Origin of the sequence: Pseudomonas sp. YQ_6, from assembly GCF_043103245.1 — a bacterium.
Taxonomy (GTDB): Bacteria; Pseudomonadota; Gammaproteobacteria; order Pseudomonadales; family Pseudomonadaceae; genus Aquipseudomonas; species Aquipseudomonas alloputida.
The window spans coordinates 1-51,550 of record NZ_JBICJR010000039.1 but is presented as its reverse complement, the minus strand read 5'-3'; the positions used below and the strand labels follow the sequence as shown (position 1 = coordinate 51,550).

The window sequence follows — 51,550 nt, the reverse complement described above, 5'->3', positions numbered from 1 at the left end:
AAAACTCGACCTGTTCGAATCACTGCGGGAGCGGGCACGCCCGCTCCTGCGGCCTGATGGCGTTCGGCCGTTTCATGTACGCGTGATATCGTTCCCCTCTCAGCCATCAGCGCCTCCAGAGACCTTCCGATGCTCAACACCGCCCATCTCCATCCTGGCTTCATGATCGTCCACGGCAACCGCCTCGACGACCTGCGTAGCCTGGTAGTGAGCTGGATGCGTCGCTACCCGCTGGCGCCTCTGGAAAACGAAATTGCCCTGGTGCAAAGCAATGGCATCGCCCAATGGCTCAAGCTGGCCCTGGCTGAAGATCCGCTGGAAGATGACCAAGGCGGCTGCGGCATCGCCGCTGCAATCGATGTACAACTTCCCGGTAGCTTTATGTGGCAGCTCTACCGCAGCGTGCTTGGCCGTAGCGAAATTCCCGAAGTGTCTCTGCTCGACAAGGCACCACTGACCTGGCGGCTGATGCGCCTGTTGCCAGCGCTCATCGAGCGCCCGCATTTCGAGCCACTGCGGCGCTTCCTCACCGACGACAGTGACTTGCGCAAGCGCTACCAGCTCGCCGAGCGCCTGGCCGACCTGTTCGACCAGTACCAGGTCTACCGTGCCGATTGGCTCAAGGACTGGGCCACTGGTGAGCACGCCATCAACACGGCCCGCGGCGAGCGCAAAGTTTTGCCGCCAGGCAACCGCTGGCAAGCCGAGTTGTGGCGAGCATTGCTGGAGGATGTTGGCGAGCAAGGCATGGCGCAAAGCCGCGCCGGGGTACACCAACGTTTCATCGAGCGCATCAACAGCCTGGAGCAGGCGCCTGCAGGGCTGCCACCGAGGGTGATCGTGTTCGGTATCTCTTCGCTGCCGGCCCAGGCCCTGGAAGCGCTGGCAGGCCTGTCGCGTTTCAGTCAGGTATTGCTGTGCGTACACAACCCATGCCGCCACCACTGGGCCGATATCGTCGCCGACAAGGACCTGCTGCGCCACCAGTACAAACGCCAGCAACGCAAGCAAGGCATGCCCCTGCAACTGGACGACCAGACGCTGCACCAGCATGCCCACCCGTTGCTGGCAGCCTGGGGTAAACAAGGCCGCGACTACATCAACCTGCTCGACAGCGATGATGACCCAGGCAGCTATCAGGGCGTGTTCAGCGACGGCCGCATCGACCTGTTCAGCGACGGTTCGCCCACCACGCTGCTCAACGAACTGCAGGACGACATCCTGGAATTGCGCCCGCTCGCCGAGAGCCGCGAACGGTGGCCGCCAGTCGACACCACAAAAGACCGCTCGATCCGCTTCCATATCGCGCACAGCCCGCAACGTGAAGTGGAGATCCTCCACGACCAGCTGTTGGCCCGCTTCAGCGCCGACCCGACTTTGCGCCCGCGCGACGTGATCGTCATGCTGCCGGACATCGACACTTATGCGCCGCATATCCGCGCCGTCTTCGGCCAGTTGCAGCGCAACGACCCGCGCTACATCCCGTTCACCCTGACAGACCAAGGCCAGCGTGGTCGCGAGCCTTTGCTGATTGCGCTTGAGCACCTGCTCAAACTGCCTGACAGCCGCTTCGCGGTCAGCGAAGTGCTCGACCTGCTGGACGTGCCGGCAGTCCGCGCCCGCTTCGGCATCCGCGAAAACGACCTGCCCACGCTGCACCGCTGGATCGAGGGCGCTGGCATCCGTTGGGGCCTTGACGCCGAGCAGCGGGCGAGCCTGGGCTTGCCCGCCGGGCTTGAACAGAACAGTTGGCGTTTCGGCCTGCGCCGCATGCTGTTGGGTTATGCCGTGGGGGTGGGTGAGGCCTGTGATGGCATTGAACCCTACGATGAAATCGGTGGCCTGGACGCGGCACTGATCGGCCCGCTGGTCGCGTTGCTCGATGCGCTCGAAGTCGCCTGCCAGGCCCTGTCCGAGCCTGCCACCGTCAGCCAGTGGGGCGAGCGACTACATGCCTTGCTGCACGTGTTCTTCCTCGCCGAGGACGAGGGTGATGAATTCCTGTTGATGCAGTTGCAGGATCTGCGTGATAGCTGGCTTGAGGTGTGCGAGACCGTCGGCCTGCACGACCCCCTACCGCTTACCGTGGTGCGTGAAGCCTGGCTGTCGGGCCTCGATCAGGGCAAGCTGTCGCAACGTTTCCTCGCCGGCTCGGTCAACTTCTGCACACTCATGCCCATGCGCGCGATCCCGTTCAGGGTGGTCTGCCTGCTGGGCATGAACGATGGCGACTACCCGCGTGCGCAGCCACCGCTAGACTTCGACCTGATGGCCAGCGACTATCGCCCCGGCGACCGCTCACGCCGCGAAGACGACCGTTACCTGTTGCTTGAAGCGCTACTGTCAGCACGTGATCAACTGTATGTCAGCTGGGTCGGGCGCAGTATCCGCGACAATAGCGAACGCCCGGCCTCGGTGCTGATCGGCCAGTTGCGCGATCACATCGCTGCGGGTTGGCATTTGGCCGACGCGCAGCAGGGCCAGCCCGCGAAACCGGGCGAGCAACTGTTGCACGCACTGACCCAGGAGCACCCGCTGCAGCCGTTCAGCCCTCGGTACTTCCAGAAGGGCAGCCCACTGTTCAGCTATGCCCATGAATGGCAGGTGCTGCACCAGCAGGGTGAGGCAGACGAGCAGAGCGAGCTGGGCTTGCCGCCTTATCAGGACGCTGAAGCCCTGAGTCTGCACCAGCTGAATGACTTCTTGCGCCATCCGGTACGGCACTTCTTCAGCCAGCGTTTGAAGGTGTACTTTGAGGCGCTGGAAGCGCCGACCCCGGACGAAGAGCCCTTCGTCCTCGATACCCTGCAACGCTACGGCGCCAGTGAAAGCCTGCTTGGCGCCGCCTTGGCCGAACCGGACAACGCCGAACAGGCCTTGCGCGCCCAGGCCCGACGGCTGCAGGCCTGCGGTTTGCTGCCGCTAGCAGGTTTCGGCGAACTGCTGCAAAACGAGTTGATCGAACCGCTGCCGGACCTGCTGCAACGTCACCAGCAATTGCTGCAACGCTGGCCACAGCTGGTCGAGGGCGCTTTGCCGGTGCATTTCGAGCACGGTCAGCACCGTCTGGAGGGCTGGCTGGGGCGGGTGTTCCAGGCGGAAGATCAGAGCCTTCTCAGCATCACCACAGTACCCAACACCATCAGTGCCGGGCGCAACAACCTCAAGTGGCACCGCCTTATCGCGCCCTGGGTTACGCATTTGGCGGCCTGTGCAGCGGGCTACCCCTATAACAGTGCATTGGTAGCCAGTGACCTGACCCTGTTGCTTGCACCGCTGCCGCAAGCGCTGGCCGCGCAACTGCTGGGCGACCTGTTGGTGGCCCGTCAGGCGGCAATGAATGCGCCGTTGCCAGTCGCGGCCAAGACCGCGTTCGCCTGGTTGGCCCAGGACGATGCCGTTAAAGCCATGGCCGCAGCAGCTCGCGCCTACGAAGGCGACGAACGCACCAGCTTTGGCGAGCGGAGTGAAAGCATTGCCTTGGCCCGCCAGTTCCGGGACTTTGCAGCACTCACTGCTGACGAAACGTTTGAAGGCTGGTGCGAAACCTTGTATCGCCCGTTGTTCACCGCCCCTTGGCAGACCTTGGGCAACCCGGAGAAAGGCGCATGACCCAGGACCGTCCTCTGGCACTGAGTTTCCCCCTGCACGGTAGCCAGCTGATCGAGGCCAGCGCCGGCACGGGCAAGACCTTCACCATTTCGGCGCTGTACCTGCGCCTGATCCTCGGTCACGGTGGCGAACAGGGCTTCGAGCGCGAGCTGCTGCCACCGCAGATCCTCGTGGTGACCTTCACCGACGCCGCCACCAAAGAGCTGCGCGAGCGTATCCGCGCCCGCCTGGCTGAAGCCGCACGGTTCTTCCGTGGCGAGCTGGAAGGCGCCGATCCGCTGTTGCACCAACTGCGTGACGATTACCCACAAGAGACTTGGCCGCGTTGCGCCGGCCGGTTGGAAATCGCCGTGCAGTGGATGGACGAGGCTGCGGTATCGACCATCCATGGCTGGTGCCAGCGCATGCTGCGCGAGCATGCCTTCGACAGCGGCAGCCTGTTCACCCAGACCCTGGAAACCGACCACAGCGAGTTGTTGGGCCAGGTCATGCGCGATTACTGGCGGCGCTTCTGCTATGGGATGCAAGGTGACGCACTGGCCTGGGTGCGCGGCAACTGGGGGAGCCCCGACGCTTTGCTGCCACGCATTCGCCCACTGTTCGGCCGTGTGCGCGCCCAGCAGAATGGGCCAGAGCCCGCTGCGTTGATCCAGGCATCGCTGCAGCAACGTGGCGCACAGTTGGCCCGGATCAAGGCGCCATGGGCACAGTGGGCCGAGGAACTGCGGCAAATCTGCCGCGATGCGCTGGCCGCCAAACAGGTCGACGGCCGCAAGATGCAAGCCCGTTACTTCGAGCCCTGGTTCGACAAGCTCTGCGCTTGGGCCAGCGATGAGCAACTGGTAGAGCTCGACTTGGGCACTGGCTTTACGCGGCTGACCCCGACGGGCATGGCCGAGGCCTGGAAGGGAGAGCCTCCCGAGCACCCAGCCCTCAACGCCATGCAGCACTTGCAGCAGCAACTGCAGGCACTGGACAGCCCGGATGCTCCGCTGCTCGAGCACGCCGCCAGTTGGGTATCGGCGCGTTTCGAAGTGGAGAAGCGCCGGCGTGCAGAAATGGGCTTCGACGACATGCTCGTGCGCTTGCAGCACGCGCTCGCCAGCGAGGCCGGCGAGCGCCTGGCCAGCCTGATCCGTGAGCAGTTCCCGGTAGCGCTGATCGACGAATTCCAGGACACCGACCCGGTTCAGTACGGCATTTTCGAGCGCATCTACCAGATCAGCGAAAACCGCGCAGAAACCGGCCTGTTCATGATCGGCGACCCCAAGCAGGCGATCTACGCCTTCCGGGGTGCCGACATCTACACCTACCTTGCCGCGCGACGCGCTACCAGCGGCCGCCTGCACAGCCTGGACACCAACTACCGCTCCAGCAAAGCCATGGTGGCGGCGGTCAACCAGGTGTTCCTGCAGGCCGAGGCGCGTGAAGCGGGGCGGGGTGCATTCCTGTTCCGCGAGGCCGATGACAACCCGCTGCCATTCATCGAGGTGCGCGCCAAGGGGCGTGGCGAACAGCTGCTGATTGACGGTGAAGTCAGTGCAGCCCTGCAATGCTGGCAGCTGGAAAGTGAAGAGCCAGTCTCCAGCAGCGTTTACCGCCAGCAACTGGCCGCCAGTTGCGCCAGCCATATTGTGGCCTTGCTCAATGGCGGCCAGCAGGGCACGGCGGGTTTCCAGAATGCCGAAGGCGAATTGCGCGCTTGCTTGCCCTCGGACATCGCCATCCTGGTGCGCGATGGTCATGAGGCGCAGATGGTCCGCGCCGAACTGGCCGCACGCGGGGTGCGCAGCGTCTACCTGTCTGACAAGGACTCGGTGTTTGCCGCCCAGGAAGCCCACGACCTGCTGGCCTGGCTGAAGGCCTGCGCCGAGCCTGACTCAGAGCGCCTGCTCAAGGCTGCTTTGGCCAGCCTTACACTGGGCCTGTCGCTGGCTGCGCTGGACCGGCTTAACCAGGACGAGCGGGTCTGGGAAAGCTGGGTGATGCGTTTTCGCCTGTACCGCGACACCTGGCAGCGCCAGGGGGTGTTGCCGATGTTGCGCCACTTGCTGCATGACTTCCAGCTACCGCGCACGCTGATCCGCCGCAGTGATGGCGAGCGGGTGCTGACCAACCTGCTGCACCTGGCCGAGCTGCTGCAGCAGGCCGCCGGCGAGCTGGACGGCGAACAGGCGCTTATCCGCCACCTGGCCGAGCACCTCGCCAGTTCCGGTCAGGCCGGTGAAGAGCAGATCCTGCGCCTGGAGAGCGACGAACAGTTGGTCAAGGTGGTGACCATCCACAAGTCCAAGGGCCTGGAATATCCCTTGGTCTACCTGCCATTCATCTGCACCAGCAAACCGGTGGATGGTAGCCGTCTGCCGCTGGCCTGGCATGACAGCGAAGGTAATGCCCACCTCACCCTCACACCCGATCAGGAGCAGATAGAGCGAGCTGACGACGAGCGCCTGGCCGAAGACCTGCGCCTGCTCTACGTGGCCCTGACCCGCGCCCAGCATGCTTGCTGGCTGGGTGTTGCCGACCTCAAGCGCGGTAATTTGAAGAGCTCGCAGCTGCACCGCTCGGCGTTTGGCTACCTGCTGGGGGGCGGCCTTGCCTTGGCTGGTTCGGCGCAGCTGACGGACTGGTTGCAGGCTCTGGCGGCAAGTTGCCCGCACATCAGTTGCCCAGGCCTGCCGCAGGCGGATGAGCAGATGTATCGCATGCCACACGCCGAACGTGAGCTGTTGCCAGCACGCAGGCCACGCCATGCGGCTGCCGAGCACTGGTGGATCGCTTCGTACAGTGCCCTTCGTGTCGGCGACCAGACACTCGGCGCCGACAGCTCGCAGGCCCAGCAACTGCTGGATGACGAGGTGCCCGATGCCCAGGTGTTGCGCGAGGTCCCGGCCGACAGCGGCGATATCCATCGCTTCCCACGGGGGCCTAACCCCGGCACCTTCCTCCATGGTTTGCTGGAGTGGGCAGGTCGTGAGGGCTTCAGCGAGGTCAGCGCTAACCCTCAACTGATCGAGCTCACCGTTGGCCAGCGCTGCAACCGCCGTGACTGGGCCGGCTGGATCCCCACCCTGAGCCACTGGATGCAGCGTTTGCTGGGCGAGGCGTTGCCGCTGCCGGGCAGCGACCAGAGCGTAACGCTGGGCCAGCTGCGTCATTACCAGATCGAAATGGAATTCTGGTTCGCTAGCCACCGGGTCGACGCAGAACAACTCGATCGCCTGGTGGCCCGCCACACCCACCCCGGTCTGGCGCGCCCAGCAGCGCAGCCGACAGTGCTCAACGGCATATTCAAAGGGTTCATCGACCTGGCGTTCGAGCTGGACGGGCGTTACTACGTGACCGACTACAAGTCCAACTGGCTGGGTGCGGACATCCAGGCCTACGATGCCATGGCCATGGAAAAGGCGATTCTTGAGCACCGCTACGACCTGCAGTATGTGCTGTACCTGCTGGCCCTGCACCGGCAGTTGCGCGCGCGGCTGGCGGACTACGATTATGACCGCCATGTTGGCGGCGCCCTGTTCATCTTCCTGCGCGGTGCCAGCAGCAGCGGCCACGGCGTGTACCACGCCAAGCCACCGCGTGAGCTGATCGAAAGCCTCGATGCACTGTTCCGTGGCGAGCACGCGCCGGTACAGCAGGACCTGTTTGCCGGAGTTGCGCCATGAGCCGAAGCCTTGTCGACCTGTTGCCCACCCCGTTGCACGCAGAGCACCTGCTGGCGCTGGCACCACAGCACAACAGCGCTGATCTGCTGCAATTACTCGACCGCTGGGTTGAGCGGGGCTGGCTACGTGCCCTGGACCGCGCGTTCGTGTCGTTCCTGGAGGAGCGTGCCCCCGGCAGTGATCCCTTACTATTGCTGGCAGCGGCGCTGGCCAGCCACCAACTGGGGCACGGACATGTCTGCCTCGACCTGCAACAAACCTTGGCCGAGCCGGATTTCGCCCTCTCGTTGCCGCCGGAAGGTGACGCCCTTATCGGCCCTTTGCTACTGCCATCGCAACTGCTGGCCAACCTTGACTTGAATGCCTGGCTTCAGCGCATCAGCGCCAGCCCGCTGGTGGCCGCAGGTGATACGCCTGGCCAGCAAGCGCGGCCACTGGTACGCAGTGGCGAGCGCCTTTACCTGCGCCGTTACTGGAGTTACGAGCGGCGCATCGACCAGGCCCTGCGCCAGCGCCTGAGTCAGGCCGAAGCACCGCCTGCGGACCTGCCAGAGCGCCTGGCGCAACTGTTCGAGGGCGGTGCGCCAGCTGGCCAGGTGGACTGGCAGAAGCTCGCCTGCGCCTTGGCCACCCGGGCCGGTTTCAGCATCATCACTGGCGGACCCGGCACCGGCAAGACGACCACCGTGGTGCGCCTGCTGGCGTTGCTGCAGGCGCCGGCAGTGGAGCAGGGCAGGCCACTGCGCATCCGCCTGGCTGCGCCGACCGGCAAGGCCGCTGCGCGCCTGACCGAATCCATTGGCCAGCAAGTCGAGCGCCTGCAAGTCAGCGCCGAAGTACGCGGGCAAATCCCCACTGAAGTCAGCACCGTGCATCGCCTGCTCGGCAGCCGCCCGGGCTCGCGGCATTTCCGCCATCATGCTGGCAACCCGTTACCGTTGGACGTGCTGGTGGTCGACGAAGCGTCGATGATCGACCTGGAAATGATGGCCAACCTGCTCGATGCCTTGCCGCCGCGGGCGCGTCTGGTGCTGCTGGGCGACAAGGACCAGTTGGCCTCGGTCGAGGCCGGCGCGGTGCTGGGTGACCTGTGCCGGGATGCTGAGGAGGGCTTTTACTCGCCGGCGACTGCAGCGTGGCTTCAGCAGGTCAGTGGCGAGTCGCTGGCCGGCAGTGGCCTCAAGGCCGGCGATGAGCAGCGTCACCCGCTGGCCCAGCAGGTGGTGATGCTGCGTTTTTCACGGCGTTTCGGTGAAGGCAGCGGAATTGGCCAGCTGGCCAGACTGGTCAATCGTCAGGACGCTCACGCGGCGCGCAACCTGCTGGCCGCGCCGCCTGCCGACGTGCACAGCCTGTCGCTCAAGCACGAACAGGATCGTGCGTTCGACCGCCTGTTACTCGACGGCCTGAACCGCGGTACCGATGGACCGCAAGGCTACCGCAGCTACCTGCGCACCCTTGGCCGTTACCGGCCGGCACTTGATACCGCCTTTGACGACCCCGCCTGGGAGCAATGGGCGGGCAAGGTGTTGCGCAGTTTCGAGGATTTCCAGTTGCTGTGCGCGGTGCGCCGGGGCGCCTGGGGTGTCGAAGGCCTCAACGAGCGGGTGGCGCGGGTGCTGCACAATGCCGGTCTGATCGACAGTCATCAGCCCTGGTACGAAGGGCGCCCGGTGTTGGTGACCCGCAACGACTACGGCCTTGGCCTGATGAACGGTGACATCGGTATTGCCCTGCGCCTGCCGGATGAGCATGGCCAGCCGCTGCTGCGTGTGGCGTTCCCGCGCAACGACGGCAGTGGTGGTGTGCGATTCGTTCTGCCGAGCCGGCTCAACGAAGTGGAAACGGTGTTCGCCATGACCGTGCACAAGTCGCAAGGCTCGGAGTTCAGCCACACAGCCCTGGTGCTGCCGGAGGCGCTCAACCCGGTGCTGACCAAGGAACTGGTGTACACCGGCATCACTCGGGCCAAGCACTGCTTCAGCCTGGTCGAGCCACGGCAAGGCATTTTCGAAGAAGCGGTGGCGCGCAAAGTACGGCGTATTTCCGGGTTGATGCTCGAGCAGGTCTAGGGCCATGAGACCCATTACACGTGGCTGCAGGCTCATACAATAAAGCGGCCATGTGCTATCGTTGCGCCGATATCGGAAGGGGCTTAAAGGGATTTCCCACATGAACGTGGCCGCAAGGCGAGTGACAAGCTGTGCGCTTTCGCTATTGCTGGCCGTCCTGTTCCTTTCTGCAGGCGCTGCCCAGGCAGACCCCGGCACAACCTCCGCCCAGGTACAGCAACGCGCCAAGGCGGTCACCCAGGTAGTATTGGGTATCTTCAGTTACGCCCGCTGGCCCGTCGATCCTTATCCTTTACGCCTGTGCCTGGTCGGCCCGACCGAGTACGCCGACGATCTCATCAAGGGCCATGTCCAGGCGTCTGGCAGACCGCTGCAGGTGCGGCGCCTGCTGGCAGAGGACACCCAAGTCGCCCAGGCCTGCGATGCCCTCTACATTGGCAAGCTTGACCAGGGCCAGCGCGATCGGCTGTTCCAGCGTATCGGCGGCCACCCGGTGCTGAGCATCAGCGAGGCGGATGACCCCTGCACGGTCGGCAGCCTGTTCTGCCTGCGGGTCAGCGACCAGCAGGTGGCCTTTGAAGTCAATCTCGACTCGGTGGCACGCTCTGGCGTGCGCATTCACCCCAGCGTGCTGCAATTGTCGCGGCGCCGGGCGGAGCAGCCATGAAGCCGACCCGCAAGCGTACCGTGCGCCCGACCCTGCGATCGGTGCTAGGCCGTGGCCACCTCAGCGTCGCCCTGCTTGCCGTTGGCCTGGCGGGTATCTCCCTCACCCTGCTGGGCGTGCTCGCCCTGCGTGTCTATGCCAACCATAACCTGCAGTTGATCGCCCGCTCGATCAACTACACGGTAGAGGCAGCGGTGGTGTTCGATGACAGCGCCGCCGCCAATGAATCGCTGGCGCTGATTGCCAGTACCGAAGAAGTGGCCGAGGCCAAGGTCTTCAACAACGAGGGCGAGCAACTGGCGCACTGGCAACGCGACAATACGGGCATGCTCGCGCAGCTGGAGGTGCAGGTTGCCAGCGCCTTGCTGGATGAGCCGGTCATGTTGCCGATCGTGCACCAACAACAGCAGGTCGGGCACATCGAGCTGGCAGGCCAGGGCAGGAGCCTGTTGCTGTTCCTGCTCAGTGGCTTGGCCGGTATCCTGTTCTGCACGGTCCTCAGCGCCTTGGCTGCCCAGTATCTGTCGCGGCGCCTGCTCAACGATATCACCCGCCCGCTGCGTGGCCTGGCCAGTGTCGCCCATGCCGCCCGCCGCGAGCGCAGCTTCGACCGGCGCGTGCCAGAAGCGCCGATTGCCGAGCTGAACGAGCTGGGTAACGACTTCAATGCCCTGCTGGATGAACTGGAGGTGTGGCATAGTCACCTGCAGAGCGAAAACCAGACCCTGGCCCATCAGGCCAGCCACGACAGCCTGACCGGCTTGCCCAACCGCGCCTTCTTTGAAGGGCGCCTAAGCCGCAGCGTGCTGAATGCGGCGCGTCAGCAGGACCACCTGGCACTGCTGTTCCTCGACAGCGACCACTTCAAGCAGATCAACGACACCCTCGGCCACGCCGTGGGTGACGAGGTGTTGATCAGCGTGGCCGAACGTGTGCGCGCCCAGCTGCGCGAGCAAGACCTGGTGGCGCGCCTGGGGGGCGACGAGTTTGCTGTGCTGCTGACGCCTTTGCATACGCGCAAGGACGCCGAACACATTGCCGAGAAGATCGTTGCCAGCATGAAGCTGCCGGTGCAACTGGACAGTGGCCGCAGTGTCTCCACCTCGCTAAGTGTCGGAATTGCCTATTACCCGGATGACGGCGCTGACCCCGCCAGTCTTCTGAATGCCGCCGATGCGGCAATGTACCAGGCCAAGCGCAAACGCCGTGGCCATTGGCAAGTGGCGCAGATGGAACGGTCCGCCAACGAAATCAGGAACAGGAGTTGAACCCGTGATGCAAGCTTTACGTTTTCCGCTTTGGGCCTTGTTGCTCGCCCTGCTGGCGCTGACGGGGTGCCAGAGCGCCCCCCCGAAAGGCCTTACCCCAGAACAGATTGCCGTGCTCAAGCGCGAAGGTTTCACCCCGACCGATGAAGGTTGGGCCTACGACTTGTCTGGCAAAGTGCTGTTCGGCAGCGATCTGGACAGCCTCAACGGCCAGAGCCAGGCGATTGTCGAGCGCATCGGCAAGGCGCTGCTCGGCGTTGGTATCCAGGGCGTGCGGGTGGACGGGCATGCCGACTCGTCGGGCAAAGCAGCGTACAACCAGCAGCTGTCCGAGCGCCGCGCGCAGAGCGTGACCAAAGCGCTGGTCGGGGTTGGCATGCAGGCGCAGAACATTCAGAGCCGTGGCCTGGGCAGCAGCCAGCCGGTGGCGGACAACCGCACCAGTGCAGGGCGTACCGAGAACCGTCGGGTGTCCATTGTGGTTGCGTCCTACTGATCGTTGCCGCTCGGGCTGTCACATATCCCCTGTAGGCGCTGGCAACGCGGCCTGGCACCGGCTTCGCCGGTGTTCGCGGGCAAGCCCGCTCCCACAGGATCTGTGCTTGTCCTTGGAAGTGCGCAGCCCCATCAGTTACATATCCCCTGTGGGAGCGGGCGTGCCCGCGAAGCAGGCAACGCGCTGTCTGGCACCGGCTTCGCCGGTGTTCGCGGGCAAGCCCGCTATCACAGGATCTGTGCTTGTCCTTGGAAGTGCGCAGCCCCATCAGTCACATATCCCCTGTGGGAGCGGGCGTGCCCGCGAAGCAGGCAACGCGCTGTCTGGCACCGGCTTCGCCGGTGTTCGCGGGCAAGCCCGCTCCTACAGGGGCTGTGTTGCCTTCGGAAATGCGCAGGCCCATCAGTCCTGGGCAAAGCGCATCTCGCGGGTTTGCCCCATCAACAATGGCGCATTCGCCTCGGTCACCCCGCGGATGTAATCCCACAGCAGGGTAATGCGTTTCAACTTGCGCAAATCCTCCCGGCAATACATCCAGAACTGCCGCGTCACTTCGATCTCCTCCGGCAACACCGTGACCAATCGCGGGTCCTGCGCGGCGAGGAAGCACGGCAATATCGCCAGCCCACGCCCCTGCAGCGCTGCCGTGTACTGCGCGATCACGCTGGTACTGCGCAGATGCGCGCTGGCGTTGGGAATCAGGTTGGCCAGGTACAGCAGCTCGGAGCTGAACGCCAGGTCATCCACGTAACTGATGAAGGGGTGTTTGGCCAGATCCGTCACCTGGCGGACTGGCGTGTGGCTGTCCAGGTAGCCCTGGGTGGCATACAGCCGCAGGCGGTAGTCGCACAGCTTGCAGCACACATAAGGCCCGTGCTCGGGCCGCTCCAGCGCGATGACGATGTCCGCCTCACGCTTGGAGAGGCTGATGAAGTGCGGCAGCGGCAGGATGTCCACCGAAATCGCCGGGTAGGCGTCGACGAAGTGGCTTAGCTGCGGCGTGATGAAAAAGCTGCCAAAGCCTTCGGTGCAGCCCATGCGCACATGGCCCGACAACGCCACCCCCGACCCGGACACCTGCTCGCAAGCCATGTGCAGTGTGCTCTCGATCGATTCGGCATAGCCCAGCAGGCGCTGGCCCTCGGCGGTCAGCACAAAGCCGTTGGTCCGCGACTTTTCGAACAGCAAGGTGCCCAGCGCGCCCTCCAGCGAGCTGATGCGTCGCGACACGGTGGTGTAGTCCACGCTCAGCCGTTTGGCGGCACTGCTGGCCTTGCGGGTGCGAGCCACTTCGAGGAAGAACTTCAAATCGTCCCAGTTGAGCGCGCTCAGGGATGTGAGGTCTTTTTGCATGATGATCCGGTTTTTTTGTGCGTTCTTGTTGGATGTTTGCACATCTATACTCGAAACAAGCCTCAGGACGCCACCTCGCGTTTGCCCGGCGCTGGCGATCTCGTCCCGACAACAATTCCAAGGAGAACGCAGATGAACGCACCGCAATCCCCTAACAGCACCAAGGTCGAGCAGGTCAAGCTGCTGATCGACGGCCAGTGGGTCGAGTCCAAAACCACCGAATGGCGTGACATCGTCAACCCGGCCACCCAAGAGGTGCTGGCGCGCGTACCGTTCGCCACCGTCGAGGAAGTCGACGCAGCCGTGGCCGCTGCTCACCGCGCTTTCCAGACGTGGCGTAACACCCCGATCGGCGCGCGCATGCGCATCATGCTCAAGCTGCAGGCACTGATCCGCGAACACACCAAACGCATTGCCCAGGTGCTCAGCGCCGAGCAGGGCAAGACCCTGGCCGACGCTGAAGGCGATATCTTCCGCGGCCTGGAAGTGGTCGAGCATGCGGCGTCCATTGGCACCCTGCAGATGGGCGAATTTGCCGAGAACGTCGCCGGCGGTGTCGATACCTACACCCTGCGCCAGCCGATCGGCGTATGCGCTGGCATCACCCCGTTCAACTTCCCGGCAATGATCCCGCTGTGGATGTTCCCCATGGCCATCGTTTGCGGCAACACCTTCGTGCTCAAACCGTCCGAGCAGGACCCGCTGTCGACCATGCTGCTGGTCGAGCTGGCGCTGGAAGCTGGCGTACCGGCCGGCGTGCTGAACGTGGTGCACGGCGGCAAGCAGGTGGTGGATGCCATTTGCACCCACCAGGATATCAAGGCGATTTCCTTCGTTGGCTCTACTGAAGTCGGCACGCACGTGTACAACCTCGGCAGCCAGCATGGCAAGCGTGTGCAGTCGATGATGGGCGCCAAGAACCACGCGGTGGTGCTGCCTGATGCCAACCGCACGCAAACCATCAATGCGCTGGTCGGTGCTGCCTTTGGCGCGGCGGGCCAGCGCTGCATGGCCACCTCGGTGGCGGTGTTGGTGGGCAAGGCCCGCGAATGGTTGCCGGATATCAAGGAGGCTGCCAGCAAGCTCAAGGTCAATGCTGGCTGTGAGCCGGGCACCGACGTTGGCCCGGTGGTATCCAAGCGTGCCAAGGAGCGTGTGCTGGGCCTGATCGAAAGCGGTATCAAGGAAGGCGCCAAGCTGGAACTTGACGGCCGTGACGTCAAGGTGCCGGGCTACGAGCAAGGCAACTTCGTCGGCCCGACCCTGTTCTCGGGGGTGAAGACCGACATGCAGGTGTATACCCAGGAAATCTTCGGCCCGGTGCTGGTGACCCTGGAAGTCGATACGCTCGACGAGGCCATCGCCCTGGTCAACGCCAACCCGTTCGGCAACGGCACCGGCCTGTTCACCCAGAGCGGCGCTGCGGCCCGCAAGTTCCAGAGCGAAATCGATATTGGCCAGGTCGGCATCAACATCCCGATCCCGGTACCCGTCCCGTTCTTCAGCTTCACCGGCTCGCGGGGTTCCAAGCTCGGTGACCTCGGGCCGTACGGCAAGCAAGTGGTGCAGTTCTACACTCAGACCAAGACCGTCACTGCTCGCTGGTTCGATGACGACAGCGTCAACGACGGTGTGAACACCACCATTAGCCTGCGCTAAGGAGTACGTCATGCGTATCGCATTCATCGGCCTGGGCAACATGGGCGCGCCCATGGCCCGCAACCTGATCAAGGCCGGGCATCAGCTGAACCTGTTCGACCTGAACAAGGCCGTGCTGGCCGAGCTGGCAGAACTGGGCGGGCAGATCAGCCCCTCGCCCAAGGACGCGGCGGCCAACAGCGAGCTGGTGATCACCATGCTGCCGGCCGCAGCCCATGTGCGTAGCGTTTACTTGAACGAGGACGGCGTACTGGCCGGCATTCGTCCTGGCACGCCGACCGTTGACTGCAGCACCATCGACCCGCAGACCGCACGTGATGTGTCCAAGGCCGCAGCGGCAAAAGGTGTGGACATGGGGGATGCGCCGGTTTCCGGTGGTACTGGCGGCGCGGCGGCCGGCACCCTGACGTTCATGGTCGGCGCCAGTACCGAGTTGTTTGCGAGCCTCAAGCCGGTACTGGAGCAGATGGGCCGCAACATCGTGCACTGCGGGGAAGTCGGTACCGGCCAGATCGCCAAGATCTGCAATAACCTGCTGCTAGGCATTTCGATGATCGGCGTGTCCGAGGCCATGGCCCTGGGGAACGCGCTGGGTATCGATACCAAGGTGCTGGCCGGCATCATCAATAGTTCGACCGGGCGTTGCTGGAGCTCGGACACCTACAACCCGTGGCCGGGCATCATCGAAACCGCTCCGGCATCGCGTGGCTACACCGGTGGCTTTGGCGCCGAACTCATGCTCAAGGACCTCGGGCTGGCTACCGAAGCGGCACGCCAGGCACACCAACCGGTGATTCTCGGTGCCGTGGCCCAGCAGTTGTACCAGGCCATGAGCCTGCGAGGCGAGGGGGGCAAGGACTTCTCGGCCATCGTCGAGGGTTATCGCAAGAAGGAGTGATGCAAGAGGTGGACTTCATCGCGGGCCAGGTGGCCTTCCCTCTGTAACTGCGCACCAGAGGGAAGGGCGCCTGCTCCGCGATTTTTTTCGTCCACGCCCACAGGTATTGCGCGGCAGTGGTAGGAGCGGGTTCACCCGCGAATGCTGCAGAAACCTCACCGCCGCATTCGCAGGTAAACCCGCGCCTGCAAATTAGGCGAACACGAAATACTTACGTACAGTCTCGACCACTTCCCAGGTACCTTTCATGCCTGGCTCGATCACGAACACATCACCCGCTTTCAGGTGTTTCGGTTCTTCGCCTTCCGGGGTGATGATGCAATAGCCATCGAGGAAGTGGCAGAACTCCCATTTATCGTAGTTGACCTCGAACTTGCCCGGGGTGCAGATCCAGGTGCCCATGATCTTGCTGCCGTCGGCCGACAGGTAGGCATTGAGGTTGACGGTGTGCGGATCGCCGCCGATGCGCTTCCACTTGGTGGCGTCCACGACTGGCGTCGGGCAGGTTTCGCGCAGGACGGTGATGAAATCGGACATGGCACAACTCCTGGTGACTGGCTGAATGACTGGTCACCATAGGCCCAACGGCCGAGCCGCAGTTGCCTGGGCTCGACGTCCAGGTGTCTGACCGCGCTATGCCAGGCGGTTTACCTCGACAGTGATGTGCGCCAACTCTTCGTGCACGGCCAGGGCCTGGCGCACGCTGTCGGCGTTCAGCGCGGCGTGGGTGGCCAGACCAAGAATGCAGGCGTATTGGTCCTTGCCCACCCGCCACACGTGCAGGTCGGTGATGCTGGCCGGCACCGGCAACTGCGTGACCACTTCGCGGATTTCTTCCACCACTGGCGCGTCCATCTCCGCATCCAGCAGCACCCGCCCGGTATCGCGCAGCAGGCCGCGGGCCCACAGCGCCACCAGCAACGCACCCACCAGGCCCATGACTGGGTCGAGCCAGCTGGCGCCCCAGAACTTGCCGGCCAGCAGGGCCACGATTGCCAGCACCGACGTAGCGGCGTCGGCCATCACATGCAGGTAGGCCGAGCGCAGGTTCAAGTCGTGATGGTGGTAGTCAGGGTGATGATCGTCGCCATGGTGATCATGATGGTGATGGTCATCGCGCAGCAGCCAGGCGCAGATCAGGTTGACGGCCAGGCCCACCACCGCGATTAAGATTGCCTCGTCATAATGGATTGGTCCCGGTGCCAACAGCCGTTCCACCGACTGGAACACCATCAGCCCGGCCACGCCCAGCAAAAGCAAGGCGCTTGAGTAGCCGCCGAGAATCTCGATCTTCCAGGTGCCGAAGGCAAAGCGCCGGTCACCTGCATAGCGCCGAGCGGCAGCGTAGGCCAGCAAGGACAGGCCAAGTGCCAGAGCGTGGGAGCTCATGTGCCAGCCGTCGGCCAGCAGCGCCATGGAGTTGAAGTACCAGCCTCCGGCAACCTCCGCCACCATCATCACTGCGGTCAGCCAAACCGCCAGGCGGGTTTTGCGCTCAGCGCCCAGGTTGCTGGTGTGGAACTGGTGGCTGTGCTGCCAGCGGTCTGAGGTTTGTGTCGCCATGGTTTATCATGCTCCCGGAAGATCGAGAAGAATACTATACCCCAGTATACCTAGCATGGTGTGAAACCCAATGGCACATACCCTGAAGAGCAAGAAGCAGCTGTTGACCCGGGTGCGCAAGATCAAAGGCCAAGCCGCCGCCCTGGAGACGGCGCTGGAGCAGGACAAGGACTGCCTGGCGATCCTGCAGCAGATCGCTGCCGTGCGCGGCGCGGTGAACGGGCTGATGGCCGAGGTGATGGAAGGGCACATCCGCGATCACCTCGTGGCGGACGGCCTGAGTGCCGAGGAACGGCAGGACGAGGCAGACAAGGTGGCAGCGTTGCTGCGTTCATATCTGAAGTAGGAGGTCGCCGTACCCTTTCACGAATACCCCAGGGGGGTATCAATACCTTCACGGTCCGAGCGGTACGCGAACGAGTTTGTGGAAGCAGGCCAGCGAAGGCTGTCAGTGGGTAAGGGTGGATACCAGTCCGGCGGCATAGCCTGGTAATGCCGCGAAATCCCGCGCGCACACCAGCAGCCGGCGGTTGGCCCATGGCTCCTGCAGCGCCACCCAGTGCAACGGCAGCATGCCTTGCCAACGCTGCACCGCTGCCAGCGGCACCACCCCGATTCCAGCCCCGCCCGCGACCATGCGGATCACCCCATCAAACCCCTCCGCACGCACCCGAACCTGCATGCGCTGCCCCTCGTGCAGCGCTTGCTCTTCCAGGTACAACCCCAATGCACTGCCGGCCCCCAGGCCGACATAGCCATGGGCCAGGCTGTCGACGAAACTTGGCGCCAGCGCACTGGCCAGGGGGTGGCCCGGTGGAGTCACTAGCACCAGCGGGTCGTCTCGAAACGGCCGGTCTGCAGGTGCTCGCTGGGGGCGGCTGTGGACACGATGCCCAAGTCGGCCATGCCTTGGGTAATTGCCTGCACGATGCGCAAACTCGGCAGCTCTTGCACATCCACGCTGACGCCCGGGTTTTCAGCCAGGTAGCTGGCCAGCAGTTCGGGCAGGTATTCGGTCAGCGCAGCGGTGTTGCACAGCAGGCGCACCTGGCCTTGCTGCCCTTGTGCGTATTGGCCCAGGTCGAACTGCAGGCGTTCGACCTGCTGCGTTATCAGCCGTGCATGTTGCAACAATGCCTGGCCAGCCGGCGTTGGTTGTACGCCACGGCGGTTACGTTCCAGCAAGGGAATGCCCAGCGATGCTTCCATGGCGCGGATGCGCGCACTGGCCGCTGGCAGCGACAGATGGCTGCGGCCGGCGCCGGCGGTAATGTTGCCGCACTCCACGGTGTGCTGGAACAGCTTGAGGTCGATCAGGTCGAAATGCATGTGGCTCTGTCCGGGCAAGAGGCTGGCTGAGTATATGGCAGATTCTAACGTCGCCCGGGGCACGGCATCATCGGCCCATGACTACCTTGCTCGCTTTCTACCAGAACATTGGCCCGGCACTGTCGTTGCTGGTTGTACTGACCTTTCTGCTGGCTGGCGCAGTGAAGGGGGTCATCGGCCTGGGCCTGCCGACCATTGCCATGGGCCTGTTGGGCCTGGCTATGCCGCCGGCGCAGGCTGCCGCGTTGTTGATCGTGCCCTCGACACTCACCAACCTGTGGCAGCTGGCCAGCGGCGGGCACCTGCGAGGGTTGTTGGTCCGCCTGGGGCCGATGCTGGCATTGATTCTTGTCGGCACCTTGCTGGGCAGCGCCTGGCTGGGAATCAACACTGGCCCCTGGGCTGCGCATGCGCTGGGGGGCGCCTTGCTGGTCTATGCGTTGTATGGGGTGGTCGGCCCGGGCTTGCAGGTAGCCCCGGGACACGAGCGTTGGCTGGGACCGCTTTGCGGTCTGGTCACGGGCGTTGTCACCGCGTCGACCGGGGTGTTCGTGATGCCAGCGGTGCCTTACCTGCAGAGCCTGGGCTTGAGCCGCGAGCAGATGATCCAGGCCCTGGGCCTGTCGTTTACGGTGTCGACCCTGGCCTTGGCCCTAGGCCTGGCCGGGCAGGATGCCTTGGGTGGCCAGGCGCTGGGGGCGTCGCTGCTGATGCTGGCGCCGGCCTTGCTCGGCATGCTGGCGGGCCAGTGGCTGCGTCAGCGGATCAGCGCGCTGCTGTTCAAGCGTTGCTTTTTCATCGGCCTGGCCGCCCTCGGCGGCCACCTGCTGATCAACGGTTAGCGGACGAAGCGCTGAGCATGTCGACCCTCTGGATATCGAAATCGCGCTCCAGGTAATCCATGCGTTTTTCGAAGAAGGCAGCCATGTGCGGGAGGGCCGAGTGCACGTCCAGCGCGGCCTTGTCGGCCCACACTTCGAAGAACACAAACAGGCTCGGGTCCTGCTGGTCGCGCAGCATGTGGTATTCGATGCAGCCGGGTTCCTGGCGGCTTGGCTCGACGTAGGGACGGAACAGGTTTTCGAACGCATCAGCCATTTCCGGGCGGGTCTTGGCTTTGAGGATAAAGGCGAACGGCTCACTCATGGGGCGCTACTCGGTGATGGGTGGAGACGGTATTTTAAGGCAATAATGTATTGCCCATTCGTGACTTCTGGTCAATTGTATTTTGCCCCGTCACCGCTGTATCCCGCCTCCGCGAGCCTCTAACCTTCCGGCATCAATTTTTGATTCGGCCGTGGAGGCCAGCATGAAAAAGATCCTTCTGCTCAACGGTGGTAAACAGTTCGCTCACTCCGAAGGCCGTCTCAACGCGACCTTGCACGAAGCGGCTATCGCTCACCTGGACCACGCCGGCTTCGACGTGCGCCAGACGTTCATCGATGGCGGCTACGACGCCCAGGAAGAGGTGGAGAAATTCCTCTGGGCCGATGTGGTGATCTATCAGATGCCCGGCTGGTGGATGGGCGCGCCGTGGACCGTGAAGAAGTACATCGACGACGTGTTCACTGCCGGCCACGGCAGCCTGTATGCCAATGACGGTCGTACCCGTTCGGACCACTCGCAGAAATACGGCAGCGGTGGTCTGGTGCACGGCAAGCAATACATGTTGTCGCTGACCTGGAACGCGCCGCAGCAGGCGTTCGATGACCCCAGCGATTTCTTTGAAGGCAAGGGGGTGGATGCCGTGTACTTCCCGTTCCACAAGGCCAACCAGTTCCTGGGTATGACCGGCCTGCCGACCTTCCTGGCTGTGGATGTGATGAAGCGCCCGGATGTGCCGGCGGCGTTGGCAGCTTATGAGGCCCATCTGGACAAGGTGTTTGGCAAGGCACAGTAATTTTATGTCTGTACCAGCCTCTTCGCGGGCTTGCCCGCTCCCACAGGTATTACGCAGGTTTCAAGGACTTTGCAGTACTTGTGGGAGCGGGCAAGCCCGCGAATAGGCCCGTACAGGCGCCGCTGGACTTGGCCTCGACAAGCGGTTATCTAATCCTTGCACAGACCAACCACAGGCCCTGATGTGAAAACCCGATCCGAAGAACTCCAGGTATTCGTCGCCGTCATCGACTGCGGCTCGATTTCCGCTGCTGCCGAGCAGATGGGCCAGACCCCGTCTGCCGTCAGCCGCACCCTTTCGCGCCTGGAGGGCAAGCTGGGCACCACGCTGGTCAACCGCACCACCCGGCGCATGGACCTTACCGAAGAGGGGCGCTACTTTCTTGAGCGCTCGCGGCTGATCCTGCAGCAGATGGACGAGATGGAAGAGCGTCTGTCGATGAACCGCCAGACCCCGACCGGGCGATTGCGCATCAATGCCGCTGCGCCGTTCATGCTGCATGCCATCCTGCCCTGGATCGGCGAGTTCCGCCGCCAGTACCCAGGCATCGAGCTGGAGCTCAACACCGACGACCTGATCATCGACCTGCTGGAGCAGAGCACTGATGTGGCGATCCGTATCGGAGAGCTGGCCGACTCCAGCCTGCACGCGCGCAGCCTGGGTTGCAGTCCGGTGCAGGTGCTGGCCAGTCCGGCGTACCTGGAGCAGCACGGCACGCCACGGCAGGTCGAGGAGCTGGCCGACCACTGTCTGCTCGGCTTCAGCCAACCTGAGTCGCTCAATCACTGGCCGCTACGCCACGCTCAGGGCGATCGCTGGAGCATCCGCCCGGCGCTGGTCGCTTCCAGCGGCGAAACCCTGCGCCAGCTGGCGTTGGCCGGGGAGGGCATCGTCAGCCTGTCGCACTTCATGACCCACGAAGATATCCGCACAGGGCGCCTGCAGGTGCTGCTGAGCGAGGCCAACAATGGCTACCGTCAGCCGATCCACGCGGTGTATTACCGCAACACCCAGTTGGCGCTGCGCATCCAGTGCTTCCTGGATTTCATCCAGCGCAAGCTGGCGATGTACGCGTGCTGAGTTGCCTGATCGCGACAAATCCTGTCCACAGGCGGCGAAACTTCCGACGGTTGATTGCACAGTCGAAGCGCTTCGGCCTTACTGACTGCTCAACAAAAACAACACCAAGGAAGTGTCATGCGTATGGTCCCGTTCCAGTACCTGGCTCTCGCAGCCGCGATCCTGAGCTGTTCCTCGGTTTACGCCGCCACCCTGGAGGGTGGCGCGGTGGCCGCCCCCGATCAATATGGTGCACAGGTGGCCGCCGATATTCTGAAAAAGGGCGGCAACGCGGTGGACGCGGCAGTCGCGACTGCCTTCACCCTGGCGGTGACTTACCCGGAGGCCGGTAATATCGGCGGTGGCGGCTTCATGACCCTGTTCGTCGATGGCAAGCCTTACTTCCTCGACTACCGCGAAGTCGCGCCCAAGGCCGCCACCCGCAACATGTACCTGGACGACAAGGGCGAGGTCATCGAGAACCTCAGCCTGGTCGGGGCACGCGCAGCAGGTGTACCCGGTACGGTAATGGGCCTGTGGGAGGCGCACCAGAAGTTCGGCAAACTGCCTTGGAGCGAGTTGCTGACCCCGGCCATCGGCTATGCGAAAAACGGCTTCAAGGTGGCGGAAAAGCAGTACCAGTACCGCAACGATGCCCAGGGCATGTTCAAGACGGCGACCAACTTCAACGATTACTTCGGCAACATGAAGGTCGGCGAGCTGTTCAGGCAGCCGGAAATGGCCCAGACCCTGGAGCGTATAGCCGACAAGGGCGTGAGCGAGTTCTATCAAGGCAAGACCGCCGATTTGCTGGTGGCGCAGATGCAGGCTGACAAAGGCCTGATTACCAAAGATGACCTCAAGGATTACAAGGCGGTATGGCGTGAACCGATGGCCGTGAGCTGGCGTGGCAATGTGGTGTATACCGCGCCACCGCCGAGCTCAGGCGGTGTGGCGCTGGCCCAGTTGCTGGGCATCAAGGAAGACCGCGCGGCCGACTTCAAAGGGGTGGCGCATAACTCGGCGCAGTACATCCACCTGTTGGCCGAGATCGAGAAGCGGGTGTTCGCCGACCGCGCCGACTACCTGGGCGACCCGGCCTTCACCAAGGTGCCGGTGGACCAGCTGGTGGCCAAGGATTACCTGGCCAACCGCGCAGCCCAGGTCAACCCGAAGGCCATTTCCGCAACCGACAAAGTCAAGCCGGGCCTTGAACCGCACCAGACCACGCATTTCTCGATCGTCGACAAGCAGGGCAACGCGGTCAGCAATACCTACACCCTCAACCTCGACTACGGCAGTGGCGTCGTGGTGAAGGGTGCCGGTTTCCTGCTCAACGACGAGATGGATGACTTCAGCGCCAAGCCGGGGGCGGCGAACGCCTTTGGCGTGGTCGGCGGTGATGCCAACGCGATCGAACCGGGCAAGCGCATGCTGTCGTCGATGAGCCCCAGCCTGATGACCCGCGATGGCAAGGTCGAGCTGGTTATCGGTACCCCGGGTGGCTCGCGGATCTTCACCTCGATCTTCCAGGTGATGAACAACCTGTACGACTACGGCATGCCGCTGGACAAGGCGGTGGCGGCGCAGCGCGTGCACCATCAGTTGCTGCCCAAGGACACCATCTACTTCGACAGCTATGCGCCGCTGACCGGGCGGGTAGCTGAGGAGCTGAAGAAGATGGGCTATGTGCTGGAGGACCAGGGCTGGGAGATGGGCGACATCCAGGCGATCCGCGTCGATGGGGCGAAGCTTGAGACCGCTTCCGACCCACGTGGGCGTGGGGTGGGGATGATCGTCAAGTAGTGCCTGTGAGCACGCCGGGAGGGCTTTGCCCTCCTATCGCGACACAAGGCCGCTCCCACGAGGACCTGCGTACGTCGATCAATATGGGAGCGGCCTTGAGTCGCGAAAGGGCCGCAAAGCGGCCCGAGGTTCCAACGGTCAGACGCGGAATTGGCTGACCAGTGTCTGCAACTGCCCACCCAGCCGCGCCAGCTCTACACTCGACGCTGCCGTCTCGTCACTGGCTGCTGCGGTCTGCTCTGACACATCACGCACATTCAGGATGCTTCGGCTGATCTCTTCAGCCACCGCACTCTGCTGCTCCGCCGCCGCAGCAATCTGCTGGTTCATCGACTGGATGCTCGATACCGTACTGGTGATGCTCTCCAGCGATGACCCGGCCTTTCGCGCCAGTTCGACGCTGCTGTCGGTCAGGGTACGGCTGCCCTGCATGGCATTCGCCACTTGCTGGGTTCCGTGCTGCAGGCTGGCAATCAGCTCTTCGATCTCTTCGGTAGACTTCTGCGTGCGCTGGGCCAGGCCGCGCACTTCGTCGGCAACCACGGCAAAGCCACGGCCTGCCTCGCCGGCACGCGCCGCCTCGATCGCTGCGTTGAGCGCCAGCAGGTTGGTCTGTTCGGCCACCGACTTGATCACGTCCATCACGCTGCCGATTTTCTGGCTTTCCTGCTGCAGCAGGTTCATGGCCTCGGTGGAGCGGTGCATGTCTTCGGCCAAGCGTTCGATCTGGCCAATCGCTTCGCCCACCACGCGGTCGCCGGCACGGGCTTCGTCATCGGCTCCGGTGGCTGCATGTGAGGCCTGCTCGGCATTGCGCGCCACTTCCTGAACGGTAGCGGCCATTTCGTGCATGGCGGTGGCCACCTGGTCGGTCTCGACTTTCTGGCTGTTGGCGCCCGCGCTGGTCTGTTCGGTGACTGCCGACAGCTCTTCGGCGGCGCTGGCGATCTGGGTGACGCCATCGCGGATGCCGCTGATCAGCTCGCGCAGGGTGGTGCCCATGCGCGCGATGCCTTGCTGCAGCACGCCCAGTTCGTCACGGCGGGTGACGCGCATGTGCTGGGTAAGGTCGCCACTGGCGATTTTTTCCACGGCCACCAGGGTGTCTTGCAACGGGCGGGTGATCTGGCGGGTGATCAGCACCGCCGCCAGTACGCCGACCAGCAGCGCCAGCAGTGTGGCGATGGCCTGCAGGCTGCGGGCCTGGGTACTCTCGATGTCACGGCGCTCTAGCTGGATCTGGTACAGCGCGTCACTGCGCTTGACGATGTCGGCGCCCTGCACGGTCATTTCGGCGCGCGAGGTGGTGATGTTGGCAACCGCGTCGCGGAACTGGCGTACGGCGTCACGATAGGCCAGTACCGCGTTTTCGAACTGTTGCAGGCGCGCGTCTGCGCTGGGCAGCTGGCGCTTGAGGTTGTCGGTATCGGCCAGTGCTGCATCCAGCTGGCGCAAGGCGGCCTGCTCGTTGGCGCTGCTGTTCTCGGCGATGTAGCCACGCACATCGATGCGTACCTGCAGCAGTTGCTGGCGGGCCTTGCTGATCAGCTGGTACTGGGCCAGACGCACGCTGTCAGCCTCGGGGCGAGCCATCACCTCCTGGCTAAGCGCATCCATGGCCTGGTCGGCGCGAATGGCCGAGCTGTCCATGGAAACGCGCGCTGCGCGGGTGGCGTCGTAGCCCTGGCGCATCTTGTTCAGCGACAGCTTGTAGGCACTGATGGTATCGCCCAGCTCACCCAGCAGCTTGACGTTCTCCGGGCTTTTGAAGGTGGTGGCCAGGTAGGCCTGCTGCTTGCTGAATGCATCCAGCTTGGCCAGGGTGTTGGCGGCGGCGGTATCGTCGCCGTTGGCGATCATGTACTGCAGGCGCGCAATGCGCAGATCGGTGAGGTCCTTGTTCAGCTGGCCAATATCGCCCATCCAGTTGCTACGGTCGATCAGGCTGCCCAGGCTGGTCCAGCCGGTGAGGGCCAGCAGGCCAGTGAGGACCAGCACCAGGCCGAAGCCCAGGCCGAGTTTAAGGTTGACGCTGATGTTGGCGAACCAGCTGTTCATGCACGCTCTCCAGAAGTTGATTTCGCTCTCTTGATCTTCGATCGCGAGGCGTTGTTGTTCTGGATGCCCGCTGATTCGTGCAGGGGTTATCGGCCATGATTGGGGAAGCTGAAACGCTTTTTCAGCAAAATATCAGCAAGACGGTCTCACTCGCTCCCTGTTGGGCCTGGGATCAGAGGGTGCGTGCGCTGAAGGTGTCGCAGCGGTTCACTTCACCTTCGGCAAACCCGGTCTTGAACCAGCGCACCCGCTGCGCCGAGGTACCGTGGGTGAACGAGTCCGGCACTACGCGGCCGCGGCCTTGCTGCTGCAGGCGATCGTCGCCAATGGCATTGGCCGCATTCAGCGCTTCCTCGACATCGCCTGGCTCCAGCCAGTTCAGGCGTTTCTGCGCCTGGTAGGCCCATACACCGGCCAGGCAGTCAGCCTGCAACTCCTGGCGCACCAACAGGCCGTTGTCGCCCTCCATGCGCTGGCCGGCGCGTCGTGCGGCATCGACCTTTGCCGAAACGCCCAGCAGTGTCTGCACATGGTGGCCGATTTCGTGGGCGATCACGTAGGCCTGGGCGAAGTCGCCAGCTGCAGCGAAGCGGGTTTCCATTTCACGGAAGAACGACATGTCCAGGTACACCCGCTGGTCCGCCGGGCAATAGAACGGCCCGACCGCTGCCGAGGCAAAACCACAGGCCGAATTGACCTGGCCGCTGAACAGGACCAGTTTGGGGTCACGGTATTGTTTGCCGGCCTGGGCGAACAGGGCTTTCCAGGTGTCCTCAGTGTCGCCCAGAATCGAGGCGACGAACTCGGCCTGCTGGTCGTTGGCCGGGGGGGCCTTGGCGCTTGTACCACTGGGGGCCGTTTGCTGTTGCTCCATCTGGCCGGTGAGCTGGCCAAGAATCTGCAGCGGGTCCTGCCCGGTGAGCCAGCCGATGCCGACGATCAGCAGAATCGCCCCGAGCCCCAGCCCCTTGCCGCCGCCGAAGCGCATGCCGCCACCGCCACCTTCGCCCCGGGCATCGACCACGTTGTCGCTGCGTCGGCCTTTTCGCCATTCCATGAATGCTCTCCCGAGCGTGAAACAAGAAGTCAAAGATTAGTTCAGGAAAGCGGCAGGTGTCAGGCAAAGGTGTTAAGCCATAACCATTTGGTTATGTATGAGGTGGTCGATTTCAATATTCATCGCGCGCGACCTGCCGGAAACTGCAAGTCCGCCTGCCACGCCCAGGCGTTCTCATAATTCCAAGAGAGGAAACCGGCATGCCCGCCCAGGACAACAGCCGCTTCGTGATCCGTGATCGCAACTGGCACCCTAAAGCCCTTACGCCTGACTACAAGACCTCCGTTGCCCGCTCGCCGCGCCAGGCACTGGTCAGCATTCCGCAGTCGATCAGCGAAACCACTGGTCCGGACTTTTCCCACCTGGGCTTCGGCGCCCACGACCATGACCTGCTGCTGAACTTCAATAATGGTGGGCTGCCCATTGGCGAGCGCATCATCGTCGCCGGCCGTGTCGTCGACCAGTACGGCAAGCCTGTGCCGAACACTCTCGTGGAGATGTGGCAAGCCAACGCCGGCGGCCGCTATCGCCACAAGAACGACCGCTACCTGGCGCCGCTGGACCCGAACTTCGGTGGTGTTGGCCGGTGCCTGACCGACCGTGACGGCTACTACAGCTTCCGCACCATCAAGCCGGGCCCGTACCCATGGCGCAACGGCCCGAACGACTGGCGCCCGGCGCATATCCACTTCGCCATCAGCGGCCCATCGATCGCCACCAAGCTGATCACCCAGCTGTACTTCGAAGCTGACCCGCTGATCCCGATGTGCCCGATCGTCAAGTCGATCGCCAACCCGCAAGCTGTGCAGCAGTTGATCGCCAAGCTCGACATGAGCAACGCCAACCCGATGGACTGCCTGGCCTACCGCTTCGACATCGTGCTGCGTGGCCAGCGCAAGACCCACTTCGAAAACTGCTGAGGACCCCGCCATGCCAATCGAACTGCTGCCGGAAACCCCTTCGCAGACTGCCGGCCCCTACGTGCACATCGGCCTGGCCCTGGAAGCCGCCGGCAACCCGACCCGCGACCAGGAAATCTGGAACTGCCTGGCCAAGCCAGACGCCCCGGGCGAGCACATTCTGCTGATCGGCCACGTTTACGACGGAAACGGCCACCTGGTGCGCGACTCGTTCCTGGAAGTGTGGCAGGCCGACGCCAACGGTGAGTACCAGGATGCCTACAACCTGGAAAACGCCTTCAACAGCTTTGGCCGCACGGCTACCACCTTCGATGCCGGTGAGTGGACGCTGCAAACGGTCAAGCCGGGTGTGGTGAACAACGCTGCTGGCGTGCCGATGGCGCCGCACATCAACATCAGCCTGTTTGCCCGTGGCATCAACATCCACCTGCACACGCGCCTGTATTTCGATGACGAGGCCCAGGCCAATGCCAAATGCCCGGTGCTCAACCTGATCGAGCAGCCGCAGCGGCGTGAAACCTTGATTGCCAAGCGTTGCGAAGTGGATGGGAAGACGGCATATCGCTTCGATATCCGTATTCAGGGGGAAGGCGAGACCGTTTTCTTCGACTTCTGAGGTGAAGCTTGGGGCCGCTTTGCGGCCCATTCGCGGGCAAGCCCGCTCCTACAACGATCTGCGTACGCCGAGCAACGGGCTGTACGCCGATCAATGTAGGAGCGGGCTTGCCCGCGAATGGGCTGCAAAGCAGCCCCGGCGATACAACGATCAGCGCCGAACCAGCAGAACCCCACTCTCCATATGGTGGGTATACGGGAACTGGTCAAACAATGCACAGCGCTCGATGCGGTGGGTGTCCTGCAACTGGGCAATGTTCGCTGCCAGCGTTTCCGGGTTGCACGAGATGTACAGGATGCGTTCGAAACGCCGGGTCAGCTCGCAGGTATCCGGGTCCATCCCGGCCCGCGGTGGGTCGACGAACACGGTACCGAACTGATAACTCTTCAGGTCGATGCCTTCCAGGCGACGGAACGGCCGCACCTCATTCAGTGCCTGGGTCAGCTCCTCTGCCGACAAGCGTACCAGCCGCACGTTATCCACAGCGTTTTCGTCAAGGTTGCTCAGGGCGGCATTGACCGACGTCTTGCTGATTTCGGTGGCCAGCACCTGGCGTACACGCGTGGCCAGCGGCAGGGTGAAGTTGCCGTTGCCGCAATACAGCTCCAGCAAGTCATCCTCACGCTCGCCAATGGCCTCGAAGGCCCAGCTGAGCATCTTCTGGTTCACTGCGCCGTTGGGCTGAGTGAACGCACCCTCCGGCTGGCGGTAACTGAACACGCGGCCAGCCACATCGAGTTTCTCCACCGCGTAGTCGCGGCCGATAACCAGGCGCTTGCCCTTGGAGCGGCCGATGACGCTCACCCCCAGCGCTTCAGCCAGTTGCCGGGCTTCCACTTCCCAGGCCTCGTCCAGCGGGCGGTGATAGCACATCGTGATCATCGCATCGCCAGCCAGGGTGGTGAGGAACTCCACCTGGAACAGGCGGTTGCCCAGTTCTTCGCTGGCCTGCCAGGCTGCCTTCAGGCGTGGCATCAACGCGTTGATGCGTTCGCTGGCAATGGGGAAATCGTCGATCAGGATTGCTTTGTGCTTCTCGCCCGGGGCGAACATGGCGTAGTGGCGCTGGCCATCCTCGCGCCACAGGCGGAACTCGGCGCGCAGGCGGTAATGCTCGCGCGGTGAGTCGAAAACAGCCGGTTCCGGCGCGCCGAATGGCGCCAGCAGCTCGCGCAGCCGGGCCACCTTGGCGTCCAGTTGGGTGGCGTAGGAGGAGGGGTCGAAAGCAGCACTCATGCGTTGAACCAGCCTAGCTTGATGACGAACAGGATGGAAAGGATCACCAAGGCCGGGTTCAGGTCGCCACGGCGGCCGGAAATCAGTTTGACGGCGGTCCAGGCGATGAAGCCGAAGGCGATGCCATTGGCGATCGAGTACGTCAGCGGCATGGCCAAGGCAGTTACCACCACCGGTGCAGCTTCGGTGACGTCGTCCCAGTTTATTTCCGCCAGGCCCGAGGCCATCAGTACGGCGACGAACAGCAGCGCCGGGGCCGTGGCGAACGCCGGCACGCTACCGGCCAAGGGGGCGAAGAACAGCGCCAGCAGGAACAGCACGGCAACCACGATGGCCGTCAGGCCGGTACGGCCGCCGGCGCTCACACCCGCAGCGGACTCGATATAGCTGGTGGTGGTCGAGGTGCCCAGCAGGGAGCCGGCCATGGCGGCGGTGCTGTCGGCGATCAGGGCGCGGCCCATCTTCGGCATGTGGCCGTCCTTGCCCATCAGGCCGGCGCGCTTGGCCACGGCGATCAGGGTGCCGGAGTTGTCGAACAGGTCGACGAACAGGAACGCGAAGATCACGCTGATCAAGCCCACATCAAGGGCACCGGCGATGTCCAGCTGCAGGAAGGTGGGTGCCAGCGAAGGTGGCATCGACACGATCCCCCCGAACGGCGTGACGCCCATGGCGATCGACGCGACGGTGACGGCCAGGATGCCGATCAGCACCGCGCCGCGCACTTTCAGCGACTCAAGGCCGACGATCAGGAAGAAGCCCAGTGTGGCGAGAATCACCGAAGGCTGCTTGAGGTCGCCCATGCCCACCAAAGTGGCTGGGTTATCGACGACGATGCCGGCATTATGCAGGGCGATCAATGCCAGGAACAGGCCAATACCGGCGGCAATCGCCGAACGCAGCGGCAGCGGGATGCTGTTCACGATCCACTCGCGGATGCGGAAGATCGACAGCAGGAAGAACATCACCGCCGACAGGAACACGGCACCCAGTGCCACCTGCCAGGTGTGGCCCATGTGCAGCACCACGGTGTAGGTGAAGAACGCGTTCAGGCCCATGCCCGGTGCCAGGGCGATCGGGTAGTTGGCAATCAGGCCCATGGTGGCGGAGCCGATGGCTGCTGCCAGGCAGGTGGCGACGAAGATCGCGCCCTTGTCCATGCCGGTCTCGCCGAGGATGCTCGGGTTGACGAACAGGATGTAGGCCATGGCCAGGAAGGTGGTGACGCCCGCGAGAATCTCGGTGCGCACGTTGGTGTTGTGTGCTCTTAGTTGAAACAGCCTTTCCAGCATGCCCGCTCCCCAAGGCGCCCCCGGCGCCATGAATGTATCGACCCCATCAGCAAAGCACAGACCGTACCGGATGCCGTGGTTTTGTGTGGGGAGGAAAAAAGCCGCGCATCATACCAGCATGCATGGCGGGGGCCTATGGCCGTTGGGGAATGGGTTTTTCTGGCCCTTCACGGATAAAGTCCCCTGCAGGCGCGGGCTTGCCCGCGAACAGGCCGGCACTGGTGACGCATCACCCGTTATGCAACCGGTCCCGCTTGGCCAGGGTAGGGAACAGTTTTATCCACACCCCGGTCACCACCAAGGTGCCCACCCCGCCCAGCACTACCGCCGGCACTGTACCAAACCAGTGCGCGGTCACTCCCGATTCGAACTCACCGAGCTGGTTCGAGGCACCGATGAACAAGCCGTTCACTGCGCTCACCCGCCCTCGCATTTCATCCGGTGTCTCCAGCTGCACGAACGAGCTGCGAATGACCATGCTGATCATGTCTGCCGCACCTAGTACCACCAGTACCGCCAGCGAGAACCAGAACGACGTCGACAGGCCGAAGGCGATGGTCGCCACGCCGAACACGCCGACCGCAGTGAACATCGTCCGCCCGACGTTGCGCTGGAACGGGAAGCGCGCCAGCCAGAGCGACATCAGCAACGCCCCCACCGCTGGCGCCGAGCGCAACAGGCCAAGGCCCATCGGCCCGGTCAGCAGGATGTCCTTGGCAAATACCGGCAGCAACGCGGTGGCTCCGCCCAACAATACGGCGAACAGGTCCAGCGAGATGGCGCCGAGGATGTCGGGCCGGCTGCGAATGAAGCGGATGCCAGCCAGCAGCGATTCGATGCTGGCGCGCCCGCGCTGTGCGATCTGGCCGCGCGCCTGCAGGGTCAGGGTCAGCACGCAGGCAATGGCGTACAAGGCCACCGTCGGGCCGTACACCCACATGCTGCCAAAGGCATACAGAAAACCGCCCACCGCCGGCGCCACGATGGTCGCCGACTGGGTGGCCGAGGCCGACGCCGCCACTGCCCGCGGGAACAGCCCGGCCGGTACCACATTGGGCAACAACGCCTGGGTTGCCGGCATTTCGAATGAGCGGCTGGCGCCGAGCAGGAAGGCCAGGGCAAAGATCAGTTCGCGGGTGACGTTGTCGGTGGCACTGCCCACCGCCAGCGCCAGGGCAATCAGCCCCTGAAGGCTCTGGCACAGGGCGGCGACCTTGCGTCTGTCATAGCGGTCGGCGACATGGCCGGTGTGCAGCATGAACAGCACCCGTGGGGCGAACTCGACCAGGCCGACCAGGCCCAGGTCCAGTACGTTGCCGGTCAATTGGTAGAGGTGCCAGCCGATGGCCACGGTGAGCATCTGGAAGCCGCTGGCGGTGAATACGCGGGCCAGCCAGAAGGCCAGAAAAGGACGATGGTGACGCAACAACTGCGGTGCGGAATCGGACATCGGAAACCAGGGGCCTCGGCGCAGTAGAGGGGGGCGCAGCGTATCATCTGTTTGTAACAAACGGTTACTGTTTGCTCAGGTCGGCACTTTTCTACTGTTAATCAAAGAGGGTGAGGCAACAGGTCACGCGGCAATCCACCACACGGCCCTCCGGGCCATTCGGGACTATGCTTCCTAGCATTAATTGATCTGGGTCAATCGTTCCAGATCAATGAAATGGCCGTCTGGCCGGAATCCCTGCGATCGAACAGAACAATTCCAACACGCCGTACTCGACCCAGTGGGGGCAGTGGGCGACTGGGGCCACAAGCCCGGACGCCGGATTATCTGAAGAGGAAGCACCATGTTCGGAATAGAGGCCTTAGAGCTCGCCCGAATGCAGTTTGCCTTTACCGTGTCGTTCCACATCCTGTTCCCGGCCATCACCATTGGCCTGGCCAGCTACCTGGCAGTCCTCGAAGGCCTATGGCTGCGGACCCACAACCAGGTCTACCGTGACCTCTATCACTTCTGGTCGAAGATCTTCGCCGTCAACTTCGGCATGGGCGTGGTCTCCGGACTGGTCATGGCCTACCAGTTCGGCACCAACTGGAGCCGCTTCTCCGACTTTGCCGGTGCCGTCACCGGCCCGCTGCTCACCTACGAAGTACTGACTGCGTTCTTCCTCGAGGCGGGCTTCCTGGGCGTCATGCTGTTTGGCTGGAACCGCGTCGGCCGTGGTCTGCACTTCTTCTCCACGGTGATGGTCGCGCTCGGTACGCTGGTCTCGACCTTCTGGATTCTCGCCTCGAACAGCTGGATGCAAACGCCGCAAGGTCACGAGATCATCGATGGTCGGGTGGTGCCGGTGGACTGGTTTGCGGTGGTGTTCAACCCCTCCTTCCCCTACCGCCTGATGCACATGGCCACTGCCGCGTTCGTGTCCACCGCGTTCTTCGTCGGTGCCTCGGCGGCCTGGCACCTGCTGCGCGGGCGTGACAACCCGGCCGTACGCAAGATGCTGTCGATGGCCATGTGGATGGCACTGATCGTCGCCCCGATTCAGGCAGTGATCGGCGATTTCCACGGCCTCAATACCCTCAAGCACCAGCCGGTGAAAATTGCCGCGATCGAAGGCCACTGGGAGAACGTGCCCGGTGAGCCGACTCCGCTGATCCTGTTCGGTATTCCCGACATGGAGGCCGAGACTACCCGGTTCAAGATCGAGATCCCGGCGCTCGGCAGCCTGATCCTGACTCACAGCCTGGACAAGCAGGTGCCGGCGATGAAGGAGTTTCCGCCCGAGGACCGGCCTAATTCGACCATTGTGTTCTGGTCGTTCCGGATCATGGTCGGGCTTGGTTTCCTGATGATCTTCGTTGGCCTGTGGAGCCTGTGGTTGCGCAAACGCGGCACGCTGTACAGTTCACGCCCGTTCCTGCATGTGGCCCTGTGGATGGGGCCATCCGGGCTGATCGCGGTGCTGGCCGGCTGGTTCACTACCGAAATTGGCCGCCAGCCCTGGGTGGTGTACGGCCTGATGCGCACGGCGGACGGTGTTTCCAACCACAGCTACGCCCAGCTCGGCTTCACCCTTGTGGCATTCGTGGTGGTGTACTTCGCCCTGTTTGGCACCGGCCTTGGCTACATGATGCGCCTGGTGCGCAAAGGGCCGCAGACCGGTGAGGGTGACGAGCACACACCGGGAGGCCCAGGCCAGAAACGCACGCCGGCACGGCCTTTGTCCGCCGCCGATGATGGCCGCGAGGCCACCTCTGCCAGCCTGAACAAGGGGAACTGAACCATGGGTATCGACCTTCCACTGATCTGGGCCGTGATCATCATCTTCGGCGTCATGATGTACGTGGTGATGGACGGATTCGACCTGGGGATCGGCATGCTCTTCCCCTTCGTCAAGGGCGAGCAGGACCGTGATGTAATGATGAACACTGTCGCGCCGGTATGGGACGGCAACGAAACCTGGTTGATCCTGGGCGGTGCCGGACTGTTCGGGGCCTTCCCGATGGCGTATGCCGTGGTCCTCGAGGCCCTGTACCTGCCCCTGATCCTGATGCTGATCGGCCTGATCTTCCGGGGCGTGGCCTTCGAGTTCCGCTTCAAGGCCAAGGCTGACAAGCGGCATATCTGGGACAAGGCTTTCATCTGGGGTTCACTGATCGCCACCTTCTTCCAGGGCGTGGCGCTGGGCGCGTTCCTGGAGGGGTTCAAGGTGGTCGACCGGCATTTTGCCGGTGGCACCCTGGACTGGCTGACGCCGTTCAGCCTGTTCTGCGGGCTGGGGTTGATCGTGGCCTACACCCTGCTGGGTTGCACCTGGCTGATCATGAAGACCGAAGGGCCGCTGCAGCAGAAGATGCACGATATGGCCCGGCCGCTGGCGCTGGTGCTGCTGGTGGTGATCGGTATCGTCAGCCTGTGGACGCCAATCGCCTACCCGCAGATTGCCGACCGCTGGTTCAGCATGCCCAACCTGATCTGGTTCATGCCGGTGCCGCTGCTGGTGCTGGTGACCTTCTACGGGTTGCTCAAAGCGGTGGCACGCAACGCGCACTACACGCCGTTCCTGCTCACGCTGGTACTGATCTTCCTTGGTTACAGCGGCTTGGGAATCAGCCTGTGGCCTAACATCATCCCGCCGTCGATTTCGATCTGGGATGCCGCAGCGCCACCGCAAAGCCAGGGCTTCATGCTGGTGGGTACCCTGTTCATCCTGCCGTTTATCCTCATGTATACCTTCTGGAGCTACTACGTGTTCCGCGGCAAGGTGACCCACGAAGACGGCTATCACTAGGAGGGCCGCATGATGGCTGGCAAGCATGGTTTGGAAGACAAGAAACCGCTGTGGCAGCGACTGGGTTGGCTGTTGCTGATCTGGGCGATGAGCGTCGCAGCGCTGGGTGTGGCGGCCTGGGTGATGCGGCTGTTCATGGGGGCGGCGGGCCTGACCACACACTGATAAAGAGCGGCAGCGGGCTTGCCCGCGAAGCAGGCAACGCGCTAGATGGCACCGGCGTTGCCGGTGTTCGCGGGCAAGCCCGCTCCTACGGGGGCGGTGGCGCGCTTACTTGCGGGCTTTCAGAATGACGAACTTGGGCGTTGCCGCCACCTGCTCCACCCCCCGGAACAACCGCGCCAGCTTGCTGTGATAGCCCAGGTGCCGGTTACCCACGATGTACAGCGCCCCACCTACCACCAGCGCTTCACGCGCCTGCTGGAACATGCGCCAGGCCAGGAAATCGCCTACTACCTGCTGTTGGTGGAACGGCGGGTTGCACAGCACCACGTCCAGCGACTGTTTCTCCAGCCCGGCCAGGCCATCGGCCGCGAAGAAGGTCGCCGGGCGCTCGCCCAACGCTGCCAGCCAGTTCTCCCGCGCCGATTGCACTGCCATGTACGACTCGTCGACCAGGGTGTACTCGGCCTCCGGGTTGGCCAGGGCGCTGGCGATCGCGAGCACGCCGTTGCCGCAGCCCAGGTCTGCCACCCGTGCACGGCCGAGGTTGCGTGGTAGATGCGGGAGGAACGCCCGCGTCCCGATATCCAGGCCTTCACGGCAGAACACGTTGGCGTGGTTGACCAAGTCAAGAGCCGGCGTGTCGAGGCGGTAGCAGCTGGGGTAGGGGGACTTGGCGAGCGGCCGCTCGGCAACCGTTGCTGTCAGCAAACGGGCCTTTTTCAGTGCCAGCGAAGCCTGTACGGGGCCGATGTACTTCTCCATCAGGTCGCCGGCCGCGCGCGGCAGGTGCTTGATCATCGCCCCGGCAATCACCTGCGCACCGGGTGCCAACTGGCCTTGCAGGCGGATCAGTTGTTCTTCCAGAAGGGCCAGGGTCTTGGGCACACGCACCAGCACCCGGTCGAACGGGCCTTGCCAGTGTTCGCTGGCCGGTACGAACGGCACACTGTCGAACGGCAGGCTATTGCGCGCCAGGTTCTTTTCCAGGGCCAGGTGCCCCAGGTGCGAGTCACCGCTGCTGACCACCTGCAGCTGGCCTGCAAGGCTTGCGGCCAGGGCACCGAAGCTGTCATTGAGCACCAGTACCCGGCAATTGGCGTCGGGTGCCTGATCGTGTAGCTGCGCAAGCAGGTACTCGTCGGCGGCATCGAAGGCCTGCAACGGGTCGTTGGCCTGCTCCGGCTGGCGGATCAGGTCGAGTTCGGCGTAGGGGGTGGTCAGCAGGGGCATGGCGTCTGGCTCGGGTACGAAACTGCCCGTTGCGGTTCGCGCCGGGCTTTGCCGGGCGATTCTACAGGGCTTTGCCCAAGGTCGCAGGTTTGAAGGTCAGATCCAGCCACGCAAGGCGGCAATGGCAATGGCTCCGGCCTTGTTGGCTGCGTTGGTCTTGGTGATCACGCTGCGGATATGGAAGTTGACCGTGCTTTGCGACAGCGAGAGGATGGAGGCAACATCGGCAGCGGTCTTGCCGGCGGCAGACCATTTCAGCACTTCCAGTTCGCGCTCGCTCATTTTCGGCTGGGGTGGGCATAGCGCGTTCAGATGGTGCTCGCCCAGTACCGCGTGAAGGGCGTGGCACAGCCACTGCACACTCCCGGCTTTGTCGTACAGTTCGACCTCATCGATGGGGCCGTTTGGCCGAGCGACACTGATCTGGCTTTCGTTATGCTGCTGATCGTGAAGCGACTGTGTCCAGCCGTGGCGCAAGCCATGCAGGCAGGCCATTTCGCGAAATTGCGGGGCTTCCTTGTAAAGCTCATCGGTCCACAGCACCGGCATCGTCGAGCTGTGGCTCAGGTTCGCCGCCGGGTCCTGCTTGTAGAAGTCGTCGCGCTGGTAGCGCTCGATCCACTCACTTGGGTAGTTGCTATAGAGGTACAGCCTTGGCGTTTGCGTAGCGATCTGAATGCGGATGTTCAGCCCAAGGTAATCCATGTCCAGGTCCTGAGCCAGATGGACTGCAATGTCGAATAGCTTCTGCGGGCTGCGTTCGCTGACGAACGCCTGAAGATACTCGGGTTTCCAGTGAAGCATCTGAAACACTCCTTCGGGTGCACAGGATCCAATCCGTTTGAGTACCCGGATGATTGTAGGAAAAGACCTACCATCCTGTTGGGATTTTTTTGTTATAGCGAACAGGATTTTCTGCGAGTTCGGCACGTTCATCCTGGATGAGGCCCTACAAAGCGGTGGTTTTTATCCTGGCCACTTTAGGCGACACTGTGCACACGCCAACCCTGGAGCCCGATATGACCGCTAGCGCCGAAAAGTTCACTCGCCAGACACTGCTTGATGTTCAGCCACTGACGCCGAACCTCTTCAGCCTGCGGGTTACGCGCGATGCCGGGTTCCGCTTCCGTTCCGGCCAATTCGCCCGGCTAGGTGTGACCAAGGCCGATGGTAGTGTGGTGTGGCGCGCCTATTCCATGGTCAGCGCCCCCCATGACGAGCACCTGGATTTCTTTTCCATCGTGGTGCCAGGTGGTGAGTTCACCAGTGAGCTGAGCCGTTTGGGTGCAGGCGATACGTTGCTGATCGACCGCCAGGCGTTCGGTTTTCTCACCCTCGACCGCTTCGTCGGAGGTCGTGACCTGTGGCTGCTGGCTACCGGTACCGGCATTGCGCCATTTATGTCGATCCTGCAGGACTTCGAGGCCTGGGAGCGCTTTGACAGCATCAAGCTGGTGTATTCAGTGCGCGAAGCGAAGGAGCTGGCCTATGTGGATGAAATTGCCGGCCTGGAACAGCGCGATTACCTGGCCGAGTACGCGGGCAAGTTGCAGTTCATTCCCGTGGTGACCCGTGAACAGCACCCCGGGGCCTTGAATCAGCGCATTACCACGTTGATCGAGAATGGCGAGCTGGAGAAGGCGGCAGGGCTTGAACTGTCGCCGGAGCATTCGCGGGTGATGCTGTGCGGTAACCCGGAAATGATCGACGAAACCCGCAAGGTCCTCAAGGCGCGAGACCTGCAACTGAGCCTGAGCAAGCGGCCCGGGCAGGTGGCTGTCGAGAACTACTGGTAAGACAATTGCGGCCGTTGTGGGCCTGTAGGCGCGGGTTCACCTGCGAAAGGGCCGGCCCTACTGGCCAATTTCCACCCGCCGTTCACCGTTGCCGCCGCCACCGTATTCGCGGGTAAACCCGCTCCTACGCAGATTGGTGGTGGACACACATCGGAGGTTTAACACAGGCCGCCGTGTAGGAGCGGGTTTACCCGCGAACACCGGCAGAGCCGGTGCCATCCACCGCACTGGATTCTTCGCCAGCATGCCCGCTCCTACAGCGCCCCCGGCAATTTCAAGGCAAGCGATTCTGGTTCTGCGTCTTGAGCAAATCGCGGATTTCGGTCAGCAGCGTCTCTTCAGCCGAAGGCACAGGCGGCGTAGTCGGTGCCACGGCTTCTTCACGCTTGAGCTTGTTGATCGCCTTCACGCCCATGAAGATGGCAAAGGCCACGATCAGGAAGTCGATCACGGTCTGGATGAACTTGCCATACGCCAGCATCACCGCTGGCACGTTACCTTCGGCAGCCTTCAGGGTAATGGCCAGGTCGCTGAAGTCCACGCCACCGATCAGCAGGCCCAGTGGCGGCATGATCACGTCGCCGACGAAGGACGAGACGATCTTGCCGAAGGCCGCGCCGATGATGATACCGACCGCCATGTCGACGACATTGCCTTTGACTGCGAAAGCCTTGAACTCGTTGAGCACGCCCATGTTTGGTTCCTTGTAACAAAAGGTGAGGTTAACGCAGTGTAAGCCACTTAAACGCTTCATGCGTTGTGTTCAGGGCTACTGACTGCAGTTAGAACGAATAGTTTTGTCGCATCTCGAGGCGTTCGAGACACGTCCTGCTCGGTTATCATGGCGAATTTTTCCAGGAGACCCCACTCATGGCCAAGGCCAAGCGCTTGTATGGCTGCACCGAATGCGGCGCGACCTTCCCCAAATGGGCCGGCCAGTGCGGCGAATGCGGGGCCTGGAACACCCTGGTCGAAACCATGATCGAAAGCGGCGGCGCTGCTGCACCCAGTAGCGGCCGCGCTGGCTGGACAGGGCAGCAGGCGCAGATCAAGACCCTGGCCGAGGTCAGTGTCGAGGAAATCCCGCGTTTCACCACCAGCAGCACCGAACTGGACCGTGTGCTGGGTGGCGGCCTGGTGGATGGCTCGGTGGTGCTGATTGGCGGTGACCCCGGCATCGGCAAATCGACCATTTTGCTACAGACCTTGTGCAACATCGCCGTGGGCATGCCGGCACTGTATGTCACGGGGGAGGAGTCGCAGCAGCAGGTGGCCATGCGCTCGCGGCGGCTGGGCCTACCCCAGGACCAGCTCAAGGTGATGACCGAAACCTGCATCGAGACGATCATTGCCACGGCGCGGGTCGAGAAGCCGCGGGTAATGGTGATCGACTCGATCCAGACCATTTTCACCGAGCAGTTGCAATCGGCCCCGGGCGGCGTGGCCCAGGTGCGCGAAAGCACAGCGTTGCTGGTGCGCTATGCCAAGCAAAGCGGTACAGCAATCTTTCTGGTCGGCCACGTGACCAAGGAAGGCTCGCTGGCTGGCCCAAGGGTGCTGGAGCACATGGTCGACACGGTGCTGTATTTCGAAGGTGAGTCCGATGGCCGGCTGCGCTTGCTGCGGGCGGTCAAGAACCGCTTTGGCGCGGTCAACGAGCTGGGCGTGTTCGGCATGACCGATCGTGGCCTCAAGGAGGTATCCAACCCGTCGGCGATCTTCCTCAACCGTACTCAGGAAGAGGTGCCGGGTAGCGTGGTGATGGCAACCTGGGAGGGTACCCGGCCAATGCTGGTCGAGGTGCAGGCGCTGGTCGACGATAGCCATCTGGCCAACCCGCGGCGGGTAACCTTGGGCCTGGACCAGAACCGTCTGGCCATGTTGTTGGCCGTGCTCCACCGCCATGGCGGTATCCCGACCCATGACCAGGATGTGTTTCTCAACGTGGTCGGCGGGGTGAAGGTGCTGGAAACGGCTTCGGACCTGGCGCTGCTGGCGGCGGTGATGTCCAGCTTGCGTAACCGGCCACTGGCCCATGGTTTGCTGGTGTTTGGCGAGATCGGCTTGTCGGGCGAGGTACGGCCGGTACCCAGTGGCCAGGAGCGCTTGAAGGAAGCGGCCAAGCACGGCTTCAAGCGTGCCATCGTACCCAAGGGCAATGCGCCGAAAGAAGCGCCTGCGGGGTTGCAGGTGATTGCCGTTACCCGCCTGGAACAGGCGCTGGATGCATTGTTCGAATAGCGTGCAGGAGCGAGCAAGCTCGCTCCTGCAACCCGTCAGTGCTCGGCAACGGCCGTGCGCCTGACCGTTTCATTGCCATGCTCGTCCAGTTCCAGCATCGGTACTTCGTTACCCTCGGCATCGAACAGCTTGCCATCTTTGAAGTAGTCCCCATCACGCAGCGCGGAAATGTCCGAATACTGGATGGTGCGCTCATAGGCTGCAGCGAACACTGACTGGTTTTCCGAGTTGCCGGTGGTGAAATGGTTGAAGATCAGGTTCAGCAGGATGGCCATGATCGCCGCCGAGCTGATGCCGGAGTGGAAGATGGTCTCGAACCAGTTCGGGAAGTGGTGGTAGAAGGTCGGCGCGGCAATCGGGATCATGCCGAAGCCCAGCGAGGCCGCGACGATGATCAGGTTGACGTTGTTCTTGTAGCTGACCTTGGACAGGGTGCGGATACCGCTGGCCGCCACGGTACCGAACAGCACGATACCGGCGCCGCCCAGTACCGGGGTAGGCACGGCGGCAATCACCCGGCCCATGACTGGCAGCAGGCCGAGTACCACCAGAATCACGCCGCCGGTAGCCACCACGTAGCGGCTCTTGACGCCGGTCACGGCCACCAGGCCGACGTTCTGGGCGAACGCGCTCTGGGTGAACGAACCGAAAATCGGCGCCAGGATGCTCGATGCCATGTCGGCGCGCAGGCCGTTGCCCAGGCGCTTGGAGTCCACCTTGGTGTCGATGATCTCACCCACGGCGAGGATATCGGCCGACGTTTCCACCAGGGTCACCATGATCACGATGCACATCGACAGGATCGCGGCGATGTGGAACTCCGGCATGCCAAAGTGGAACGGCGTGGGGAAGGCGAACATCGGGCCTTCGCTGACCTTGCTGAAATCGGTCATGCCCAGTGCCCAGGCGATCAGCGTGCCAACCACCATGGCCAGCAGGATCGACAGGCGTGAGATGGTGGCGCTGCCAAGCTTGCTCAGCAGCAGCACGATGGCGAAGGTCAGCCCGGCCAGGCCGATGTTGGCCATGCTGCCGAACTCCGGCGAGGCGCTGTTGCCACCCATCACCCAGCGTGCGGCAACCGGCATCAGGGTCAGGCCGATGGTGGTGATGACGATACCGGTCACCAGCGGCGGGAAGAACTTGGTGATGCGCGAAAACACCGGTGTGATCAGAAAGCCGATCAGCGATGCAGCCATGACCGCGCCGAGCACCCCTGGCAGGCCACCGCCCCCCTCGCTGCTCAGGATCGCGCCCATGGTCGCCACACCGGCGAACGACACGCCTTGCACGAGTGGCAACTGGCAACCGAAGAATGGCAGGCCAAGGGTCTGCAGCAGGGTGGCAAGGCCACCGGCGAACAGCGAGGCGGCGATCAGCATGCCGATTTCGGCACCATTCAGGCCCGCGGCCTGCCCCAGGATCAGGGGTACTGCGACGATCCCACCATACATGGTCAGCACATGCTGCAGACCATAGGCCAGGTTGGCACCAAGGCCGAGGTTTTCATCCTCGGGTCGCTTGGCGGGAGACGTGCTAGGGGACGTAGTCATGGAGCAGGCTCTCTGTTTATTGTTGTGCCGCTACTGTAGACACTTCCTACAATTGATTGCTACAAGAATTGTATACAATATTTTGATCGGAGCGCGAACAGATCCGGCTGCAGGGTGTGTTAAAACCCAATGCAGAAGGCGTACCAACTTGGCAGAAGCTGTATTGGAAGGGTGTGTACAAAGCATCGCTACCCAGGCTTAAAGCTGTCTGGGTAGACAAGAAACACCAGGCGGGAAGGCTATTAGCTAGCTAAGAGATTTCATTATTCGATGAGTTCGCGCAGCTCACGCATCATTTCGGTGCTGTCAGCCACGTTCAACTCCACAAGACGGTGCAAATGGCTCATCGAATCGAGGTCGATGTACAGGCAGATGAAGCCCAGGCGGTCCGGTTCTTCGTGGCGCAGTTCGACCTGCATCTGCACACGGGCATCTTCGTTCAGCTCGATGATGGCGTCGAAGTCCTGAGTCAGGTCGGCATCCCAGCCTGCGGGGCGTTCGATCAGCAAGCCTTTGAGTGAAAGGTCCAGCAGTTTTGCAGGCCAGCGTTTCAGCCCCTGGCGCAGCTCGATGGGGGCATCGAAGTCGATGCGTTGAAAGCGGCGGCGTTCGTCATGATCGCTCATGGCTTGGATCCTCGAATAGGTCATCAGGTGTCATCCTGACTATAGTTAGAGTTGCATGTGCATCAGGTACTGCAATCTGGCCGCAGAGGCTCTAGAACGAAGCAAGTGTGGCAATGCTGCTTGACTGGCCCTAGACTCGGTGGGCGGTCTTTCCAATCCACCAGCTGGAAGCTAACCATGAACAACAATAATAGCCTGCTACGCCATATTCCGTGGCTGGCGCTGGCAGTCATAGGCGCCTGCGCACTGGGTGTGGTTGCCCTGCGTCGCGGCGAGGCGATCAACGCCTTGTGGATCGTGGTCGCGGCGGTGGCCATCTACCTGGTCGCCTATCGTTACTACAGCCTGTTCATCGCCACCAAGGTGATGCAACTCGACCCCCGCCGTGCCACCCCGGCGGTGCTCAACAATGACGGCCTGGACTACGTCCCGACCAACAAACACATTCTTTTCGGTCACCACTTCGCTGCCATCGCCGGCGCAGGCCCCTTGGTCGGGCCGGTACTCGCCGCGCAAATGGGCTACCTGCCCGGCACGTTGTGGCTGATCGCCGGCGTGGTGCTGGCCGGTGCGGTGCAGGACTTCATGGTCCTGTTCCTGTCTACCCGCCGCAATGGGCGCTCGCTGGGCGACATGGTGCGCGAGGAAATGGGCAGAATCCCAGGCACCATCGCCCTGTTTGGCTGCTTCCTGATCATGATCATCATCCTCGCGGTGCTGGCGCTGATCGTGGTCAAGGCCCTGGCCGAAAGCCCATGGGGCATGTTCACGGTGATGGCGACCATCCCGATCGCGATGTTCATGGGCATCTACATGCGCTACATCCGCCCGGGCCGCATTGGCGAAATCTCGGTCGTTGGCGTGGTACTGCTGCTGGCCTCGATCTGGCTGGGGGGCGTGATCGCTGCAGATCCGGTGTGGGGCCCGGCGTTCACGTTCACCGGCGTGCAGATCACCTGGATGCTGGTGGGTTACGGCTTTGTCGCCGCCGTGCTGCCGGTGTGGCTGGTACTGGCGCCGCGGGATTACCTCTCGACCTTCCTGAAGATCGGCACCATCGTTGGCCTGGCCATCGGTATCCTGATCATCGCGCCCGAGCTGAAAATGCCGGCGCTGACCCAGTTCACCGACGGCACGGGCCCGGTGTGGAAGGGGACCCTGTTCCCGTTCCTGTTCATCACCATTGCCTGTGGCGCGGTGTCCGGCTTCCACGCGCTGATTTCCTCGGGGACCACCCCCAAGCTGCTGGATAACGAAACCAACGCCCGGTATATCGGCTACGGCGGCATGCTGATGGAATCGTTCGTCGCCATCATGGCCATGGTTGCGGCCTCGGTGATCGAACCGGGCGTGTACTTCGCCATGAACAGCCCGGCGGCAGTAGTCGGTACCGATGTCGCGTCGGTGGCGCAGACCGTCAGCAGTTGGGGCTTCCTGATTACACCCGAGCAGCTCGAAGCCGTTGCCCGTGACATCGGCGAGCACACCATCCTGGCCCGTGCCGGCGGTGCGCCAACCCTGGCGGTCGGTATCGCGCAGATCCTGCACCAGGTGTTGCCAGGTGAAAACACCATGGCCTTCTGGTACCACTTCGCGATCCTGTTCGAGGCGCTGTTCATCCTCACGGCGGTAGACGCTGGTACTCGTGCCGGGCGCTTCATGCTGCAGGACCTGCTGGGCAGCTTCGTGCCTGCACTCAAACGCACCGAATCGTGGGGGGCCAACCTGCTCGCCACCGCTGGCTGCGTGGCGCTCTGGGGCTATCTGCTGTACCAGGGCGTCATCGACCCACTGGGTGGCATCAACACCTTGTGGCCGCTGTTTGGTATCTCCAACCAGATGCTGGCCGGTATCGCCTTGATGCTCGGTACTGTGGTGCTGATCAAGATGAAGCGTCAGCGCTACATCTGGGTCACCCTGCTGCCGGCCGTATGGCTGCTGATCTGCACCACGGCTGCAGGCCTGATCAAGCTGTTTGACCCCAATCCGGCTGTCGGCTTCCTGGCCCTGGCCAAGAAGTACAGCACTGCGCTGGACGCCGGCCAGGTACTGGCCCCGGCCAAGGACATCGGGCAGATGCAGCACGTGATCTTCAACGCCTACACCAACGCGGGCCTGACGATCTTGTTCCTGCTGGTGGTCTTCAGCATCCTGTTCTTCGCCATCAAGGTCGGCTACGCCGCCTTGGGCCGCAAAGAACGTAGCGACAAGGAAACCCCGTTCCAGGCGTTGCCTGACGCGTAATCGAGAGGACTGCAATCATGTTCAACGACTTGGGTCGACTGGGCAAATACCTGGGGCAGGCAGCCCGCCTGATGGTCGGCATGCCCGACTACGACAACTATGTCGAACACATGCAGAAAACGCATCCGGACAAGCCGGTGATGAGCTACGAGGCGTTCTTCCGCGAACGTCAGGAAGCACGTTACGGTGGCAAGTCAGGGCCCAAGTGCTGTTGAGCCTGCGGTACGTGTAAACCTGTGGGAGCCTGGGTAACCGGCTCCCACAGTCATTTTCAGATTCAGGAGTATTTTGCGTGCAGACGCCCATTCCCGTAACCGTCCTCACAGGCTTCCTCGGTGCCGGCAAGACCACCTTGCTCAAGCACATGCTCAAGGCCGAGCATGGCCTGAAGCTCGCCGTGATCGAAAATGAATTCAGCGAGGCCGGCATCGACAGCCAACTGCTGGGTGACCAGCCGGTGCAGGTCATGACCTTGGCCAATGGTTGTGTATGTTGCAGCATCCATGGCGACCTGACTCGCGCGCTCTACCTGCTGCTTGAACGCCTGGATGCCGGGGAAATCGCTTTCGATCGCCTGGTGATCGAATGCACCGGCCTGGCCGACCCGGCGCCGGTGGCGCAAACGTTTTTCATCGACGAGGAGCTGCGTGAGCGCTACATCCTCGACGGCATCATCACCCTTGTCGATGCCGCGCATGCCGAATTACATCTGACCCAGACCATCGCTCAGGCGCAGGTCGGCTTTGCCGATCGTCTGCTGCTGAGCAAGACCGACCTGGTTGAGCCTGCTGCGGTTGAAGCCCTGCGCGAACGCCTGGTCCGCATCAATAGCAGGGCTGCGATCCGTGTGGTTGAGCACGGCTGCATCGACCTGGCTGAATTACTGGATGTGCGAGGTTTCAACCTCAACCCCGACCTTGGGGTGAACCTGAAACCGATGTTGCGACCGGTGCTCAAGCCTGCCACCCCGGACCGTATCTCCACGATGGTGCTGCGTACCGAAGCCCCGCTGGATATCGACCGCCTCAGCAACTTCATGAATGAGCTGCTGGAAACCCACGGCAAACAGCTGCTGCGCTACAAGGGCGTACTGAACATTGCCGGCGAGGAGCGCAAGCTGGTGTTTCAGGGCGTGCTCAAGCTGTATGGCTTCGACTGGGACGCCGAGTGGGCCGCAGGCGAAGCGCGCGAGAGCGTGATGGTGTTCATTGCCGATGAATTGCCCGAGGCTACGATTCGGGCTGGCTTCGAGGCAATGGCTGCGGGCTGAGCCGCTGCGGCGCCTGCCCCGCGAACCACTGCGGCCATGAGCTGCGGTGGCGGGTTTCGACCTCGATGCACGGGATCAGGCGTTCGGTCAGCACAGCGGTTTGCCGCACTGCTTTGGCGGTGCGGTACTTGACGCTGTGGATGCACTCGCGGTCGCCGAACTCGCAGCGGTTCAGGGCGGTTCCGCCGCAAGGGCCATTGGCCAGGCCTTTAGGGCAGGTTTCCGGGCAAATATACAAGGTGTCTTCCAGGCGGCAACGGCCGCAGGTGTCGCAACCCACCAGCGGGCGCTTCACACTGCGCTCCAGCGTGTGCAGCACGTGTGCGCCGACGCGTGTACCCCACAGAGGCTGGCGCACCGCCCAGCCGAAGGCCTTGCTCAGGCTGTTGCGCCGGCTGAACAGCAGTGCGTGCATGCCATGCATCAGGTGATAGCGGGCTTTTTCCTTGAGTGAGGCATCGACCCGAGACTCGCCCAGGCGCCAGCCAGCCTGTGGCGGGTGGAAGGTCACCGCCGGCAGGCCAGGCATCTGCCAGCTGGCGTGCCAGGCCGGTGCCCATTGCTCCAGGGACTGAACCTGGGTTTGCCAGTACTCGATACGGGCCTCCAGGGCCAGCAGCTGTTCGAGTGTGTGAACCCCTGACAGGTGCACACCGGCGTACCCCATCAGCTTTGTACCGATAATCTGCAAGGCCAGGCGGTCAACACTGCGCGCCTGGGCAAAGGCCTTGGACTGCGCCGTCTCCGCTTCGAGCATGTCGCGCATGGATGGCGTGACAGTGACGCCGGCCACGTGGTCGAGCATCGCCGCGCGCCCGTGGGTGAGGCTCATGAGGCAGGCCAGCATGGGCTTGGGTGTGGCCTGGCGGCGCATCCAGTGTATGGCTTCCTGATGCTTGGCGGCATCGAAGCCCAGTTGCAAGGTGAGGAAGTCAGCCCCCGCTGCCAGCTTTTTCTCGGCCTTGAAATACTGGGCGCCGCCTTCTTCCTCGTGGTACTTGAACGGGTTAAGCGCCGCGCCCAGCAGCCAGTGCGGGCAGGCCTGGCGAGCAACCTGCAGGGCGGCGACCGATTCCAGATAACGCACCGGGCGCTGGCCAGTTTCATGGCCGGGCAGGCGGTCGCCAGTCAGCAGTAACAGCTGGTCGAGGCCAGCGGCGTCCATGCGTTGCAGTTGGGCGAGCAGGTGGTGGCGTTCGCGATCCTTGCCTGAAAAATGCGGCAGGGCAGGCACCGGGTTGCTGAACGAGGCAAGGGCGTCCAGCGGTGACATGTCCAGCGGGCTGCCGACACGATCACCGATGGCGACGGTCATAGGCCAGCCGCACAGGTGCGCGCGGGCCATGATCGCTTCCATGGCGGCAAAGCGTTCTGCGGAAGGCTTGGGGACGAACTCCATTACGCAGACGAAGTTCTGTTCGCGCAGGGCGGTTTTCAGCAGGCTCATATTGGCCGGGCACCTGGTGTGGTCAGGGTGGCATTGTGCGGCAGAAGGCGAGCCGGGTCATGTCCGGATGCGCAAGGTGGTGATCTGAATGAGACATGGGGGCGCGAAGACCATGACAGCATGATCATGAAGATTTCTTGGGTTCATCTCAAATTTAATGAGTTTGTCTCAATACCCCGCCAGCCGGAGAATCCCCTTCATTCATTCAAGCATGCTGAAGGGACAAGACATGGCACTGGCACATAACCTGGGCTTTCCACACATCGGCCGTGACCGCGAGCTGCGTGCCCGCCACTGGCAGGTGCAGAAAGACGCTGGCATCGAGCTGCTGCCGGTCGGCGATTTCGCCTGGGACAGCCACGTGCTTAGCGCAGGCGATCAGCCGTTCATTCTGAACTGGGAACCACTGTTCGATGAAGTGGAGCACGCCAAGGCACTGGGTCATGCAGTCAAGCCGGTAGTGATCGGCCCCTTGACCTACCTGTGGCAGGGCCAGACCCTGGGCGGTGACTTCGACAAGCTGGAGCTGCTTGACCGCCTGCTGCCCGTGTATGACCAGCTCCTCAACCGCCTGGCCGCGCTGGGCGTTGAATGGGTGCAGATCGATGAACCCATCCTCGCTCAGGCGCTGCCCCAGGACTGGAAAAACGCCTATGAACGCGTCTACAACATCCTTCAACGCGCACCGTTGAAGAAGCTGATCGCCACGTACTTCGGTGGCCTGGAGGGCAACCTCGGCCTGGCCGCCAACCTGCCGGTCGATGGCCTGCACGTCGATCTGGTTCAGGCGCCCGAGCAGTACCAGACCATTCTCGATCGCCTGCCGGCCTACAAGGTACTGTCGCTGGGCCTGGTCGACGGTCGCAACGCCTCGCCTTGCGATCTGGGCAAGACCCTGGGGCTGCTGCACGAAGCCCATGAACGCCTGGGTGAGCGGCTGTGGTTGGCGCCGGCCTGTTCGTTGCTGGAGAGTCCAGTGGATCTGGCTGTGCAGAAGTGCCAGGAAGTGGCGGTGCTGGCCGCTTCGCTGGAGCAGGCCCGAGCCGCGGCTTGATCATTTGCTGCCTGTGCCGGCCCTTTCGCGGGTAAACCCGCTCCTACAACGGCCTGCGCCCGATCACCGATGTGTGCCCACCACCAGTGTAGGAGCGGGTTTACCCGCGAATACGGTGGCGGCTGCAACGGTGAACGGCGGGTGGAAATTGGCCAGCAGGTCCGGCCCTTTCGCGGGTAAACCCGCTCCTACGACGGCCGGCGCCCGATCACCAATGTGTGTCCACCACCGATCTGTGTAGGAGCGGGTTTACCCGCGAATACGGTGGCAGCTGCAACGGTGAACGGCTGGTGGAAATTGGCCAGCAGGCCCGGCCCTTTCGCGGGTGAACCCGCTCCTACGACGGCCTGCGCCCGATCACCGATGTGTGTCCACCACCGATCAGTGTAGGAGCGGGTTTACCCGCGAAGAGGCCGGGCCTGCTTGAATCAATCAGCGCTCGATGGCCAGCGCCACCCCTTGTCCACCACCAATGCACAAGGTCGCCAGGCCTTTCTTGGCATCCCGTTTGATCATCTCGTGCAGCAGGGTCACCAGCACCCTGCACCCGGAAGCACCAATCGGGTGGCCCAGGGCAATCGCCCCTCCATTGACGTTAACCCGCGCGGCATCCCATTCCAGCGCATTGCCCACGGCCAGCGCCTGGGCGGCAAAGGCTTCGTTGGCTTCGATCAGGTCCAGTTCGGCCAGTTGCCAACCGGCCTTGTCCAGGCAACGCTGGGTCGCCGAAACCGGACCAATGCCCATGATCGCGGGGTCTACCCCGGCACTGGCGTAGGCGGCGATCTTCGCCAGTACCTGCAAGCCCAAAGCCTCGGCCTTCGCTGCGCTCATCAAAAGCACGGCGGCGGCGCCGTCGTTCAGGCTGGAGGCATTGCCTGCGGTGACGCTGCCGTCCTTCTTGAAGGCCGGGCGCAGTTTGGCCAGGGACTCGGCGGTGGTGTCCGGGCGTGGTTGCTCGTCACGGGCAAAAACCTTGGGCTCTCCCTTTTTCTGCGGCAGCACGATGGGGGTGATTTCAGCGTCGAAACGGCCAGCCTCGATCGCTGCCACTGCCTTGCGCTGCGATTCGGCAGCAAAGGCATCCTGCTGCTCACGGCTGAGGCCGTACTTGTCCACCAGGTTTTCGGCAGTGATGCCCATGTGGTAGTCATTGAAGGCATCCCACAGGCCGTCCGTGATCATGCTGTCGATCAGTTGGCCATGGCCCATGCGCTGGCCGGTGCGGGCCGAGGGCATGACGTAGGGGGCAAGGCTCATGTTCTCCTGGCCACCGGCAATCACCACTTCGGCATCGCCACAGCGGATCGCCTGGGCGGCCAGGTGCAGGGCCTTGAGGCCCGAGCCGCAGACCTTGTTCAGGGTCAGGGCCGGTACGCTGAAAGGCAGGCCAGCCTTGATCGCTGCCTGGCGTGCCGGGTTCTGACCGGCACCGGCAGTGAGCACTTGGCCGAGGATGACTTCGTCGACCTGCGCCGGGTCCAGCCCGGTTTGTTTCAGCAGTTGCTTGATCACGGCGGCGCCGAGGTCGACCGCAGGCACTGTGGCCAAGGCGCCCTGAAAGCTGCCGATGGCGGTACGGGTTGCGGCGACGATCACCACGTCGTTCATGTTGTTGTTCTCCGTGCAATGGGCGTAGTGCCGCCAGCATCGGCGGGTTTGGCTTATTTGTTAAGTTTGTTTTTCTTTCTGATTGATGTGAAAAGCAAATCAATGGCTGGCGAAGGTTCTAACCAGCCAATCTGGATTTCCTGCAGCCATGACCCTCCTGCACAGACGAACTCTGGTTTTGCATCCCTCTGATCACCCCGTAATATGTGTCGGATAACCTGCGGGGGTAGTCTCACCCTCTGATCAATCGGAATCGCCCCAAGCGGCGCTTTCCTGGCATAAACCTGACGAGGTACAGACATTGGCCATCATTCATCCTAAGGTTCGCGGTTTCATCTGCACCACGACTCACCCGAAGGGCTGCGAGCTCAACGTCCGTGACCAGATCGAAGCCACCCGCAAGCTGGGCGTACGCGAGGATGGCCCGAAGAAGGTCCTGGTCATCGGTGCTTCCAGCGGCTACGGCCTGGCTGCCCGCATCACGGCGGCCTTCGGCTTCAAGGCCGACACCCTGGGCGTGTTCTTCGAAAAACCAGGCACCGAGACCAAGGCCGGCACTGCTGGCTGGTACAACGCTGCTGCCTTCGACAAGTTCGCCAAGGCCGAGGGCCTGTACAGCAAGTCGATCAACGGTGACGCCTTCTCCGACGAAGCCCGCGCCAAGGTCATCGAGCTGATCAAGAACGAAATGGGTGGCAAGGTCGACCTGGTCATCTACTCGCTGGCTTCGCCCGTGCGCAAGCTGCCGCAGACCGGTGAAGTCATTCGCTCGGCACTCAAGCCGATCGGCCAGCCATACAAGTCGACCGCCATCGACACCAACAAGGACACCATCATCGAGGCCAGCATCGAGCCGGCCACCGAGCAGGAAATTGCCGACACCGTCACCGTCATGGGTGGCCAGGACTGGCAGCTGTGGATCGATGCGCTGGCTGGCGCCAATGTACTGGCCGAAGGCGCTCGCACCGTGGCCTTCAGCTATATCGGCAGCGATATCACCTGGCCGATCTACTGGCACGGTGCACTGGGCCAGGCCAAGCAGGACCTGGACGAAACCGCCCTGCGTCTGAACCAGAAGCTGGCCGGTGAAGTGAAAGGCGGCGCCAATGTGGCGGTGCTCAAGTCGGTGGTTACCCAGGCCAGCTCGGCCATCCCGGTGATGCCACTGTACCTGTCGATGGTCTTCAAGATCATGCAGGAGAAAGGTGTTCACGAAGGCACCCAGGACCAGCTCGACCGCATGTACCGCGACCGTATGTACCGTACCGACGGTGCGCCGGCAGAGGTCGACGAGAAGGGGCGCCTGCGCCTGGACGACTGGGAACTGCGTGACGACGTGCAGAACGCCTGCAAGGCCCTGTGGCCACAGGTGACCACCGAGAACCTGTTCGAACTGACCGACTACGCCGGTTACAAGAAGCAGTTCCTCAACCTGTTCGGCTTCGAGCGCGCTGACGTCAACTACGACGAAGACGTGGCCACCGATGTGAAGTTCGACTGCGTCGAGCTGTAATCGGATCAGCCTGCACCGGCCTCTTCG

General features: G+C 62.9%; 41 protein-coding genes and 1 pseudogene. 25 read left to right on the top strand and 17 right to left on the bottom strand.

Annotation, left to right across the window (positions count from 1 at the left end; translation table 11 throughout):
* Nucleotides 1-129 precede the first annotated feature (129 nt).
* The 6 genes from recC to ACF8FG_RS13455 all read left to right on the top strand — a co-directional run bounded on the left by recC (nt 130) and on the right by ACF8FG_RS13455 (nt 11,786).
* Complete coding sequence (gene recC / locus ACF8FG_RS13480) at nt 130-3,612, top strand: exodeoxyribonuclease V subunit gamma (protein ID WP_392518856.1); 3,483 nt, start codon at nt 130-132, stop codon at nt 3,610-3,612.
* Complete coding sequence (gene recB / locus ACF8FG_RS13475; RefSeq protein ID WP_318081794.1) at nt 3,609-7,283, top strand: exodeoxyribonuclease V subunit beta; 3,675 nt, start codon at nt 3,609-3,611, stop codon at nt 7,281-7,283. Before recC ends, recB begins: the two co-directional genes overlap by 4 nt.
* Nucleotides 7,280-9,355: an exodeoxyribonuclease V subunit alpha gene (recD, locus tag ACF8FG_RS13470; protein ID WP_019438860.1), complete on the top strand. Its 2,076-nt coding sequence runs from the start codon at nt 7,280-7,282 to the stop codon at nt 9,353-9,355. The genes recB and recD overlap by 4 nt, the downstream gene beginning before the upstream one ends.
* A gap of 100 nt (nt 9,356-9,455) precedes the next feature.
* Nucleotides 9,456-10,022, top strand: coding sequence for a YfiR family protein (locus tag ACF8FG_RS13465; RefSeq protein WP_076402264.1), 567 nt, complete (start codon nt 9,456-9,458; stop codon nt 10,020-10,022).
* On the top strand, nt 10,019-11,290 hold the full coding sequence (locus ACF8FG_RS13460; RefSeq protein ID WP_135199301.1) for a diguanylate cyclase domain-containing protein: 1,272 nt from the start codon (nt 10,019-10,021) through the stop codon (nt 11,288-11,290). The genes ACF8FG_RS13465 and ACF8FG_RS13460 overlap by 4 nt, the downstream gene beginning before the upstream one ends.
* A gap of 4 nt (nt 11,291-11,294) precedes the next feature.
* On the top strand, nt 11,295-11,786 hold the full coding sequence (locus tag ACF8FG_RS13455) for an OmpA family protein (RefSeq protein WP_019438858.1): 492 nt from the start codon (nt 11,295-11,297) through the stop codon (nt 11,784-11,786).
* Nucleotides 11,787-12,188: 402 nt separating this feature from the next.
* Here the strand turns inward: ACF8FG_RS13455 and ACF8FG_RS13450 are convergent, their stop codons facing one another.
* On the bottom strand, nt 12,189-13,139 hold the full coding sequence (locus ACF8FG_RS13450; protein ID WP_318081796.1) for a LysR family transcriptional regulator: 951 nt from the start codon (nt 13,137-13,139) through the stop codon (nt 12,189-12,191).
* Between the two features lie 132 nt (nt 13,140-13,271).
* On the opposite strand from ACF8FG_RS13450, the gene ACF8FG_RS13445 reads away from it, so the two are divergent.
* Complete coding sequence (locus ACF8FG_RS13445; protein ID WP_003251574.1) at nt 13,272-14,798, top strand: CoA-acylating methylmalonate-semialdehyde dehydrogenase; 1,527 nt, start codon at nt 13,272-13,274, stop codon at nt 14,796-14,798.
* A gap of 10 nt (nt 14,799-14,808) precedes the next feature.
* On the top strand, nt 14,809-15,696 hold the full coding sequence (gene mmsB / locus ACF8FG_RS13440; protein WP_019438857.1) for a 3-hydroxyisobutyrate dehydrogenase: 888 nt from the start codon (nt 14,809-14,811) through the stop codon (nt 15,694-15,696).
* 192 nt (nt 15,697-15,888) lie between these two features.
* On the opposite strand, the gene ACF8FG_RS13435 is transcribed toward mmsB, so the two are convergent.
* Together ACF8FG_RS13435 and dmeF are read right to left on the bottom strand one after the other, a co-directional pair.
* Complete coding sequence (locus tag ACF8FG_RS13435; protein WP_003251579.1) at nt 15,889-16,233, bottom strand: cupin domain-containing protein; 345 nt, start codon at nt 16,231-16,233, stop codon at nt 15,889-15,891.
* Between the two features lie 96 nt (nt 16,234-16,329).
* Nucleotides 16,330-17,259: a CDF family Co(II)/Ni(II) efflux transporter DmeF gene (dmeF, locus tag ACF8FG_RS13430; protein WP_070384346.1), complete on the bottom strand. Its 930-nt coding sequence runs from the start codon at nt 17,257-17,259 to the stop codon at nt 16,330-16,332.
* A 70-nt stretch (nt 17,260-17,329) separates the two neighbouring features.
* Between dmeF and ACF8FG_RS13425 the strand changes: the two genes are divergently transcribed.
* Nucleotides 17,330-17,605: a metal/formaldehyde-sensitive transcriptional repressor gene (locus ACF8FG_RS13425; protein ID WP_003251584.1), complete on the top strand. Its 276-nt coding sequence runs from the start codon at nt 17,330-17,332 to the stop codon at nt 17,603-17,605.
* 102 nt (nt 17,606-17,707) lie between these two features.
* On the opposite strand, the pseudogene ACF8FG_RS13420 reads toward ACF8FG_RS13425, so the two are convergent.
* Nucleotides 17,708-18,588, bottom strand: a pseudogene (locus tag ACF8FG_RS13420) (LysR family transcriptional regulator).
* A 77-nt stretch (nt 18,589-18,665) separates the two neighbouring features.
* Here ACF8FG_RS13420 and ACF8FG_RS13415 point away from each other — a divergent pair.
* Entirely contained in the window at nt 18,666-19,430 is a 765-nt protein-coding gene (locus tag ACF8FG_RS13415) for a sulfite exporter TauE/SafE family protein (protein WP_014592367.1), read from the top strand.
* Here the strand turns inward: ACF8FG_RS13415 and ACF8FG_RS13410 are convergent.
* Nucleotides 19,420-19,734, bottom strand: a complete 315-nt coding sequence (locus tag ACF8FG_RS13410) for a putative quinol monooxygenase (protein ID WP_010955318.1) — start codon at nt 19,732-19,734, stop codon at nt 19,420-19,422. The two genes, ACF8FG_RS13415 and ACF8FG_RS13410, sit on opposite strands and share 11 nt — an antisense overlap.
* Before the next feature lie 163 nt (nt 19,735-19,897).
* Between ACF8FG_RS13410 and ACF8FG_RS13405 the strand changes: the two genes are divergently transcribed.
* The 3 genes from ACF8FG_RS13405 (at nt 19,898) to ggt (ending at nt 23,353) form a co-directional block, all read left to right on the top strand.
* Nucleotides 19,898-20,488, top strand: coding sequence for an NAD(P)H-dependent oxidoreductase (locus tag ACF8FG_RS13405; RefSeq protein ID WP_014592365.1), 591 nt, complete (start codon nt 19,898-19,900; stop codon nt 20,486-20,488).
* A gap of 183 nt (nt 20,489-20,671) precedes the next feature.
* A complete protein-coding gene (locus ACF8FG_RS13400; RefSeq protein WP_014592364.1) occupies nt 20,672-21,568 on the top strand; it encodes a LysR family transcriptional regulator in 897 nt (298 codons plus the stop codon).
* A gap of 117 nt (nt 21,569-21,685) precedes the next feature.
* Complete coding sequence (gene ggt / locus ACF8FG_RS13395; RefSeq protein WP_019438406.1) at nt 21,686-23,353, top strand: gamma-glutamyltransferase; 1,668 nt, start codon at nt 21,686-21,688, stop codon at nt 23,351-23,353.
* A 138-nt stretch (nt 23,354-23,491) separates the two neighbouring features.
* Here ggt and ACF8FG_RS13390 read toward each other — a convergent pair whose 3' ends face one another.
* Complete coding sequence (locus tag ACF8FG_RS13390) at nt 23,492-25,453, bottom strand: methyl-accepting chemotaxis protein (protein ID WP_371923976.1); 1,962 nt, start codon at nt 25,451-25,453, stop codon at nt 23,492-23,494.
* Between the two features lie 130 nt (nt 25,454-25,583).
* Nucleotides 25,584-26,468, bottom strand: coding sequence for a neutral zinc metallopeptidase (locus ACF8FG_RS13385; RefSeq protein ID WP_014592361.1), 885 nt, complete (start codon nt 26,466-26,468; stop codon nt 25,584-25,586).
* Between the two features lie 200 nt (nt 26,469-26,668).
* Here ACF8FG_RS13385 and pcaH point away from each other — a divergent pair, with 200 nt between their 5' ends.
* Nucleotides 26,669-27,388 (top strand): protocatechuate 3,4-dioxygenase subunit beta, encoded by a 720-nt coding sequence (gene pcaH / locus ACF8FG_RS13380; protein ID WP_392518854.1) that lies wholly within the window; start codon nt 26,669-26,671, stop codon nt 27,386-27,388.
* Between the two features lie 10 nt (nt 27,389-27,398).
* Nucleotides 27,399-28,004, top strand: coding sequence for a protocatechuate 3,4-dioxygenase subunit alpha (gene pcaG, locus ACF8FG_RS13375; RefSeq protein ID WP_010955312.1), 606 nt, complete (start codon nt 27,399-27,401; stop codon nt 28,002-28,004).
* 150 nt (nt 28,005-28,154) lie between these two features.
* Here the strand turns inward: pcaG and trmA are convergent, their stop codons facing one another.
* The 3 genes from trmA to ACF8FG_RS13360 all read right to left on the bottom strand — a co-directional run bounded on the left by trmA (nt 28,155) and on the right by ACF8FG_RS13360 (nt 31,982).
* Complete coding sequence (gene trmA / locus ACF8FG_RS13370; RefSeq protein ID WP_004575991.1) at nt 28,155-29,240, bottom strand: tRNA (uridine(54)-C5)-methyltransferase TrmA; 1,086 nt, start codon at nt 29,238-29,240, stop codon at nt 28,155-28,157.
* Entirely contained in the window at nt 29,237-30,532 is a 1,296-nt protein-coding gene (locus ACF8FG_RS13365; RefSeq protein ID WP_014592360.1) for an NCS2 family permease, read from the bottom strand. Before ACF8FG_RS13365 ends, trmA begins: the two co-directional genes overlap by 4 nt.
* 229 nt (nt 30,533-30,761) lie before the next feature.
* The gene (locus ACF8FG_RS13360; RefSeq protein ID WP_019438404.1) at nt 30,762-31,982 is read right to left on the bottom strand and encodes an MFS transporter; all 1,221 of its coding nucleotides are present in this window, start codon (nt 31,980-31,982) and stop codon (nt 30,762-30,764) included.
* A 343-nt stretch (nt 31,983-32,325) separates the two neighbouring features.
* On the opposite strand from ACF8FG_RS13360, the gene ACF8FG_RS13355 reads away from it, so the two are divergent.
* The 3 genes from ACF8FG_RS13355 to ACF8FG_RS13345 are packed head-to-tail and all read left to right on the top strand — an operon-like array spanning nt 32,326 to nt 34,938.
* Nucleotides 32,326-33,762, top strand: coding sequence for a cytochrome ubiquinol oxidase subunit I (locus tag ACF8FG_RS13355; RefSeq protein WP_019438403.1), 1,437 nt, complete (start codon nt 32,326-32,328; stop codon nt 33,760-33,762).
* A gap of 3 nt (nt 33,763-33,765) precedes the next feature.
* Nucleotides 33,766-34,773, top strand: coding sequence for a cytochrome d ubiquinol oxidase subunit II (gene cydB, locus ACF8FG_RS13350; protein WP_003251612.1), 1,008 nt, complete (start codon nt 33,766-33,768; stop codon nt 34,771-34,773).
* Nucleotides 34,774-34,782: 9 nt separating this feature from the next.
* On the top strand, nt 34,783-34,938 hold the full coding sequence (locus tag ACF8FG_RS13345) for a DUF2474 domain-containing protein (protein WP_003251614.1): 156 nt from the start codon (nt 34,783-34,785) through the stop codon (nt 34,936-34,938).
* Between the two features lie 105 nt (nt 34,939-35,043).
* Here the strand turns inward: ACF8FG_RS13345 and ACF8FG_RS13340 are convergent, their stop codons facing one another.
* Together ACF8FG_RS13340 and ACF8FG_RS13335 are read right to left on the bottom strand one after the other, a co-directional pair.
* Entirely contained in the window at nt 35,044-36,168 is a 1,125-nt protein-coding gene (locus ACF8FG_RS13340) for a methyltransferase (protein WP_392518852.1), read from the bottom strand.
* 96 nt (nt 36,169-36,264) lie between these two features.
* Nucleotides 36,265-36,972, bottom strand: a complete 708-nt coding sequence (locus ACF8FG_RS13335) for an autoinducer binding domain-containing protein (protein ID WP_014592356.1) — start codon at nt 36,970-36,972, stop codon at nt 36,265-36,267.
* Nucleotides 36,973-37,187: 215 nt separating this feature from the next.
* Here ACF8FG_RS13335 and ACF8FG_RS13330 point away from each other — a divergent pair, with 215 nt between their 5' ends.
* Entirely contained in the window at nt 37,188-37,964 is a 777-nt protein-coding gene (locus ACF8FG_RS13330) for a ferredoxin--NADP reductase (protein WP_014592355.1), read from the top strand.
* Nucleotides 37,965-38,238: 274 nt separating this feature from the next.
* Here the strand turns inward: ACF8FG_RS13330 and mscL are convergent, their stop codons facing one another.
* The gene (mscL, locus tag ACF8FG_RS13325) at nt 38,239-38,658 is read right to left on the bottom strand and encodes a large-conductance mechanosensitive channel protein MscL (RefSeq protein WP_318078909.1); all 420 of its coding nucleotides are present in this window, start codon (nt 38,656-38,658) and stop codon (nt 38,239-38,241) included.
* Between the two features lie 176 nt (nt 38,659-38,834).
* Here mscL and radA point away from each other — a divergent pair, with 176 nt between their 5' ends.
* On the top strand, nt 38,835-40,205 hold the full coding sequence (gene radA, locus ACF8FG_RS13320) for a DNA repair protein RadA (protein WP_003251626.1): 1,371 nt from the start codon (nt 38,835-38,837) through the stop codon (nt 40,203-40,205).
* A gap of 35 nt (nt 40,206-40,240) precedes the next feature.
* Here radA and ACF8FG_RS13315 read toward each other — a convergent pair whose 3' ends face one another.
* Both ACF8FG_RS13315 and ACF8FG_RS13310 read right to left on the bottom strand, forming a co-directional pair.
* The gene (locus tag ACF8FG_RS13315) at nt 40,241-41,758 is read right to left on the bottom strand and encodes a nucleobase:cation symporter-2 family protein (RefSeq protein WP_014592353.1); all 1,518 of its coding nucleotides are present in this window, start codon (nt 41,756-41,758) and stop codon (nt 40,241-40,243) included.
* Nucleotides 41,759-42,021: 263 nt separating this feature from the next.
* Nucleotides 42,022-42,384, bottom strand: a complete 363-nt coding sequence (locus ACF8FG_RS13310) for a PilZ domain-containing protein (RefSeq protein WP_003251630.1) — start codon at nt 42,382-42,384, stop codon at nt 42,022-42,024.
* Between the two features lie 177 nt (nt 42,385-42,561).
* Between ACF8FG_RS13310 and ACF8FG_RS13305 the strand changes: the two genes are divergently transcribed.
* The 3 genes from ACF8FG_RS13305 (at nt 42,562) to yjiA (ending at nt 45,898) form a co-directional block, all read left to right on the top strand.
* Complete coding sequence (locus ACF8FG_RS13305; RefSeq protein WP_014592352.1) at nt 42,562-44,628, top strand: carbon starvation CstA family protein; 2,067 nt, start codon at nt 42,562-42,564, stop codon at nt 44,626-44,628.
* 17 nt (nt 44,629-44,645) lie between these two features.
* Nucleotides 44,646-44,843, top strand: coding sequence for a YbdD/YjiX family protein (locus ACF8FG_RS13300; RefSeq protein ID WP_003251633.1), 198 nt, complete (start codon nt 44,646-44,648; stop codon nt 44,841-44,843).
* A gap of 77 nt (nt 44,844-44,920) precedes the next feature.
* Nucleotides 44,921-45,898 carry a GTPase gene (yjiA, locus tag ACF8FG_RS13295; RefSeq protein ID WP_014592351.1) on the top strand — a complete coding sequence of 326 codons (978 nt, stop codon included), beginning with the start codon at nt 44,921-44,923 and terminating at the stop codon, nt 45,896-45,898.
* Here yjiA and ACF8FG_RS13290 read toward each other — a convergent pair.
* A complete protein-coding gene (locus tag ACF8FG_RS13290; RefSeq protein ID WP_119713299.1) occupies nt 45,858-47,345 on the bottom strand; it encodes a methylenetetrahydrofolate reductase C-terminal domain-containing protein in 1,488 nt (495 codons plus the stop codon). The genes yjiA and ACF8FG_RS13290 overlap by 41 nt on opposite strands.
* A gap of 229 nt (nt 47,346-47,574) precedes the next feature.
* Between ACF8FG_RS13290 and ACF8FG_RS13285 the strand changes: the two genes are divergently transcribed.
* The gene (locus ACF8FG_RS13285; RefSeq protein WP_014592350.1) at nt 47,575-48,399 is read left to right on the top strand and encodes a 5-methyltetrahydropteroyltriglutamate--homocysteine methyltransferase; all 825 of its coding nucleotides are present in this window, start codon (nt 47,575-47,577) and stop codon (nt 48,397-48,399) included.
* A 432-nt stretch (nt 48,400-48,831) separates the two neighbouring features.
* Here the strand turns inward: ACF8FG_RS13285 and ACF8FG_RS13280 are convergent, their stop codons facing one another.
* The gene (locus tag ACF8FG_RS13280; protein WP_014592349.1) at nt 48,832-50,010 is read right to left on the bottom strand and encodes an acetyl-CoA C-acetyltransferase; all 1,179 of its coding nucleotides are present in this window, start codon (nt 50,008-50,010) and stop codon (nt 48,832-48,834) included.
* A 301-nt stretch (nt 50,011-50,311) separates the two neighbouring features.
* On the opposite strand from ACF8FG_RS13280, the gene fabV reads away from it, so the two are divergent.
* Nucleotides 50,312-51,523 (top strand): enoyl-ACP reductase FabV, encoded by a 1,212-nt coding sequence (gene fabV / locus ACF8FG_RS13275; RefSeq protein ID WP_003251642.1) that lies wholly within the window; start codon nt 50,312-50,314, stop codon nt 51,521-51,523.
* The last annotated feature ends 27 nt before the right edge of the window (nt 51,524-51,550 follow it).

What these genes read in the sequence shown, in the direction of transcription:
- ACF8FG_RS13330 (WP_014592355.1), top strand. Translation starts at nt 37,188, where the DNA reads ATGACCGCTAGCGCCGAAAAGTTCACTCGCCAGACACTGCTTGATGTT.
- ACF8FG_RS13365 (WP_014592360.1), bottom strand. Translation starts at nt 30,532, where the DNA reads ATGCTGGAAAGGCTGTTTCAACTAAGAGCACACAACACCAACGTGCGC.
- radA (WP_003251626.1), top strand. Translation starts at nt 38,835, where the DNA reads ATGGCCAAGGCCAAGCGCTTGTATGGCTGCACCGAATGCGGCGCGACC.
- pcaG (WP_010955312.1), top strand. Translation starts at nt 27,399, where the DNA reads ATGCCAATCGAACTGCTGCCGGAAACCCCTTCGCAGACTGCCGGCCCC.
- ACF8FG_RS13290 (WP_119713299.1), bottom strand. Translation starts at nt 47,345, where the DNA reads ATGAGCCTGCTGAAAACCGCCCTGCGCGAACAGAACTTCGTCTGCGTA.
- ACF8FG_RS13410 (WP_010955318.1), bottom strand. Translation starts at nt 19,734, where the DNA reads ATGAGTGAGCCGTTCGCCTTTATCCTCAAAGCCAAGACCCGCCCGGAA.
- ACF8FG_RS13415 (WP_014592367.1), top strand. Translation starts at nt 18,666, where the DNA reads ATGACTACCTTGCTCGCTTTCTACCAGAACATTGGCCCGGCACTGTCG.
- ACF8FG_RS13315 (WP_014592353.1), bottom strand. Translation starts at nt 41,758, where the DNA reads ATGACTACGTCCCCTAGCACGTCTCCCGCCAAGCGACCCGAGGATGAA.
- ACF8FG_RS13310 (WP_003251630.1), bottom strand. Translation starts at nt 42,384, where the DNA reads ATGAGCGATCATGACGAACGCCGCCGCTTTCAACGCATCGACTTCGAT.
- ACF8FG_RS13435 (WP_003251579.1), bottom strand. Translation starts at nt 16,233, where the DNA reads ATGTCCGATTTCATCACCGTCCTGCGCGAAACCTGCCCGACGCCAGTC.
- ACF8FG_RS13445 (WP_003251574.1), top strand. Translation starts at nt 13,272, where the DNA reads ATGAACGCACCGCAATCCCCTAACAGCACCAAGGTCGAGCAGGTCAAG.
- mscL (WP_318078909.1), bottom strand. Translation starts at nt 38,658, where the DNA reads ATGGGCGTGCTCAACGAGTTCAAGGCTTTCGCAGTCAAAGGCAATGTC.
- ACF8FG_RS13355 (WP_019438403.1), top strand. Translation starts at nt 32,326, where the DNA reads ATGTTCGGAATAGAGGCCTTAGAGCTCGCCCGAATGCAGTTTGCCTTT.
- dmeF (WP_070384346.1), bottom strand. Translation starts at nt 17,259, where the DNA reads ATGGCGACACAAACCTCAGACCGCTGGCAGCACAGCCACCAGTTCCAC.
- ACF8FG_RS13405 (WP_014592365.1), top strand. Translation starts at nt 19,898, where the DNA reads ATGAAAAAGATCCTTCTGCTCAACGGTGGTAAACAGTTCGCTCACTCC.
- ACF8FG_RS13450 (WP_318081796.1), bottom strand. Translation starts at nt 13,139, where the DNA reads ATGCAAAAAGACCTCACATCCCTGAGCGCGCTCAACTGGGACGATTTG.
- mmsB (WP_019438857.1), top strand. Translation starts at nt 14,809, where the DNA reads ATGCGTATCGCATTCATCGGCCTGGGCAACATGGGCGCGCCCATGGCC.
- recD (WP_019438860.1), top strand. Translation starts at nt 7,280, where the DNA reads ATGAGCCGAAGCCTTGTCGACCTGTTGCCCACCCCGTTGCACGCAGAG.
- recC (WP_392518856.1), top strand. Translation starts at nt 130, where the DNA reads ATGCTCAACACCGCCCATCTCCATCCTGGCTTCATGATCGTCCACGGC.
- recB (WP_318081794.1), top strand. Translation starts at nt 3,609, where the DNA reads ATGACCCAGGACCGTCCTCTGGCACTGAGTTTCCCCCTGCACGGTAGC.
- ACF8FG_RS13285 (WP_014592350.1), top strand. Translation starts at nt 47,575, where the DNA reads ATGGCACTGGCACATAACCTGGGCTTTCCACACATCGGCCGTGACCGC.
- ACF8FG_RS13335 (WP_014592356.1), bottom strand. Translation starts at nt 36,972, where the DNA reads ATGCTTCACTGGAAACCCGAGTATCTTCAGGCGTTCGTCAGCGAACGC.
- ACF8FG_RS13465 (WP_076402264.1), top strand. Translation starts at nt 9,456, where the DNA reads ATGAACGTGGCCGCAAGGCGAGTGACAAGCTGTGCGCTTTCGCTATTG.
- ACF8FG_RS13305 (WP_014592352.1), top strand. Translation starts at nt 42,562, where the DNA reads ATGAACAACAATAATAGCCTGCTACGCCATATTCCGTGGCTGGCGCTG.
- ACF8FG_RS13300 (WP_003251633.1), top strand. Translation starts at nt 44,646, where the DNA reads ATGTTCAACGACTTGGGTCGACTGGGCAAATACCTGGGGCAGGCAGCC.
- ACF8FG_RS13280 (WP_014592349.1), bottom strand. Translation starts at nt 50,010, where the DNA reads ATGAACGACGTGGTGATCGTCGCCGCAACCCGTACCGCCATCGGCAGC.
- cydB (WP_003251612.1), top strand. Translation starts at nt 33,766, where the DNA reads ATGGGTATCGACCTTCCACTGATCTGGGCCGTGATCATCATCTTCGGC.
- trmA (WP_004575991.1), bottom strand. Translation starts at nt 29,240, where the DNA reads ATGAGTGCTGCTTTCGACCCCTCCTCCTACGCCACCCAACTGGACGCC.
- ACF8FG_RS13340 (WP_392518852.1), bottom strand. Translation starts at nt 36,168, where the DNA reads ATGCCCCTGCTGACCACCCCCTACGCCGAACTCGACCTGATCCGCCAG.
- ggt (WP_019438406.1), top strand. Translation starts at nt 21,686, where the DNA reads ATGCGTATGGTCCCGTTCCAGTACCTGGCTCTCGCAGCCGCGATCCTG.
- ACF8FG_RS13460 (WP_135199301.1), top strand. Translation starts at nt 10,019, where the DNA reads ATGAAGCCGACCCGCAAGCGTACCGTGCGCCCGACCCTGCGATCGGTG.
- pcaH (WP_392518854.1), top strand. Translation starts at nt 26,669, where the DNA reads ATGCCCGCCCAGGACAACAGCCGCTTCGTGATCCGTGATCGCAACTGG.
- ACF8FG_RS13425 (WP_003251584.1), top strand. Translation starts at nt 17,330, where the DNA reads ATGGCACATACCCTGAAGAGCAAGAAGCAGCTGTTGACCCGGGTGCGC.
- ACF8FG_RS13385 (WP_014592361.1), bottom strand. Translation starts at nt 26,468, where the DNA reads ATGGAATGGCGAAAAGGCCGACGCAGCGACAACGTGGTCGATGCCCGG.
- ACF8FG_RS13360 (WP_019438404.1), bottom strand. Translation starts at nt 31,982, where the DNA reads ATGTCCGATTCCGCACCGCAGTTGTTGCGTCACCATCGTCCTTTTCTG.
- ACF8FG_RS13345 (WP_003251614.1), top strand. Translation starts at nt 34,783, where the DNA reads ATGATGGCTGGCAAGCATGGTTTGGAAGACAAGAAACCGCTGTGGCAG.